We start from the raw sequence: 56,336 nt of genomic DNA on the forward strand, positions 1-56,336 counted from the left end.
CTGGCCAAGCAGGCATGAGGAAACTATCCGTGGAGCTGCGTCCATACAGTCAGCGCATCGGCACCTTGCTGGGGGTGCAAGGCACACCGGCGACCCTGATCGGCAACCAGCTGGTGCCGGGCGCGCTCCCCTATGAGCAGCTCGAACAGTTGGTGAAGACCGAACTGGCCAAGTTGGGCTAAGGGATGGCGACCATCACTCAGCCTCGCTGGAAACGCTGGGGCAAGGAGGCGATCTGGCTGCTGCTGGCGGGCCTGGTCATCTCCAGCCTGCTGGACTCTTGGCGTGGCCCGACCCTGCCCGCCGGGGCCATGAACGCCCCCCTCACCCTGCAGGATGGCAGCACCACCAGCCTCGCCGCCCTGAGCCAGGACAAACCGCTGCTGGTCTACTACTGGGCCAGCTGGTGCGGGGTGTGCCGCTTCACCACGCCGGTGGTGGAGCAGCTGTGGCAGGACGGTGGGCAGGTGCTGACGGTGGCGCTGCGCTCCGGCGGCAACGCCCAGTTGCGACAGGGCATGACCAGGAAGGGGCTGAGCTTCCCCACCCATAACGATGAGCAGGGCAGCCTCGCAGCCCAGTGGAAGATCGGGGTCACCCCGACCTTCCTCATCGTCAAGGATGGCGAGCTGGTGAGCAGCACCACCGGCTGGAGCAGCCGCTGGGGATTGCAGCTGCGGCTGCTGTGGGCTGACTGGTCACGCTAGCGAGTCATTCCCGTCCGCCAGAATGACAAGAGCCCGGTATTTCTACCGGGCTCTTTTTACCTCGAAGGGGCGTAATCCTTAGGGCATCGACTGCTCGGTCCGCTGCTTCAGGCCGGCCCTGACGTCGGCCCGCTCGGCCTCGCTGATCATGCCGTCAGCATTCTTGTCCAGGTGGGTGAAGATCTTCTCCTGGCGCTGCATGAACTGCGCCTTGGTCGTCTCCTGCCTGGGCTTCATGTTGGCCATCTTCTCCGGCGGGCTCTTGCCGGCCAGCTTCATCGCCTCATGCATCTTCGCCATGGCGGCCTCCTTCTCGGCAATCGAGAGCACGCCGTCACCATTCTGATCCTGCCGGGCGAAGCGCTGCTCGGCTTTCTCCATAAACTGGGCCTTGCTGATATCCCCCTTGATGAGTGGCTCGCCAGGCGGCTCATCGGCGGCGACGCTGAGACCACTCAAAAGCGCGAGGGAGAGAAGATAGGGTTTGAACATGGCAATGTATTCCTCTTGCTGGCCCCGGCCTCGCCGAGCCCTGATGAATATCGAGCAAGGTGCCGGATCAGCCGGACACCCCATCCCCGGTTTGGGCAACGTGACGGCAAAAGAGTTCCCGGCTGCCCTCCCCCAGTGTAGCCCCGATGCCGATCGCCAGCGGCACCGGGCGCCATCCGCCTGTTCGTCGCCAGTTCGCTTCCTATTCATGGCGGCGGCAGCCTGTTTCCGGTAAAATGACGGGTTTTTGCCGTGCCTGGTTTTGCGAGCCCCAGGCGCCCACGGTGTGACTCCGACGATGCCAGTGATGCAGGATCTGCCATGAACAACTACTTTCGGGTGCTGGGCGTCAAGTCCAACGCCAACGAAAATGAGATCAAGAAAGCCTATCGACGGCTGTCTAACCAGTACCACCCCGACAAGCTGCTCGGGGCGACGGATGAAGAGCGAGAGCAGGCAGCCATCAAGCTGCACCAGGTGAAACAGGCCTACGAGGTGCTCAATGACCCCAAGGCACGGGCCGCCTTCATCAAGGATTTCAACAACGTCATCGTGACCGATCCCGCTTCTGCCATGCAGGAGATGTGGGACCAGTTCTACCCCTGATGCGCTAAGCAAGAAGAGCCACTATGCAAACAAAATGGGACCAGGCGCGGATCAAGGCGCTGATGCAGGATGCAAGCGAGAACATCGAATCCTATCGGGATCTCGACCAGCCCAAGGCGCTGGAGCAGTTCACCGGCAAGATGAAGGCCCTGCTGCTGGCCGACACCAGCATGCTGGAGTTCATGCCCGAATATCTGCCGCTCGCCCTCTATGGCCGGGTACAGTTCCCGCCCCAGGCCAAGCAGGCCTGGGCAAAGTGGCTCGGCGGCAGCGTCCAGCCCTCCTGGGACGAATTCAAGGTGTCGGTGGCGTTCAACAATGCCGACCTGCCGCTGGTCAAGGCGGTGCGCGCCCTGAGCGAAGAAAAGCTCATCGAGGCCTGCGCCGTGCTCTATCTGCTGGACAACCCGCAGCCACGCGGTGGCCGCCATGCCGATGACGACTATGAGCTGCGCGATGAGGAGGAGGATGACGGAGAAGACGCCGACGCCGACTATCACGGCGGAGAGGGCGAGGAAGACGATCAGGACATGTACGACGAAGTGCGTTTCTAACTTGGGGTAAAGCATGAATAGTCTGATTGAAATTACCGCCATCGAGATCAAAGAGCTGGCCGTGATCGAGCCGAAGCAGGCCAGCGAGAAGTTCGAGCTGATCGCCATGACGATGTCCGACGAGCAGTTGGTCGAAGTCATTGAAAATATTGATATCGTTACCCTGACCCAGATCAACGGCCAGCACGACATGTCCTTCCCGTCGATCATCTCCGAGCTGATGACCCCGGAGCGGATCCGCGACATCGTCTGCCAGCAGCCGCTCTACTGGGAAGAGGCGATCAAGCACAACGCCGATGAGCTGCAACAGCACACCTTCGACTTCCTCAACTACCTGATCCGCACCCAGGACAACGAAGCCAAGCAGGCCGAGATCCTGGAGTGCATCGCCGAGGATCCGGCCGGCCTGTTCTACCTCGCCATCCCCTTCATCGAGTTCTATCGCGGTGAGCGCTTTGACGACGAGGAGGGCTATCAGGACCAGCTGCACGCCGAAGAGGAAGATCTCGAAGAGGCGCTCGCCTACAGCGATCGCCAGCTGAGCGAGGATGCCCACGACTATGCGCTGGACGATCCCCGCAGCCTGCTGATGTTGATCCGTACCCTGGCGCCCGGGGTGGAGCAAGCCATCAAGGCGCTGCTGCGCAGCGAGAACAGCAGCTGGGATGGCATCATCAACAAGTTTGCCGCCGAGCTGGTGATGCAGGCCAAAGAGAAGAACCAGGTCGAGGACGAATACAAAGACGTCGACGACATGTTCAGCTTCCTGGATTGAGGCCCGCACCATGCAACTAGTGATCCGCGAGAGCAATCAGGGCCCCTTCCTGACCCAGGTACTGCGCTTTGGCCGCGACAACGAACGGCTGAGCGAGCAGCAACTGGCCGCCATCAAGGGCAAGGCGGTGCTGATGAGCCTGAAGTTCGCCGACAAGTACTACAACAAGTACAAGATGCACCTGCTGGAGCAGGCCGCCCACGACGTGATCGGGGTGGTCAGCCTGGGGCTGCAGGAGCTGTCACAGCAGGATCGCGCCAAGGCGCTGGCCCTGCTGCAGGCGCCGGAAGGCCCGGTCAAGCCGTTCCAGAAGGGCTGGTCCATGCTGATCTCGGTCAGCCCCAAGCAGCCCGGCGGCAAGAGCCTCTACGGCGAGGTGGATGCCCGCCTGCTGGACAAGATCTCCAGCCCGCCGGATGTGGAGGAGTGGCAAGGCTGGCAGGAGTACGAGAAGGCGCTGGTGGAGCACAACAAGACCCGCCTGCTGGGCCTGCTGGAGCAGCACTTCTTCGCCTATGAGAGCGACCACCCCACCATGGAGGACAAGCTGGCCGAGGCGCTGCTCTATCGCATCCTCTGCGGCCAGGGCAGCGGCGCCGCCCAGCTCAGGGTCAAGCAGGATCTCAAGCGCCGCCTGGGGCGGGACCTGGTGCTGCAAGAAGCCTGGTACGACACCGACTATCTGGCCGCCCAGCTCGAGCTGATGCTGGCCGAGCTGCCGGGGGATCTCGTCACCGGTCTGCGCCAGGAGCTGAGCCCCGGCTTCGTGCCCAACCTGCTGCACACCCTGGGCTTCGTGCGCCAGTACCAGCTGCTGCAACAAGCCAATGCCTCGCCGGAGAAGCTCGACAACGTCGAGATGCGCGCCGGTCTCAAGCACCCCTTGCTCGGCTGGCCGCTCTACCACGACTTCTGATGGCAGGCGCTGCCTCCCTTCGTCGTACCCCAACGCCCGGCCCCGCCGGGCGTTGTCATCTCTGGCGAGCGCAGACAGCGCCGCCTTGCCCTCTTCTCTCCTCGCAAGAGCAGGGTCGGGCAAGGGGCAGGCCAGCCATCCGGCCCCATAAATGCAGGAGGCAAAATGAACCGGAACCGTCGCCGCAACGTATATCACTCCAGCAGGGTCGCCAACACCGAGGGTCTGCAGGGCTCAGTTGATGGGGTCATGTGCCGCCGCAAGCGGTCACTGCGGCAAGCGCCGATGAGCGGCAGTGGCAAAAGAAAGGTCACCCTATAGGCGCTAGCGTACAGACGCGCTGGCGGGAGGTGGGGGAAGATGGTCGCCATAACGACCAAACGCCTGGCAGAGCACCCGACCCATATCAGACATCTTGCCCCATCGCTCCATATGCCCGCCGGATCCGCCGTTGAGCAACCATCATCCGGCTTGCGCGTCGGGCTCAGGCTCGGTAACCGCCTGATCGGGACACCCTAACGTATTGATCAGTATCAAGAGGTAAACCCCATGAAGAAGATCCATCGTTTAGCTAAAGGCACCGTGACCATAGTCATGCTGTTTGGCCTGGCTGCTTGTTCCGGCATGTCGCAACAGGGCAAGAGCACCGCCATAGGGGCCGGTATAGGGGCCGTCGGTGGCGCCGTGCTGACCGGCGGCAGTGCGGCCGGCACCGTTGGCGGGGCCGTGGTCGGTGGCGTGATTGGCCATGAGATCAAGAAATAGGCACCGCATCGCGGCGAGTGAGCCAGCTCAGTGCTGGCGCCGCCCGCCCCCATCCATGTGATCCAACGCCCGGCCTGACCGGGCGTTGTCCTATCCGTGGCTTGCTGCCCCATAATCTGGCTTGGGATGGGGGAAGACGGGCTTGGGCCCACAGGCTTTTCAGGAGGCGTGCAGATGGCGCAGGATGAGCAAAGACCGCCGGTTGGCGTGGCCCATGTGATGTTGCAGACCGACCGGATGAAGGAGTCCGCCCGCTTCATGCGCCAGCTCGGCATGAGGCCCATCTTCGACGGGCCTGAGGTCAGCGTCTACGAGCTGCGCGGTGGCACCCACCTGCTCCTGATGCGACGGGATCGGGTCCTGGCGGGCGAGGCCCCGTTCGATCTGATGGTCGACGATCTGCACGAGACCCACCGCCGCCTGAGCGCCCTGGGGCTTGCGCCCTCGCCGATCGAGGCGCGCCCCGCCATCGGCCACGAGGTCTTTACCCTGCGCGAGCCAGCCGGCCACTTTATCAGCGTCTTCTCCAGCCACGCCTCGGGCAAGCCCATATGACAGGCCTGGCACCCCACATCGCCGCTAGCAGAGCATCAGGCCGCACGAGGCGCGATCGGCCGCCATTGCCCTACGCCAATTATGTTCGCACAGGATCTATGACCCCGCGCCGATCAGGCGCCCTACCTCGTTAGCGTAATTGGCCTACAACTTGTCAGGGATATAATGACTCCCCCATACCAGTAGCAGGGGAGCAAGGCATGAGCAGAAAACCCGACAGGATCACCGCGATGCAGCAGATCATCGATGCCGTGAAGCAGGAATTCCCGCTCTATCAGCCAGACACCTTCAGATGCGGGCCAGACAATACTTGCATCGGCTGCCCCAAGAAGCTGATGGAGCTGGTGGATACCGATCTGTCCTATTGGCAATATCAGATCGATCGCGGCATCCCGCCCACCTTCGACGAGCTCTATAGTTTTGGCAAGATGTGCAAGAACATCCGCCGGGCGCTGGTGCGCAATGGCCGGATCCCCGCCTGATATTGCCAGCTGTCCACGAACGGTCGATCAGACAGCCCTGCGCCGATACTGATGGCAGGGGAAGAGCCAAGGAGAAGAGCATGACCCAGGAAAGGATCCAGACCCAGTACCGGCTCGCCGGCCCCTTTGCCACCCGGGCCGAGCTGGAACAGGCGATCGCCCGGGCGATAGAGGCCCACAAGCGGGACTTCTTCCCCCTGCTGGAGCGGCTGGTGGATGAGGGAAATCCCGGGGTCAATCTGAGCCAGGAGCACCCACCGCAAGTGCTGGGCATCGAACTCGGCGAGGGAAACACTCAGGGTCTGGCCCAGCTCAGTTACGAATCCAACTTCTTCGAGGGCTGCCTGATCGTCGACGAATACGAGCGGCACCGGATCAGCGTGCCATTCAGCCTTGAAGGGGATCAGCTGATCTTCGACGTCGAACTGCCCATCGCCTGGAATTTCAATAACTAAGACTCAACCCCCTCTGCCAAAGGGAGAGGGAATAAACCCGCCTCCACTATCCCAACGCCACGTCGGATCCTGCTCCGCAGACGCTGCCTTTACGCCCTTCTCCCACTCTTTGCATGGAAAGGGGAAAAAGGCCGGGGATGAGACCATCGCCGTGGGAACAATCGACAAGCAGCAGAGAGTTGAATCGTGGGTGACAACAACCCAGTTATTACTAAATGAACCAGATTGTATTAAAAAAGTGATAGAAAACATTTCATTACAAATTATAAGGGTGGACGTCAATTGAGCATCCGACTCTCTTGGTGATATAAGCATGTTTTCGACGAAGAAAAATAAATGCTTTATAGCTAACTGTATGCAGGGAATGCACAGGATACTGGCTCTCACTTTCTTTGTTGCGACATTGATTGTTAAATTTTAAATAAAGGTGTGAGAGTGACCGACTAGCCATATCATCTGGTGTGCAGTTGCCCCCTGACAACCGAATTAAATATCGAGCATCATCATGAGCGAATATAAATCTGTGGCCATAACGGCATTGAATGACAGTGATTGCTATGGCTTCGAGCGAAAAAATGCCGGGGACTTCCCTTTTTATCGCCAAGAGCCTCATGCATTATCCACCCGTGGCTGGGTGTTGATCCTGCTTGGCGTGGCACTGGGCTTCGCCGTGCTGACGGCCCCCATAGCGTTTTATAAGACCACGGCGGGCGGCTTTGTCCCAGCCATCCTGTTTCCTCTCACCCCCCTGGCCGTGCTCGCCATGGTGGCGGGAAGGGCATGGCGATCGCTGTTTCGAACGCCGACGGGGCGGGATGTCCTCTTGATGCTGGCGATTGCCGGCGTCAACATCCTGGTCTCGGTCGCCGTTGCATTGATACTGCAGCACCTGTTCAAGATGAGTGAAAACCCGGTCAACGCCATGCTGGCAGAGGCCTCCAATACGGCGCGCATCCTCTTTTATGTAAAAACGGCGCCCCAGCTCTTCGGCGAGGAGGTGGTCTCCATCCTGCCTTTTCTGGCCATCCTCTGGTTTTGTCATACAAAGCTCTGCCTGACGCGCAAGTCCGCCATCATCATCGCCTGGCTATCAACTGCCCTTATCTTCGGGGCCATGCACCTGCCCACTTATGACTGGAATTTTCTGCAATGTTTTCTGGTGATCGGCACGGCCCGCATTGTGCTGCTCAGTGGCTACATCATCACCAAAAATATCTGGGTATCGACCGGCGCACACATCATCAATGACTGGCTGCTGTTTACCGTCATGGTGCTGCTGCGTGGTGGCCAGGCCGGCATATAAAACCAGCAACAGGCCGGTGCATGATCACAGGAAAGGAGCCTTGCCGGCTCCTTTTTCCATTACCCAACCCATAGAAAAGGCGAGGCCCTTGCCTCGCCTTTGCCTGCCTCAGGTGGGCATCAGGTGAGATAGTAACGCCACGACCTGCTCGGCTCTGCATAGCCGACCCGGATGCAGAAGGGGGCAAGTTCATGATTGGCCTGCTCCAGGCTGAGGGGCTGGTGAGTATCCTCCCGACACCACTGCACGAACTCGTCGCTGTTGAAGCTGTAGTGATCCCCGTGAAAGGCCCCGTGGGCCTCGATAAGCCCTATGGCTTTCTCCGTTTCCATGTCTGGCCTCCTGGCACTGTGCTGCTCCCTTCAAGGTTAGCGAGCAGAAAAAAGTAGGGTCGATTAGCGCAGCGTAATCGTCCACGCCATTGGTTCCGTAGCTATAGGCAAAAGAGAGAGAAGAGGGGTTGCCAACAGAACAGCAATAACCGGCTTTCGCGAACGTCTGATTACGCTTCGCTAATCAAACCTACGGCCCTTTTCGTCATAGACAAGGAGAGAAGGTAGGGAATGGAATAAGAGGGAGCAAGACAGGAAACACCTATCACATTGGGCCAAGCGGCTTTCACGAACCCCAGATTATGCCATTTTAATGAAACCTATTACCTCAAATTCATCGTTTTAATATAAAAAACAGATCTAGATCACTATTAGATAACATTTAACACTGGTAAACTACCAACAATTTAATTGTTTTATTTTTACAGAAATTTATGTGGTACATGGGTACATGTGATAATTCAATTCGGAACATTATATGATAAAAGTAACGGCTATCAGTGTAGAGAATTTATTTGGTTTCCTAAATCACCATGTAGAGCTCAAAGAAGATGGGGTGACTTTCATTCATGGGCCAAATGGCTGTGGTAAAACTACTTTCCTTAGACTAATATCATCTTTTTTTGAATGGGATATATCAACCCTTCATGAAATTAACTTCAAAAAACTTTCCTTCATATTTGATCGCGAAGTGGTTTTAAATATAGAAAAAAGTGTTGAGCTTAAAAAATATGAAGAAGAAGAGGTAGAGATACCCACACTCACCTTTCATCTAAATACAAATGGAATACAAAAAGAAAAATACATTTACAAAAGAAATATTAAATCGAGAGAAATTCCTGCATCACAAATTGATGAATACATCCCATTTTTACACCGACTTGGCCCCAGTGTCTGGCTTGATGTAAGAACAGAGCAACGTTTCTCATATTTCGAGATATTGGAAAGATTTCAGCATCGCCTACCATTCTCCAGTAGTAAAAAGAGACCTGAGTGGCTGCAAGAAATTCAAGAAAATGCAAAAATGCATCTAGTCCAAACACAGAGGTTATTGAAAGTAAACCGCCCCAAGAGAGTTGTTCGTGGTGAAGAGGATAGTGTTATTAATGTAATTGATGTATATTCAAAAGAAATTAAAGACACTATTTCAAAAATGCTGGCTGATTCAGCTGCTGTGTCTCAGTCAAAAGACCGTTCATTTCCACAACGCTTACTGTCATTAAAAATTGATGAAAGACTATCTGAACAAAAAATACGTGAAGACTATAAGAGCACAGAAGAAAAAATAGAAAAGCTCATGGCCTCAGGGTTGATTGAGCAAGAAAAAAACATTTCCCTACCAGATAAAGAGTTCGAAGAAACTGAGAAGAAAGTCCTCTCTCTTTACTTGCAAGACATTAATGAAAAACTATCAGTTTTCGATGATCTACTTCTAAGGATTGAAACGTTCTTAAGCATTGTTTCTGTTAAGCTAAGAAACAAAAAATTCAAAGTAAGCTCGAAAGATGGATTTAGTATAGAGACAACTAATGGAGAGGCGCAAACGTTATTGCCTAGCCAGCTCTCATCTGGAGAGCAACACCAAATAGTATTATTCTATGAACTTATATTTAAAACACGTGACAACTCTTTCTTCCTAATTGATGAACCTGAAATATCATTACACATAGATTGGCAGCGTCAATTCATCGCTGACATTTCAAAAGTTGCCAGTCTCGGGCAACATACCTTTTTAATCGCTACACATTCACCACAGATTATAGCTTCTCGAAGAGACTTGGCGATTGCGTTAGATGGAGGTATTTTGAATGACTAGGTGTCTAACTCAAACGGTTGATGAGATAGTCACCGAGATATCTATGTCAAATAACACGTCCCCTTGGTTAATTATTGAGGGGAATACAGATAGCATTTTTTTTTCAACAAAAAACCTACCGCAGAACCCAATAGTAATAACTGCAAAGGGATGGGAAAACGTTGTCTCTGTTATAGATACAGTGATAACAGAGGCTATATCTCCAATAGTTTTCGGATTCATAGATAGAGATTATAGAGAAGAGCTAAGTATTGAATTAAACCGTAGTAAAATCATTACCACAGATCATAGAGATCTTGAAATTACAATGTTTGAATCTGGAGCGTTACATCGAATCCTTGTTGAACTTGGCTCATTAACTAAATTACCTTGTACATCTATTGGCCATGTAGACTTAGCTGCCGTTAGGGCTAGAATTTATGATGTCGCAGGGAAATTAGGTAGAATTAGGTTTTTCTCACTTAAACATAACCTTGGCATTTCCTTAAAAAGAATAGATCTAAGTAAAGCTATAGATAACAAAATCCTAAATCTTGATGAACAAAATCTATTAGCACAAATTAACTCAACAAATGAAAATAAGTTAAAGGCAGAACTATTAAGTTCATTTTACACTCATGAATTGCCTACAAGCTTGAATGACCCACGTTTTTTATGTTCGGGGCATGATGTATCGAGCATCTTAGGTATAGCATTGAAAAAGTTATGGGGAACAAATAGCTCTAAAGATGTTGAACAGGAAAAAATTGAATCACATTTACGTATTGGGTTCTCAGATAAAGATTTTTCAGATACAGAAATGTATAAACAGCTATGCCGCCTACTTACATCTAATTAATTACAAACCATCTAGTCTTGTTATATTTAACATACTGTATATAGAAGGGCGCTTTCGCGCCCTTCTCTAATTACTACCCTTCCAGATTTTCCCCGGCTACCGGCTCGGCACCGGCTGCGGGTTCTATCTCGATCCTATCCACCCGCTGCAAACCGCGGGGCAGCTTGGCGCCACGGCGGCCGCGCTCGCCGCGGTAGTAGTCGAGATCCGAGGGTTTGAGGGTCAGCTTGCGCTTGCCGGCAAAGAGGGTGACATATTGCCCCTGCGGGATAATGGCGGCCATCACCATAAACTCCTCCCGCGCCTTGACCCGCGCCGACGGAATGCTGATGAGCTTGTTGCCCTTGCCCTTGCCGAGCACCGGCAGTGTGCTGAGCGGGAACAGCAACATGCGCCCCTCGTTGGAGATGGCCATGCAGAGATCGGTTTCCGGCGAGCCAATCTTCTGGGGTGCCATCACCAGGCCCCCTTCCGGCACCGTCAGCAGCGCCTTGCCGTTCTTGTTCTTGCCGATGAGATCGTCATAGGTGCAGACGAAGCCGTAGCCGGCATCGGAGCAGATCAGATAAGGTTCCCCCTCGTTGCCCATCACCAGATGGCGCACCTCCTCGCCGGCCCCCAGCGCGAAGCGACCGGTGAGTGGCTCGCCCTGACTGCGGGCAGAAGGCAGGGTGTGGGCCTCCAGCGCATAGGTTCTCCCCAGGGTGGAGAGGAACACCGCCTGCTGGTTGCTGCGCCCATAGGCATGGGCCAGATAGCCATCCCCCGCCTTGTAGGAGAGGCCCTCCACGTCCACGTCGTGGCCCTTGGCGGCCCGCACCCAGCCCGCGCCCGACAGAATGACGGTGACCGGCTCGCTCGGCACCAGCTCTTTCTCGGTCAGCGCCACCGCGGTGGCACGCTCCACCAGCGGGGTGCGGCGATCGTCGCCGTACTTCTCGGCGTCCGCCAGCAGCTCCTTCTTGAGCAGGGTGTTGAGGCGGCGCTCTGAACCCAGCAGCAGCTCCAGCTTGTCACGTTCGATGGCCAGCTCGTCCTGCTCGGCGCGCAGCTTGAACTCTTCGAGCTTGGCCAGGTGGCGCAGTTTGAGCTCGAGGATCGCCTCGGCCTGGGTCTCGCTGATGTTGAAGCGCTCAATCATCACCTTGCCCGGCTCATCCTCGGTGCGGATGATCTCGATCACCTCGTCGATGTTGAGGTAGGCCACCAGCAAGCCTTCGAGGATGTGCAGGCGGGACAGCACCTTGTCGAGCCGATACTGCAGGCGACGGCGCACCGTCTCGCGGCGGAAGACGATCCACTCGGACAGGATCATCTTGAGGGTCTTCACCTGGGGTCTGTTGTCCAGCCCCAGGATGTTGAGGTTGACCCTATAGTTCTTCTCCAGATCCGTGGTGGCGAACAGGTGGGCCATCAGCCCCTCCATGTCCACCCGGTTGGAGCGGGGGATGATCACCAGTCGGGTCGGGTTCTCGTGATCCGACTCGTCCCGCAGATCGCTGACCATGGGCAGCTTCTTGGCCACCATCTGGGCAGCGATCTGCTCCATGATCTTGGCGCCAGAGGCCTGATGAGGCAGCGCCGTGATGACGATGTCGCCATCCTCCTCGCTCCACACCGCCCGCTGCTTGATGGATCCCTTGCCGGTCTCGTAGATTTTACGGATGTCATCACGCGGCGTGATGATCTCGGCGCTGGTCGGGTAGTCCGGCCCCTGGATGTGTTGCATCAGCACATCCAGCCCGGCATCGGGGTTGTCGAGCAGCACGGCACAGGCCAGGGCCACTTCCCGCGCGTTGTGGGGCGGGATGTCGGTCGCCATGCCCACGGCGATGCCGGTGATGCCGTTGAGCAGTATGTGGGGCAGGCGGGCGGGCAGCACCACCGGCTCCTTCATGGTGCCGTCGAAGTTCGGGGTCCACTCCACTGTGCCCTGGCCGAGCTCGGAGAGCAGCAGCTCGGAGAAGCGCGACAGCCGCGCCTCGGTGTAACGCATGGCGGCGAAGGACTTGGGATCGTCCGGCGCCCCCCAGTTGCCCTGACCGTCCACCAGCGGGTAGCGGTAGGAGAAGGGCTGGGCCATCAGCACCATGGCCTCGTAACAGGCGCTGTCGCCGTGGGGGTGGTACTTACCCAGCACGTCACCCACTGTACGGGCGGACTTCTTGTGCTTGGAGAGCGCCGACAGACCCAGCTCGCTCATGGCGTAGATGATGCGCCGCTGCACGGGTTTGAGGCCATCGCCGATGTGGGGCAGGGCCCTGTCCATGATGACGTACATGGAGTAGTTCAAGTAAGCCTGTTCGGTAAAGGTGCGCATGGGCTGGCGCTCTACCCCATCCAGACTGAGCTCGATAGCATCACTCATATGGTTGTTCTCTTGCTAGGGCGCGCCAGCGAATGGCGCACCTGAAATGCGGGTCGGCTCGCGGCCGCTGGCCCGGAGGATGGCAGGCTTGCCCTCCCCCTCCAGCCAGGGCCGGTGCCAGGCGCTGTGGGCTTAGATGATCGCAAGGTTGCCCTTCTCTTCCAGCCACTCCCGGCGATCCGGGGCGCGCTTCTTGGCCAGCAGCATGTCCATCAGCTGCAGGGTATCTTCCCCCTGCTCGTCCATGGTGAGCTGCACCAGCCGGCGGGTGTTGGGATCCATGGTGGTTTCCCGCAGCTGTTTCGGGTTCATCTCACCCAAGCCCTTGAATCGGGTCACCATCACCTTGCCCTTCTTCTTCTCGGCCTCGACCCGCTGCAGCACGCCGTTCTTCTCGTCCTCGTCGAGGGCATAGAACACCTCCTTGCCGATGTCGATCCGGTAGAGCGGCGGCATGGCCACATAGACGTGGCCCTTGTTGACCAGGGTGCGGAAGTGCTTCACAAACAGGGCGCACAGCAGGGTGGCGATGTGCAGACCGTCGGAGTCCGCATCCGCCAGTATGCACACCTTGCCGTAGCGCAGGCCGGAGAGATCCTCGGAATCCGGATCCAGGCCGATGGCCACAGAGATGTCGTGTACTTCCTGTGAGGCGAGCACCTGACCGGCCTCCACCTCCCAGGTGTTCAGGATCTTGCCGCGCAGCGGCATGATGGCCTGGAACTCGCGATCCCGCGCCTGCTTGGCGCTGCCGCCCGCGGAGTCACCCTCCACCAGGAACAGCTCCCCCTGCATGGGGTCGGCGCAGTTGCAGTCGGTGAGCTTGCCGGGCAAGGCCGGACCCTGGGTGATCTTCTTGCGCACCACCGTCTTGGCGGCGCGCAGCCGGCGCTGGGCGCTGCTGATGCAGATCTCGGCGATCTGCTCCGCCAGCTCGGTGTTGCTGTTGAGGAACAGGCTGAAGGCATCCTTCACCACCCCGGACACGAAGGCCGAGCTCTGGCGGGACGACAGCCGCTCCTTGGTCTGGCCGGCGAACTGGGGATCCTGCATCTTGACCGAGAGGATGTAGGCGCAGCGATCCCAGATGTCTTCCGGGGTCAGCTTGACCCCGCGCGGCAGCAGATTGCGGAACTCGCAGAACTCGCGCATGGCGTCGAGCAAGCCCTGGCGCAGGCCGTTGACATGGGTGCCGCCCAGCGCGGTGGGGATCAGGTTCACATAGGATTCGGCCAGGCACTCGCCCCCTTCCGGCAGCCAGCACAGCGCCCAGTCCACCGCGGACTGCTCGGTGCTGAAGGCGCCGATGAAGGGCTGCTCCGGCAGGCAGGTGAACTGCTTGACCGCATCGATCAGGTAATCCTTGAGGCCATCTTCGTAGCACCACTCCAGCTTGATGCCGGTGTTCTTGTCGAGGAACTTGATGGTGAGGCCGGGACAGAGCACGGCCTTGGCCTTGAGCAGGTGCTCCAGCTTGCTGACAGAGAAACGGGGCGAGTCGAAGTAGCGCGCCTCTGGCCAGAAGCGCACCCGGGTGCCGGTGTTGCGGCGGCCGCAGGTGCCGCTGATGGTCAGCTCCTGCACCTTGTCGCCACGCTCGAAGGCGATGTCATAGACCTGGCCGTCGCGACGCACCGTCACCTCGACCCGGTCGGAGAGCGCGTTCACCACCGAGATGCCCACCCCGTGCAGACCGCCGGAGAACTGGTAATTCTTGTTGGAGAACTTGCCACCCGCGTGCAGCTTGCAGAGGATCAGCTCGACCCCCGAGACCCCCTCCTCCGGGTGAATGTCGACCGGCATGCCACGGCCGTCATCGATCACCTCGAGGGACTGGTCTTCAAACAGCGTCACCTCCAGGGTGCGGGCATGGCCCGCCAGCGCCTCGTCGACGCTGTTGTCGATGACCTCCTGGCCGAGGTGATTGGGCCTGGTGGTGTCGGTGTACATGCCGGGGCGGCGACGCACCGGTTCGAGGCCATTGAGGACCTCAATGGCATCCGCATTGTATTGAGTGGACATGGAGGGCCTTGCGAATTGACGTTTGGGGAGGATCTTACTCGTTGGGACGGCGTTGGACAAACCCGGCGGTGGCAAAGGGTGATCCAGGCCGGCCGTGGCGGCCGTGCTGGCCGGGATCAGGTGGCATCTGACGCCAGGGGCAGTGCCTGCAACAGCTGGGACAGGGAACAATGGAGCCGCCACACCAGGCCCGCCAGCTCCCGGGCCGCCGGCTCCCTGTGCCCCGCCAGCCCCCGACTGATGCGATCCAGCTCGGCCAGGGTCAGGCCGAGGGAGCCATGCTGCACCCCACCCTCGGTGAGGATCCCCCGCAGGCAGCGCACGCAACCGTCCCGCACCAGATAGAGTGCCGGCTCCTTGCCGCGCCACTGCCTGAGTTGCCAGACGATGTGACTGCAGTTGAGCAGCACCACGCCCCAGCGCAGCACCCAGAGCCGGGCGCCCTGATCCCGGCCCTGGCTGAGCTGGCCGACCGCGTGGTAGACCCTGGACTCGAACTCGCTCTCGCTCTGCTGCGGCGTCGGGGCCAGCTGATCCATGAAGTCCCGGCGCAGGCGGCGGATCAGCCGTCGGCTCTTGCGCCGATCCGAGCTAGGCCGCAGGATCTGGAAGGCCAGCCCGGCCACCATCACCCCCAGCACCTTGCCGATGCTGTCGTTGACGAACTCCTGATAGTCGTAGCTCGGCGGGTTGGTGATGGCGAGGAAGGAGCCGAGCAGCACTATGAGCTGGCCCCAGAGCGCCGCCGATGACGGGCGCTGCAACTTGAGCAGCTGCATGGTGAGCAGGGCCGGGAACAGCAGGGCGCAGAACAGCCAGAAGTCGTCGATGCGGATCATCAGGCCGAACTTGACCCCGAAACAGACCAGGCTCAGCACCAGGATCGCCTGCAGCATGGTGGTCACCCCCTTCACCGGGGTGGCCCCCCCCGAGTAGAGCACGCAGCAGATGGAGAGCAGGGTCAGCGCCGAGGCCCCCGACTCCCACTGGGTGTTGATCCAGAAGGCGCAGCCCAGCAACACGCAGAGGAAGGTGCGGCCGCCGTTGTAGGCCGCCTCTAGGCTGTCGGTGTGCTGGGTGAGCGAGCTGTGGCGCGGCGGCGCCGGCCACTCCTGGCCGTCATAGGGTGTCAGCCGGCTCAGCCAGCGCTGGCACTCCAGATAACTCCAGCAGAAATGGCGCAGCCGCAGCCAGAAGGTGCGCCGGCGAAAATCGCCCTCCGCCTCTGCCACGAAGGGCGCCAGCAGACGGGCGATGCGGAGCTTGTCGCAATCCGGCTCGGCCAGTGCGCTCAGCAGGGTTCCCAGCAGCGGCTGCAGCGCCTGGGGTTGCTCCGGCCAGTGTTGCAGCATGCGGCGCAGCCCCGAGATGAGGCTGATCATCCGCAGCTGGCGGTGCAGCAGGAAGTTGAGCAGCCTGTTGTGGCGCCGCAGCCGGTGGTGGCTCCACACCGCCTGGATGCGCAACACATTCATGGTGAGGATCTGGCCTATCATCCCCTCGTGGGCGCTGCGCACATCGGCGCCGGCCTCCCCCAGCCACAGCAGCTGGGCATGCTCCAGCAGCCGGTGCTGGCTCTTGCGCAGCGACGCCAGCAGGGTCTCCCCGTCCGATGTGCTCGGCAGTATCATCATCAGCAGGCCGCCGCAGAGGATGCCGACGATCACCTCGCTCACCCTGGACTGGGCGATGTCGAAGATGTGCTGGGGATCGTCCACATCGACGCAGGAGAAGGCGATGATGGCCGCGGTGTAACCCGCCAGGGCGAAGGCGTAGGAGACGTTGTTCTGGTAGTGGTTGGAGACGTAGGTACAGAGCCCGAGCCAGAGCGCGATGAGGAAGCTGAACAGCCAGGGATCGGCGATGCCGAGGCCGTTGATCACCACCGCCGCCATGGCGCCGATGAGGCTGCCCAGCACCCGCCCCAGGCTCTTGCTGATGACACCGCCGACGGTGGGGAAGCTCACCACCGCGGCCGAGGTCATGGCCCAGTAGGGGGCATCCAGCTGCAACACGAACGCCAGCCAGAGCGACAGACACATGGCCAGGCTGTTGCGCAGGGCATAGCGCCACTGGCTCTCATTGGCCTGGGCCCAGGGCGTCCGTTGCCAGAGCGATCCCCCGCTTGCCACCCTAGTCGCCTATGGTGATGGTACAGGTGGTGCCCGCGATCAGCGCCAGCTCGGGCGGCACCTCCAGCAGGCGGATCCGCACCGGCACCCGCTGCGCCAGCCGCACCCAGGGCACGTTCGGCTTGACGTCGAGCAGCAGGCCGTCACTCCCCTCCACGCTCTGATCGTGGATGGCGCGCCCTATGCTCTCCACCTCCCCCTTGAGTGCCTGCTCCCCGCTGTAGAGCACCATCCGCGCCGGTTGGCCCGGCCGGATGTGCCTGAGCTTGGTCTCCTCGAAATAGCCCTGTACGTAGAAGGAGTGGATGTCCACCAAGGCCACCAGCGGTACCCCGGCGCTGGCATAGTTGCCGACCCGGGTCTGCAGGTTGGTGATGTAGCCGTCGCTGGAGGCGTGCAGCTCGGTCTTGGCGAGCGACCACCTGGCCTGCTCCAGATCGGCCTGGGCCACCTGATAGGCGGCCCGCATCGCCTGGGCGTTGAGGCTGGACTCGTCGACCGCCTCGGCGGAGATGACGGTGCGGGCCAGGCTCTGCCGGCGATGGGCCTCGTGCTCGGCCTTGTCGAGATCCGACTTGGCCTTGGCCAGGGCCGCATTGGCGTTGTCCAGCGCGATCCGGTAGGGCTCGGGATCCAGGCTGAACAGAACGTCACCCATCTTGACCAGCTGGTTGTCCTGCACCCAGATCCGGGTGATCTTGCCCGACACCTCAGGCGTGATGCTGACCAGCTCGGCCCGCACCTTGCCATCCCGGGTCCAGGGACCCTGCATGTAGTAGTTCCACAACCACCAGCCCGCCGCCAGCGCCAGGGCGCACACCAGCAGGGTGGAGAAGTATTTGAGGGTCGCGAGGGGTGATTTAGCCATGTAGCAATATCCATAAGGCGCCACTGACGGCGAGGACGAACAGGGAGAGATCCATCAACAGGGGGTGCCAGACATCTCCGCTGTAGAGCCAGTCGCGCAGCAGATGATGGGCCGGCAGCCAGCCCAGCAGGCCGAGCAGCACCGCCTTGAACAGGGGCGGAAAGTAGAGCGAGGCCCCCAGGATCAGATCCGGCAGCGCTGAAGCGGTCGTCACAGGCGTGCTCCCTATTGGCGAGAGGAGGACAGAGGAAATCGGCGATGGCCCGTTCGAGGGCAGGCAGGCCAAGGTTAACACAGCCATTTCGGCGGCTACAGAAGCAGATGACGCCCCAAGGTCACCGATCTGCCGGATGGTTGATGCCATCCCGCAGCGGCACCTCACCGATCTCGAACGGATTGACCCCCTCGAGGCAGGCGAGGTTGTAACCATACTCGGCCGGATTGGAGCGGCGCTGATGGTGGGTGTAGATGCCACAGAGGCCGCAGAAGTAATGGCGGGCGGTACGAGTGTTGAACTGGTAGCAGCGCAGCGCCGCCTCCCCTTGCAGAATGCGGATGCCCGCCAGCGGCACAGAGGCGACGATGGCACCGCGCCGCCGGCAGAGGGAGCAGTCGCAGCGACGCGGATCCACCACTCCATCCGGCAGGCTGAGCTCCAGCACCACGGCCCCGCAATGACAGCTGGCCCTGTGCTTCTCCTGAATGGGGGTATTGCCGATGCGCTTGATCATATGGCCTCCTTGGCCCGCTTGTCTCAATCGAACAGGGTATCTTGCCGCCCCTGCCGCACATGGGCATGCAGGGTGCGCAGCTGGGATGCCACCACCCGGTGGCGGGAGAGCGGGGGCAGCTGGTCGATGGGGAAGTAGGCCGCGCCCTGGGTCTCGTCGGTCTCGGTGAGCAGTTGCCCTCCCGTCACCTCACACAGGAAGAACGCCTTGTGGGCATGGGGCAGCTGCGGCGGATGGGGGTGCCTGAGCTTGTCGAACAGCGCCAGCAACCGAACGGCCCGACACTCGAGTCCGGTCTCCTCGACCACTTCGCGCACCACGGCCCCCGCCGGCGAGTCGCCGATGTCGCACCAGCCCCCCGGCAGGGTCCAGCAGCCATCGCTGCGCTCCTGCACCAGCAGCAACCGCCCCTGCTCATCGAGGATCAGCGCCCGCACATCCAGCTTGGGGGTGGGATAACCGCTGTCTAGGGCGATCCAGTCGGCGATCGCCGCCGGATCCAGCTCGCTCTGGCTGACCATCAGGGCGACCGTGGCCGCTCTCAATGCCTCGAAACGGCCGATATCGAAGGGATCTTTGGAGTAGGTGAGGCCCGCTTGCGCCGTGGCCAGCACCTGTTCCAGAAAGGCGGCCAACGGCGGTTGCATGGCTAGAGCCCGAGGAAGCGGACTATCTGGGCCGGGTAGCGCTCGAACCCCATGAAGGCGTGATTGCCACCGCACTCCAGCGACAGGCGGGCGAAGCGATACTCGGCCAGCGTCTTGCGGTAGTCGAGCACCTCGTCTTCCTGCTGTTGCAGGACCCAGAGCCGTCCGGGGGCCGTCACCGGCACCGCCAGTCCCTGCAGCTCATCCATGTGCAGCGGCAGCAGCTCATAGCGCTCATCGGTATAGGGATTGGTCTGGGGACCGAGGTAGTCGCAGAGCAGCTCGTGGGGGCGCACCGCCGGGTTGATCAGGGCGGCGCGGCAGCCATACAACTCACTGACTCTGGTCGCCATGAAGCCGCCGAGGGAGCTGCCCACGGCGCCGAGTCGCAGCCTCTGGCCATGACGGGCGACGGCCTCCTCTATGGTCTGCTCTATGGCCGCCCAGGCCGCCGCCGGGGTGTTGGGCTGGGCCGGGATCAGCAGCTCGATATCGGGCCTGTGCCGGGCGACCCAGTCCGTCATCTGCTGCGCCTTGGCCGATCCGGGCGATGAATTGAAACCGTGCAGATACAAGAGGACGGGCTTCATGCAGGCCTCCTCAATAACCGGTGGCATGGGGATCGGGCACGAACTGCCCCACCGGCAGGCGCCACACCTGGCTGGCGATCCGGCCATCCGGATGCAGGGTGAGATAGCGCCAACCCGGGCCGGACTCGTCCAGCGCGAAGCCATCGGACAGCGGCTTGAACTGGATGCAGGTGGAGGGACTGGCGATGAGCCTAACCCCCTGATGCACCTCGTCAAACTCCTGATGCACATGGCCAAACAAGATGGTCTTCTGCTGCGGATGACGGGCCAGCACCGCGAACAGGTCGTCGGCATTCTTGAGATTGTGCTGATCCAGCCAGGCGCAGCCGACCGGCACGGCCTGATGGTGCAGGGCGATGAGGGCGTGGCGCTCCGGATGTTGGCGCAGGGCCTGATCCAGCGTCGCCAGCTGGTGATCGCCGAGCACGCCGTGGGGTTTGCCGCGCACCTGAGTATCCAGCAGGATCACCTGCCAGTGATCCCCCACCAGCTGCTTGGCCTCGCTGATCCCGGCCGCATGCAGGTACTCGGTCATCAGGGGGCCGTCATCATGGTTGCCGGGCAGCCAGTAGATGGGGCGCGCCAGAGGAGCCATCATGGTGGCGAAGCGCAGATAGGATTCCGGGCTGTGATCCTGAGACAGATCGCCGGTGGCCAGGATCAGATCGAACGGATGGGCGTTGTCCTGCACCCGCGCCAGCACGGCAGCCAGGCTCTCGGCGGTACGCACGGCCAGCAGTCGTCCCTCGGCGCTGGCGAAGAGATGGGTATCGGTAATCTGTAACAGACGCACGCTTCCGTCCGGCGCCTGGGGTAGCTCTGTTTCCAAAATCACGCTTCTTTATATGAGTTCAACTAGAGGATGTTTATCAGGCTGGTGCCATGCTTGAGACAAAATTTTAGCCAGTCGGCCAGGAACAGATTTACCTGCTCTTTTTCATCCCTGTGATGCATTTTTTTATTGGGATAATCATAACGTGGTTGCAACATCGAAATCTGTTGCGCGGCACACACTTCCGCCATCCGCACATCATGGTACAAACGAATCTCTATACGAGCCTGCAAGTAGCTCGCCAATTCAGGATTGTGCTGGGCCAGGATCACCTGGCTGGTGAAGCGGCTCTCCCCGCTGACGGTGAGCTGGAACTGCAAGCCGTTGCCGACCTGATAGCGGCGCTCGGCTCCCATACCGCCAGGAGGCAGCAGCTTCATCAGCGCCATGTAGTTCACCTCGCAGGTGCGCTGCAGGGACATCAGGTCCGGCACATAGCGCCGGCTCTGTTGCAGGGTCAGCGCCACCTCAGCGCCCCGTCAGCCAGCGGGCCCGCAGATCCGCGTGATTGAGCGCCAGCCACTGCAAGGCGATGACGGAGGCGGCGTTGTCGATGCGACCCTCTTTCAGCCAGGCATAGGCCTGCTCGCGGCTCACCACGTGCACCCGGATATCTTCACCCTCTTCCGCCAGACCGTGGATCCCCCCGGCCTTGCTGGCATCGACCTCGCCGACAAAGACTTCGATCCGCTCGGTGCTGCCGCCCGGGCTCACCATATAGCTGATGGCATGTTCGCAGCGGCCCACCTCGAGCCCCGCCTCTTCCACCGCCTCCCGGCGCACCACGACCTCGGCGGTCTCCCCTTCATCTATGATGCCGGCCACCAGCTCCAGCAGCCAGGGGGTGGGGCTGGTTTCCATGGCGCCGATCCTGAATTGCTCCACCAGCACTATCTGGTCCAGCACGGGGTCATAAGGCAGCAGCGCGGCCGCATGGCCGCGCTCGAACAGCTCGCGCACTATGGGCTCGTTCCAGCCGCCCTCAAATAACCTGTGCTGCAGACGGTAGACGTTTACTTTGAAGAAACCATTGTATCCAGATGATTTTTCGATGATTTTCACATCGCTACCGGAGTAGTGACTGGTTTGTGGCAAGGCTTGCTGTGACATACGACACTCCTGCCAGCTTGACTTGGCTAGGTTTGACCATAATATTCGGGAACATGAATGAACGTTCATTCACTCGTTCTCGCTGACGATGAGGGATGGATTTTAGCAGCCACAGGCTATTTGGCTAGGCGCGTAGCCGAGAAAAACTCGCCCTGACTCTTGACGTTCCTGTCGCTGGAAAAGAGACAGTTCGCATTAAATTCTGCTTATAGTAGAGTGGTTAAGCTGAAATCAAGCTTGCTCGATGACAATCCCCCCTCTCCATCCAGCGGACAGCTTTGGGTTGATATATAAGGTTAAAACTATCATATGAAAAGAACACTCTTGTCAGTCATGGTGATGCTGGGAGTGAGCACCGCTGCTCATGCCGAAAACCTGCTCCAGATCTACCAACAGGCTCAGATCAAAGATACCCAACTGCTGGAGTCCAAGGCGAGACGGGATCAAGCCTTCGAGAAGATCAACGAATCACGCGCCGCCTTGCTGCCGCAGATCAACCTGGGCGCCGGTCTGAACTATCTGCAGAACAAAGACGATACCATGACCAACAGTAACGCCTCAGGTACTGTGACCCTGGATCAGTCCGTCTATCGCCGCAGCAACTGGGTCAATCTGGACCTGACCGAGAAGAGCGCCACCCAATCCGACGTGGGCTACAACCTCGAGATCCAGAACCTGATGCTGCGTACCGCCCAGGCCTATTTCGACGTGCTCAAGGCGATGGATACCCTGGAGTTCGTGCGCGCCAACAAGGTCGCGGTCGAGCGTCAGCTGGAACAGACCCAGCAGCGATTCGAAGTGGGCCTGACCGCCATCACCGACGTGCACGAAGCCGAGGCCGAGCGTGACCAGGCGCTGGCAGACGAGATCAATGCCGAGAACACCCTGGACAACAGCTACGAGAGCCTGCGCGAGCTGACCGGCATCGACCACCGCCAGCTGGACGTGCTCAACACCGCCCGCTTCACCCCGCAGAAGACCCCGTTCAACTCCGACAAGTGGCTGGAGCTGGCACTGGACAAGAACCTGGAGCTGCACAGCGCCCGCATCGGCAAGGACATCGCCAAGGAACAGATCGACTTGGCCAAGACGGGTCATGAGCCGACCCTGGATCTCGGTGCCGGCCTCACCGCCGGTTACAACGACTACAAGGACGAGATCCGCAACCCCGAGAGCAGCAGCAACGAGGCCAACGTCGGCCTGAACTTCAAGCTGCCGCTCTACACCGGTGGTGCCACCACCTCCCTGGTCAAGCAGGCGCAGTTCAACTACGTGGCCGCCAGCGAGCAGCTGGAGCGCAGCTTCCGCTCGGTGCAGAGCACGGTCCGTTCTTCTTACAACAACGTGAACGCCAGCATCGGCTCGGTCCGCGCCTACAGCCAGTCCGTCATCTCCGCCGACAGCGCCCTGAAGGCGACCGAGGCCGGTTATGAAGTGGGGACCCGTACCATAGTCGACGTGCTGGACTCCACCCGCAAGCTGTACCAGGCCAAGCAGAAACTGTCTGAGGCCCGCTACAACTACATCCTCAGCATCCTCTCCCTCAAGCAGGCCGCCGGCACGCTGGAGCAGAAGGATCTGGAAGATGTGAACCAGGGGCTGATGCCAGCCGCCCAGGTGACGACCAAGTCCTGAGCCTGACTCCAGGCATGCAAAAGGCGACCCTAGGGTCGCCTTTTTGTTATCCGATGATGCGCGGCGATAACCGCCGTGAACAACCCGGCCTAAGCCGGGCGTCGATTCAACCGCGCTCGCGGATGGTCTTGATGATGTCGCTGGTGGAGCAGCCATCCTCGAAGTTCAGCACTCGCACCTCGCCGCCGTTGGCGGTGACCTCGGCGTAACCGGCGATCTCTTCGGGCTTGTAGTCGCCACCCTTGACCAGCAGATCTGGCAGGATCTCGGCGATCAGCCGTTGCGGCGTGTCTTCGGCGAACGGCACCACCCAATCCACGGCGCCCAGCGCCGCCAACACCGTCATGCGGCGTTCGGTCGGGTTGACCGGGCGACCCGGCCCCTTCAGGCGGCGCACCGAGTCGTCGGTGTTGACCGCGACGATCAGCCGATCCCCCAGCTTGCCGGCGTTGGCGAGGTAGGAGACGTGACCGGCGTGCAGTATGTCGAAGCAGCCATTGGTCATCACCACCTTCTCGCCCCGCAGGCGGGCGGCCTGGACGGCAATCTTGAGCTGCGCCTCGGACATGACGCCAAAGCCGGTCTCCTGCTCGGTGTAGAGCGCATTGGCAAGCTCCACCGGGCTGACGGTAGAGGTACCCAGCTTGCCCACGACTATGCCGGCGGCGGTGTTGGCCAGGGCGCAGGCCTCGTCCAGACTCATGCCGGCGGCCAGGGAGGTGGCCAGGGTGGAGATGACGGTATCACCGGCACCGGTCACGTCATAGACCTCGTGGGCCTGTGCGGGCAGATGCAGCTCGGGCTGCCCCTCGCGGATCAGGGTCATGCCGTTCTCGGAACGGGTCACCAGCAGGGCGTCCAGTTCGAAGCGCTTGACCAGCTCCAGCCCTTTGGCGACCAGCTCGTCCTCGCTCTTCACCTTGCCTACCACGGCCTCGAACTCGGACATGTTGGGGGTCAACAGGGTGGCGCCACGGTACTTCTCGAACTCGGTCCCCTTGGGGTCCACCAGCACCGGGATGCCGGCGGCGCGGGCGCGCTGGATCATGCCCGGCACATCGTTCAGGGCACCCTTGCCGTAGTCGGAGAGGATCATCACATCGGCCCGGGGCAGCGCCTCTTCCACCTTGCTCATCAGCAGGCTGGCGTCGACGTCGTGGAAGGCCTCTTCGAAGTCGAGGCGCAGCAGCTGCTGGTTGCGAGACAGCACCCGCAGCTTGGTGATGGTCGGATAGTCGGCCAGTCGAACGAAATCACAGGCGACCTTGACCCCCGCCATCTGGCCGGCCAGGGCATCGGCGGCCTCATCCTGTCCGGTCAGACCCAGCAGGACGGCATGGGCACCGAGTGCGGCCGAGTTCAGGGCCACGTTGGCGGCACCACCCGGGCGCTCCTCGATGTGTTCGACCTTGACCACGGGCACGGGGGCCTCGGGGGAGATACGGCCGGTGGGGCCATGCCAGTAGCGGTCCAACATGACATCGCCAACGACCAGAACGCGGGCTTTCTCAAACTCGGGCAGGGTGATCTTCATCTGTATCGACTCTCAAAACCTGAAAAATTCAGCCCCCGATTTTATCACACTCTTTTCTCCCGAGTGAAAAAAGCGCGGCCCCACCGGCAATTACCCGCCTGTCACCCCGCTTCCCTCCCCTCTGACCAGACGATGGCCATTCGCACCCGCCCCCCCTTTTCGGATAGAATCCTCGGATTGTGAGTCAAGTCAGCCGACCAGGATAGGCGCCTGCATCGAGCGCCGCCCCTGTGCGACTGGGCTCCCCGAATTATTTGCGATTGAGAACAAGAGACTCTTCATGGCCCAAGAACGCGCTCCCCGCCTCGAACCCCATCTGTTCCATCCCCGCTACTGGGGCAGCTGGGCAGGCCTTGGCCTGCTCTGGCTGCTGGTGCTGCTGCCCTGGCGTAGCCAGATGTGGCTGGGGCGCCAGCTCGGCACCCTGGCCCGCAAGCTGCTGAAGTCCCGCGTCAAGATAGCCCGCCGCAATCTGGAGCTGGCCTTGCCCGAGCTCAGCCGGGATCAGCGTGAGACCCTGCTGGTGCAGAACTTCGAGAGCGTGGGCTGCGCCATCTTCGAGGTCGGCATGGCCTGGTTCTGGCCGGACTGGCGGATGCGCCGGCTGATGAAGGTAGAAGGGGAAGAGCACGTCACCCGGGCCGTGGAGCAGGGTCAGGGCATGCTGCTGCTCTCCTGTCACTTCCTGACGCTGGAGCTCAACGCCCGCTGCTTCGGCCTGGTGCGGCCCGGGGTCGGCGTCTATCGTCCCAACACCAATCCGGTGCTGGAATACGCCCAGTACCATGGTCGCTGCGCCTCCAACAAGTACCTGGTGGATCGCATGGACGTGAAGGGGATGATCAAGGCGCTGCGCAACGGCGATGCGCTCTGGTACGCGCCGGATCACGACTACGGTGCCCATGCCAGCGTGTTCGTGCCCTACTTCGCGGTGGAGCAGGCGGCCACCATCACCGGCACGGCGACCCTGGCCAGGGTCAAGAACACGGTCACCCTGCCCTGCTACAACATTCGCACCGCCACCGGTTATACCCTGCACATAGGGGCGCCGCTGGAAGGCTACCCGAGCGGCGACGATCTGGCCGACGCCAGCCGCGCCAACCGGGAGATTGAAACCGCCGTACGCAAGGCCCCCGAGCAGTACATGTGGCTGCACCGCCGCTTCAAGACCCGCCCCAACCCCAATGACGCGGGTTACTACTGAGACGAGCCTTTCGGCCCCGAATGAAAAAGCCCTCGCATGCGAGGGCTTTTTTACGGGTCTGCGACAGCGCCTGGGTTATTGGCGGATCAGACGATAGATGGCGTAGCCAGGGTGCTTCTCATCGCTCGTTGGCAGGGTGGACTTGTACTCAAGATCCGCGCCGGCCAGCTGCTTGGCCTCCTCGCTCGGCGAGGAGTAGAGCCGCACGTCGACACCGGCGGGCAGCGCCTTCATGTGCCAGTTGTTGTTGGCTGCCGGGCTGAAGCCTGCCGGATTGTCGGCGGACTGGGTCTTCAGGTACTGGGCGATGATCTCCCGCGTCTCGAAGGGATCTTCGTGCACTATATTGGTGCCGTCGATGCCCGGGAAGTGGCCGCCACCGCTGGCGCGGTAGTTGTTGGTCACCACGTAGAACTTCTGGGCCGGATCTATCGGCTGACCGTTGAAGGTCAGGCCGCTGATGCGCTGACCCTCGCTCACCTTGGCGCCTTCCTTGCTGTAGCGGGCCGGCTGGGTGATATCCACCTCGTAGTTCACCCCGTCGATCACATCGAAGTTGTAGGTGGGGAACTTCTCGTTCACCAGCCACTGCACCTCGGTCTTGCCGGCATCGATCTGGTTGAACTGGCCGGCACTCATCTCCAGCCACTCCTTGACGGTGGCCCCGTTCACCTCGACCACCTGCAGGGTGTTCGGGTAGATGTAGAGATCGGAGACGTTGCGCAGGGAGATGTCCCCCTTGGCCACATAGGTGAAGTCATTGATGCCGTTGCGACCGCCGCGGAAGGGGGCCGCCACCGACAGGATCGGATAGGGCTGCTTGAGCAGGCCATCCTTTTGCAGCTGCTCGGCGTGCTTGCGCTGGGCGTCGCTCACCAGTTGCACCGAGGGATCGTCCTGCACCAGCGCGAAGAAGCTGTGGATGGAGGAGGTGATCTTGCCGAGCGGCTCGTCCAGCCACTGATTGGTGGCATCGTGATCGGCCTGCACCAGGTCCACCACCCGCTGATCCACGGCGCTGTTCTCGCTGGAGTCGATCTTGCGCAGGCTGGCCTGGCTCTGTTTCACCCGCCACTTGCCGTCCACCTGCTCCAGTTTGAGATCGATGATGCCGAGGTGGTTGCCCCAGTAGCCGGGCATCACGGTCGGGATGCCGCTCAGGGTACCGGCCTGGTTGTCCACCTCCGGCAGATCCGGGAAGTCGCCGGGGAAGTTCTTGTGGGCATGGCCCAGCATCAGGGCATCCACACCCTTCACCTTGGCCAGATGCCAGGCGGAGTTCTCCATCATGGCCTCATAGCTGTTGGCGTTGATGCCGGTGTGGGCGACCACCACCACTATGTCGGCCCCCTTGGCGCGCAGTTCCGGCACATAGTGGTTGGCGGTCTCGACCATGTCGGCCACCACCACCTTGCCTTCCAGGTGGCGCTTGTCCCACTGCAGCACCTGCGGCGGCGTCAGCCCCAGGATGCCGACCCTGACGGTCTGTGACTGGCCCTTGTCATCCGTCACCTGGCGCTCCAGCAGCAGATAGGGGGTGAACTTGTTGCCACTCCAGTCGATCTGTCCCTTCGCATCGCGCTTGAAGGCGCCCGTCTCGAACACGTTAGCGTTCACATAGGGGAACTTGGCGCCCGCCAGCACCTTGCCGAGGTACTCCAGCCCGTAGTTGAACTCGTGGTTGCCCAGGTTGCCGGCGTCATAACCGAGCTCGTTCATGGCCTTGAACACCGGGTGGGCCTGCTTGTCGAGGTAACCGGCACCGGACTGCTCGAAGATGTAATCCGCCAGCGGCGTGCCCTGGATCAGATCACCGTTGTCGAGCAGCAGGTTGTTGGGGTTTTCGGCGCGGGCCGCGCGGATCAACAGGGCGGTGCGGGAGAGGCCAAACTTGCGGTCTTCCTTGTTCTGGTAGTAGTCGAACCCCAGCACGTTGGAATGGATATCGGAGGTCTGGATCAGGCGCAGAGAGACGGCTCCCGGCTGCGCCTTGCTATCATTTTCATTGCTGCAGGCGGTCAACAGCACTATGGCTGCAATGGCACCCAGCTTCATGGTTTTATTCACTGTCTTTTCCCTTTTATTATGAGTAACGCTTTACCAGCGACGGGAATTTAACAGACGAATATGTCAGCGCATGGAACCGAGATTAATTTTTATGAAGCCCGACACAAAAATAGCCTTATGAGGCCAGCAAGGCCCCGCTGGCCAGCTGAACCGCCAACCCCAGCATGATAATACCAACAACAAGATCAATGGCTTGCTGCACCCTGCCCCGGGCAAGCCAGGGGGAAAGGGCCGCCGCCCCGAATGCCAGACCGTAGAACCAGACCAGGGATGCCAGCATGGCGCCGGCGGCGAAGGCCGGTCGCAGCTCCTCGGCGAACTGGCTGCCGAAGGAGCCGAGCAGCATCAGGGTATCCAGGTAGACATGGGGGTTGAGCAGGGTGACGCCCAGCGTCATGGCCAGCACGCTCTTGACCCCCATCAACTGGGGTGAATCCGCCAATGTAGCCCCCTGCCCGCGCCAGGCGCTGCGCAGGGAGCGCACGCCGAACCAGCCGAGGAACAGCACGCCGCCCCAGGTCAGCAGCGCCAGGCCGATGGGGCTGCTCGCCAGCAGGTTGGCGCCGCCAAACACCCCTATGCCGATCAGGATGAGATCGCAGAAGCAGCAGAGCGTGGCCGTCAACAGATGGTGGTTGCGGTGGATGCCCCTGCTCAGCACGAAGGCATTCTGGGCACCGATTGGGATGATCATGGCGAGGCCGAGGGTGAAGCCTTGCAGTGTGGTTGCGAGCATGGATGAAGCGTCCGTATGGGTAACTGGACGGCACTATAAGGGGAGCGGGGAAATCAGAGAAATTCATTAATCTGCTGATACATTCAATTCACTAATAACTCGGGCGCCAACGCCCTTCTCAGCGGGCTGTCAATTGCAGGATCTGACAATTGTGAGCCCGCCGCCCCGCACCGAGAATCAACAGGGTCGACGCATCGGCTGGGGCAGGTGACGAGGATCACGGGTGACTGACCAGCTATGTCGCCCGCCCGGCCCTAGCACGGGGGGTGGGGCGGGAGGCGCTTATCTCACTGCAGGATCTTGGGGTAATTGGTGACCACGACCTGCTCCAGATTGGGGATCAGGATGCCGCTGCTCACCCCTTTGGCGATGGCCTGATAACGGTTCATGGAGCCGGTCTTGCGGGTCACCTGATTGAGGTGGTAGTTCACCGTGCGTTCGGTGATCCCCAGGATGCAGGCGATCTCGTTCGACGTCTTCCCTTCGCTGGCCCAGAACAGGCATTCGGTCTCCCGGTCGGTCAGGGCCTCCTGCGGATCGCCTTCCCGCAGGCCCTTGCGCACGATCCGGATCGCGGCCTCGAAGATGTAGTTGGACATCCAGGAGAGGATGGGCGAGGACTCCAGCAGCAGATCGCTCGAGGCCCGCTCGGCGGTGATGAACGACAGTATGCCATTCTCCCCTGCCGCCCCGTGCAACGGGAAGGAGATGCCGTTGCGCAGCCCGAACTCCGCCGCCAGCCCCATCACGTCCATGCTGCCTTCCTGCAGAAAGCGCGCCTTCTCGTCCAACCGGTTCCAGTAGATGGGCAGGGTCTGCCTGCGGGCGAGCTGGATGATGGGGTCGCAGGCCAGCATGTTGTTGACCGTGTAGGCCTGTACCCAGGAGTCGGGGCACTGGTTGAACAGCACCACCTTGGGCCTCTGCATCGACATGGGCAGGATGAGCGCAAACCGATAGTAGTCGTAGCCCATTCCCAGCGTGAAGCGGCCGATCAGTTCCGCCAGCCGGTTGCCATCCGTCACCACCGTGAAATGTTCGAGATACTCAAGCAGTTGGTCGTGTGTCATAGGCTAGCCCCCCTGGCCAAGGCCTTGGATTATAGCGCCTAACCATGAAATGGAGAGACATGAATGCTTGTTTTCAAAGGAAAATTGAAACAACACCCCAGATGGGAGGTCGAAAACGAACTTTATCGCTTTCGCAAGCGCGTCTTCTCCGATCGGCTCGGCTGGGATGTGGAATCCCACCGGGGGCTGGAGCGGGACAGCTTCGACAAGCCGGATACGCACTGGGTACTGATTGAAGACGAGCAGGGTCTGTGCGGCTGCATTCGGCTGCTCAGCTGTGCCCAGGACTACATGCTGCCCAGCATCTTCCCCGCGGCCCTCGCCGGCGAGCTGGCCCCGCGCTGCGCCGATGTCTGGGAGCTGACCCGGCTCGCCATCGATGCCAGTCGGGCGCCGCAACTGGACAATGGGGTGAGCGAGCTGACCTGCGTCATCTTCCGCGAGGTCTATGCCTTCGCCAGGGCACAGGGGATCCGGGAACTGGTGGCCGTGGTCAGCCTGCCGGTCGAGCGCATCATCCGTCGCCTCGGCCTGCCCATAGAGCGGCTCGGCCACCGCCAGGCGGTGGAGCTGGGCGCCGTGCGCGGGGTGGGCATCCGCTTCCAGCTGGACGAGCGCTTCGCCCTGGCCGTCAATCGCCCGCTGCGGGGCCGGTACCAACCGTCTGAGGAGCTGGTCGGCACCACCTGAGCACTGTCCACCCGGCGGCCTGAGCGCCATAAAAAAGTCCCGGGCTGACACCCGGGACTAAAACTCTCGCTATGGCCCGTTTCCACCCCATGCAAAAACGGACAGGGTGAGTATCTTATGAATCTCACTTTGTCTCTACTGTCACTTATCACAGTGGCCGCGCCCGCCGATCCGATCGAAAGAAAGAGTGCGGTGACGGTTCCTCTTGTCGCCGGCGCCCCCCTTCAGTAGCCTGTTTTCCTGATTCTCAGCGGGATAAGGAAGGCTGATGAAAGCCCTGGATTACAAGCTGCTGTTGGCACTGGATGCCGTGATGCAGGAGCAGAACTTCGAGCGGGCCGCCCAGCGCCTGCACATCACCCAGTCCGCCATCTCCCAGCGCATCAAGCAGCTGGAGCAGCAGTTTGCCGAGCCGCTGATCATTCGCAGCCAGCCGCTGCAGGCCACCGCACTCGGCCAGAAGCTGCTGGCCCACTACCGGCAGGTACGCCAGCTTGAACTCGAGCTGGCCGGGGAGCTCTCCCCCGCCGCGCCACAGGCGCCGATCCGGGTCAGCATAGCCGTCAATGCCGACAGCCTGGCCACCTGGCTGCTGCCCGCCCTGGCCCCGCTGCTGGAGCAGCATCCCATAGAGCTGAACCTGCTGGTGGATGACGAGAGCCGCACCCTCGACAAGGTGCGCGAGGGGCAGGCCTTCGGCGCCGTCAGCCTGCAGCCCCAGCCCCTCGCCGGTTGCTGCGTCAACGAGCTCGGCGAGATGCGCTACCTGCTGACCGCCAGCCCCGCCTTCGTCGCTCGCCACTTTCCCAAGGGGCTCACCCCGGCTGCGCTGGCCAAGGCACCGGCGGTGGCCTTCGATCAGCGCGACGACATGCACGTGAGCTTCATGGCCCGCCACTTCGGGCTTGAGCCCGGCGGCTATCCCTGCCACACGGTGCGCTCGTCGGAGGCCTTCGTCGCCATGGCCGAGCAGGGGCTCGCCTATTGCCTCATCCCCGAGTTGCAGATCCGCCAGCAGCTGGCGGCGGGGAGCCTGCTCGATCTCAGCCCGGGGCATCACCTCATCGAGCGCCTCTACTGGCACCGCTGGGTGCTGGAGCGGGGGCTGCACAAACAGATCTCCCTGCGCCTGATCGAACAGGGTCGCCGGGCACTGCTGCCCCGCTGACGGGGCCATTCACCTTGGCTTTGGGGGGGTAAAAACGTATAGTGCTGGGCGATTCTTCATCAGGTCTCCACTCAGGTTCCTCACTTATGTTCCAAGACAATCCGCTGCTGGCCCAGCTCAAGCAACAAATCCGCGAAAACATCCCCAAGAAAGAGGGTGTGATCCGCGCCTCCGATCGGGGCTTCGGCTTCCTGGAGGTCGATGAGAAGACCAGCTATTTCGTGCCGCCTCCCTACATGAAGAAGGTGATGCACGGTGACCGGGTGAGCGCCCTGATCCGTACCGAGAAAGAGAAGGAAGTGGCCGAGCCGGATGCCCTGCTGGAGCAGGCGGTGACCCGCTTCGTCGGTCGCGTCAAGATGTTCCGCGACCGCCTCAACGTGGTGCCTGACCATCCCCTCATCAAGGACGCCATCAAGGCCCGCGCCAAGAAGGGGCTGGATGAGAAGTCCTTCAAGGAAGGGGACTGGGTGGTGGCGACCCTCAAGCGTCACGCCCTGGTGGATGGCAACTTCTCCGCCGAGATCACCCAGCTCATCGCCGACAAGGACGATCACAACGTGCCCTGGTGGGTGGTGCTGGCACGCCACAACCTGGCCCAGATCGAGCCGGCGGACCTGCCCGAGTGGAAGGTGATCGAAGAGGAAGAGCTGCCGCGCACCGACCTGACCGCCATCCCCTTCTTCACCATCGACGGTGCCAAGACCAAGGACATGGATGACGCCCTGTCCATTCGCAAGCTGGACAACGGCTGGGAGCTGCTGGTCGCCATCGCCGATCCGACCGCCTATGTGGCCGAAGGCAGCGAGCTGGACCAGGAAGCCGCCAAGCGCGCCTTCACCGTCTACATGCCGGGCCGCAACGTGCCGATGATCCCGCGCACCCTCTCCGACGAGCTCTGCTCCCTGAAAGAGGGCGAGGAGCGCAACACCCTGTGCGCCCGCCTGCTGATCGCCGAAGATGGCCTGCTGCTGGAGGAGACCGAGTTCTTCGCCGCCCGCATCATCTCCCACGCCCGTCTCAACTATGACGAGGTCTCCGACTGGGCCGAGCACGGCAAGGCACTGGACATCGACGCAGGCGTCATGGCCCAGCTGCCGCTGATGAAGGCCATGACAGAGGCACGCATCAAGTGGCGCACCGAGCACGCCCTGGTGTTCCCGGATCGTCCCGACTACGACTTCGAGCTGGGTGAGAACGGCGCCGTGCTGGCCATTCACGTGGAACCGCGCCGCATCGCCAACCGGATGATCGAGGAGTCGATGATCGCCGCCAACATCTGCGCCGGTCGGGTGCTGGGCAAGAGCGTCGGCTACGGCATCTTCAACGTCCACACCGGCTTCGACGAGGAGTCCCTCGACGGTGCCATCGAGCTGCTCAAGAGCGCCGAGGCCCCGTTCGAGAAGGAAGAGATCGCCAGCCTGACCGGTTTCTGCGCCCTGCGCCGCTGGATCGACAGCCTGGACACCCGCTGGCTGGACGGCAAGATCCGCCGTTTCCAGAGCTATGCGCTGATGTCCGCCGAGCCGGGTGCCCACTACGGCCTGGGGCTGGATGCCTACGCCACCTGGACCTCCCCGATCCGCAAGTACGGCGACATGGTCAACCATCGCCTGCTCAAGGCCGTCATCGCCGGCAAGACCCCGGGTGAGCGCCCGAGCCAGGAACTGACCGAGCACCTGACGGAATGCCGCCGCCTGCACCGCAGGGTCGAGCGCGACATCGGCGACTGGCTCTATGTCCGTTACCTCCAGGCTGCCGCCGGCACCGATCAGCTGTTCAACGCCGAGATCATCGACGTGATGCGCGCCGGCCTCAAGCTGCGCCTGCAGGAGAACGGTGCCGTGGTGTTCATGCCCGCCCGCCACATCCTGGACAACAAGGACAGGCTGGAGTGCAACTGGGACAACGGCCGCGTCTATCTGGACAAGACCGAGGTGGTCTATGAGCTGGGCCAGATCATCGAGGTCAGGCTGAGCGAGGCGGTGGAAGAGACCCGCTCCCTCATCGCCAAGCCGGCGGTCGCGCTGGTGCCGGGCCCGGCACCGGAAGCCCCGATCGCCGAGGGTACCGAGGCACCGGCTGAGACACCGGCTGAGGCTGAAGCTGCTCCCAAGGCGGAGTAAGTCGCAGCCACCCGCTCGATTCAAAAAGCCCGCCACTCGGCGGGCTTTTTTACGCCCGGCTCACGACACCGACGGCACCCTATCGGTGAATAGCACCCGCTTGGCGAGCGGGATCTGGGCGTGGCGGACGGCAGGCAGGCAGGCAGGCAGGCAGGCAGGCATAGAGATTGTCATGGCCGTGATGTGGGGGTTGAAAACTGAAAGTGGGTTACAAAACCTAATCATTCATTAGTCAACAACGGCAAACCAGGGTCGATCCATCGTCATCTCCCCCGGGACCCTCTATAAACACATTGCCTCGTTTGAGTACAAATTACCAACTTGTGACTAGAATCACATTGACACCCTGTTTGCGCAAACAGCAAAGAGTGACAGAAATCACACAAACAAGGCCAATTCGACGGCGATGATCGAGATGTAACCAGAATACAGCCCATGACTGTGATCTTGATCACTGGGAAGGGAGGGGGGAGGTCGAGGTAATTGAGAGGCAGATCACAAGATGCCCCGTTTTCAGCCTAATTCGATCGCGAGCTGGTAGATTGAAGTTGCTTAGACGACTGGGATGGGGGTTCGGCAAAACCCGTCATCCCGACTACCACTCTTAATCAAACAGGCTTAAAACGGGGTCCCGACATGTTATCACCGGATACCAAAGTCAAGATACAGAATTTTGGACGCTTCCTGTCCAATATGGTCATGCCCAACATAGGCGCCTTCATCGCCTGGGGCTTCATTACCGCACTCTTCATCCCCACCGGCTGGCTGCCAAGCGAAACCTTGGCCAAGCTGGTCGGCCCCATGATCACCTACCTGCTGCCGCTGCTGATTGGCTATACCGGCGGCAAGCTGATGGGTGGTGAACGGGGCGGCGTGGTCGGTGCCATCACCACCATGGGGGTCATAGTGGGGACCGACATCCCCATGTTCATGGGTGCCATGATGGTCGGTCCGCTCGGTGGCTGGGCCATCAAGCGCTTCGACAAGGTGATGGAAGGGCGCGTCAAGAGCGGCTTCGAGATGCTGGTCAATAACTTCTCCGCCGGCCTCATCGGCATGTTGCTGGCCATCCTCGCCTTCTTCGTGATCGGCCCCTTCGTCAAGGTGCTGTCCGGTGTGCTGGCCGGTGGTGTCGGCTTCCTGGTGGACAACAACCTGCTGCCGCTCACCTCGATCTTCGTCGAGCCGGCCAAGATCCTGTTCCTCAACAACGCCATCAACCACGGCATCTTCTCGCCGCTGGGGATCCAGCAGGCGACCGAGCATGGCCAGTCCATCTTCTTCCTGATCGAAGCGAACCCGGGCCCGGGCATGGGCGTGCTGCTGGCCTACATGGTGTTCGGCCGTGGCGCCGCCAAGCAATCCGCCGCCGGTGCCTCCATCATTCACTTCTTCGGTGGCATCCACGAGATCTACTTCCCCTACGTGCTGATGAACCCGCGCCTCATCCTGGCGGTGATCGCCGGTGGCATGACCGGGGTCTTCACCCTGACCCTGTTCAACGCGGGTCTGGTCTCCCCCGCCTCACCGGGCTCCATCTTCGCCGTGCTGCTGATGACGCCCAAGGCCTCCCTGATCGGGGTCATGCTCTCCATCATCAGCTCTACCCTGGTCTCCTTCCTGGTCGCCGCCGTGTTCGTCCGTGCCCAGCAGCCGGAAGCGGACGAAGCCGACGCCCTGGGTGAAGCCACCCGCAAGATGAAGGCCATGAAGGGTGCCAAACCCGAAACCGCGGCGGCCAAGAAGCCGAGCGGCGAACTGATGGCGGTGCGCAACATAGTGGTCGCCTGCGATGCGGGCATGGGCTCCAGCGCCATGGGGGCCGGCATGCTGCGCAAACGGATGCAGGCCGCCGGGCTCGACATCAGTGTGACCAACCGCGCCATCGATCAGCTCGACGATCAGGTGGACTGGGTCATCACCCACAGAGACTTGACCGAGCGGGCCCGTCGCCATGCGCCGCACGCCCACCACATCTCCCTGACCAACTTCCTCGACAACGCCCTCTATCAGGAGCTGGTGCAGAACCTCAGCCTGGCCGGCGCCGCCAACGACGATCTGGCCAACCCGCAGCTGCTGGTCGCGGCCAACGATGACAGCTACGAGCCGCAGGCCGCCGAGGTGTTCAGCCTCAGCCTGCAGGACGTGCATCTGGGGCTCAAGGCCGACAACAAGGAGGCCGCCATCCTGGCCGCCGGCGCGCTGCTGGCCGAGCGGGGCTACGTGGCGCCCGACTACGTCAACGCCATGCTGGAGCGCGAGCAGCTGGTCTCCACCTACCTCGGCGAGTCCATCGCCGTGCCCCACGGCACCATAGCCGCCAAGCAACACGTGAAGCGGACCGGCATCGTCATCTGCCAATACCCGGCCGGGGTCGCCTTTGGCGAAGCCGCCGACGAGGTAGCGCGGCTGGTGATCGGCATCGCCGCCCGCAACGACGAACACATGCAGGTAATAACCCGACTGACCAATGCACTGGATGAACCCGGTCTCATCGACCGGTTGGCCAGCACCACGGATCCCCAGGAGTTCCTGGATCTGCTGGGTGCCGAACAGGCCGCGTAACTCTTCATCATCTTTGGTTATAGAGGTTAATATCATGAAAACATTGCATTTTGGTGCCGGTAATATCGGACGTGGCTTTATCGGTAAATTGCTGGCGGATGCCAGCCACCAGGTCACCTTCGCCGACGTCAACGAGACCCTGATCGATCAGCTCAACCACCGCCAGGAGTACAAGGTGCACGTGGTGGGGACGGATCAGAAGCTGGACGTGGTGCGCAACGTGGCGGCGGTCAGCTCCGCCGGCCACGAGGTGATCGCCCGTATCATCACCGCCGATCTGGTCACCACGGCGGTCGGCCCCAATATCCTGGACAAGATCGCCAGCACCCTGGCCAAGGGGCTGCAGGCCCGCTTCGATGCCGGCAACCTGACCCCCCTCAACGTCATCGCCTGCGAGAACATGGTGCGCGGCACCAGCCACCTCAAGCAGGAGGTACTCAAGTACCTGCCGGTCGCGTATCATGTCACACTCGAATCCTGCGTCGGCTTCGTCGACTCGGCAGTGGATCGCATAGTGCCGCCCACCGCGGCCAACGACGATCCGCTGGAGGTGACGGTGGAGAGCTTCAGCGAGTGGATCGTCGACCAGACCCAGTTCAAGGGGGAGCTGCCCCAGGTGGCGGGCATGGAGACCACCGACAACCTGATGGCCTTCGTCGAGCGCAAGCTGTTCACCCTCAACACCGGCCACATTGTCACCGCCTACCTCGGCAAGCTGCGCGGCTATCGCACGGTGCGCGAGGCGATCGAGGATCCGCTGATCCGCAGCAAGGTGCGCCGGGCCATGGAGGAGAGCGGTGCCGTGCTGGTGAAGCGTTACGGCTTCGATCCACGGCTGCATGCCGCCTACATCGAGAAGATCCTCGCCCGTTTCGCCAACCCCTATCTGGTGGACGAGATCGACCGGGTAGGTCGTCAGCCGCTGCGCAAGCTGGCGGCCGGGGACAGGTTGGTGAAACCCCTGCTCGGCACCCTGGAGTACGGCCTGCCCAGCGAGCATCTGCAGGAAGGCATAGCGGCGGCGCTGCACTACCACAATGCCGACGATCCCCAGGCGGTGGAGCTGCAGGCCCTGCTGGCCGAACTGGGCCCGGCCGCCACGCTGGCCCGGGTGACCGGCCTCGCGGCAGACAGCGACATCGTTGCCACCATCGTCGCCCGCTACCAGACTCTGTAATGACCTGCAGGTGGCATATCGACCCGCAAGGCCGGTGTGCCCCTTAGTTAAAAACCGGGGGAGAGCCTGGCTCTCTCCCTGTCAGCCGGACCCAAAACACCTATGACCACACACCAGGAAGATGAAGTACTGGAACGACTGAACGAGCAGGATGGCCCCCGTGGCTTCTTCCTCGAGGTCGTGACCATCCTGGAAGAGGCGGTCGACTCCCTGATGCGGCGAGCCTTTCGCCAGGAGGAGTATGCCGTCAAATACGCCATCGAACCCCTGCTCAACCAGAGCGGCCCCCTCGGCCAGCTGGAGGTGCGCCTCAAGCTCATCTTCGCCCTCGGCCTCATCTCCCTCGAGCGTTATCAGGATCTGGAAGCCTACCTGAAGATCCGCGATTTTCTGGTGCGCGACCCCAAGGATTACCGCTTCAGCGACAAGCCGATCCGCGATCTGCTGGCTCGCCTGCACTGCCTCAACCAGGGCGGCATGATGCCGCAGGATCCGCCCGCCAACGAGGAGGACTGGCCCTTCTACCAGATGCAGCTCAACCGGCTCGATCAGGTGGTGCGCTCGGCGCTGGTGCTGGCGGTGGCCGACTGCGTCGCCGAGCTTCACAAAGAGAGCCCCATCTAGGCGAGCCCCCCCGGCAAGGCCCCTCCGGTAAAGCAGGGAGGTGCCGCCCCTCCGCCGCGAGCGGGTGTCAATTTGCCCTCCTTCCCCACTACACTACTCCCAACCCCCTCACCTGCCCGAGGTTGGCATGATCGCACTCTCCCTGGCGGGGATCGCCCTGATCTCCCTGTTGGCGCAATGGCTGGCCTGGTTCCTGCGGGTGCCCGCCATCCTGTTTCTGCTGCTGAGCGGCCTGCTGCTCGGCCCGATGACGGGTCTGCTCGATCCGGATCAGTTGCTGGGGGAGTTGTTGTTCCCGCTGGTGTCCCTGTCGGTGGCCATCATCTTGTTCGAAGGGGCACTGACCCTGCATCTGGCCGAGCTCAAGGGGATCGGCAAGGTGGTGCGCAACCTCTGCTCCATCGGCATGCTGACCAGCTTCGCGATCATCGGCGCCGCCAGCTATTGGTTGCTGGGGCTGGACTGGCGCGTCGCCATGGTGCTCGGCGCCGTGCTGGTGGTAACCGGGCCGACCGTGGTCGCCCCCATGCTCAACGTGATCCGGCCGGTGCGGGAGGTGGACAAGATCCTGCGCTGGGAGGGGATCGTCATCGATCCCATCGGCGCCCTGTTTGCGGTGCTGGTGTTCGAGGCGGTGCGGCTCGGCAGCCAGGGGGATCTGATCGACCATACCCTGCTGGCGCTGGCCAAGACGGTGGGGGTCGGCACCCTGATCGGCGTCGCGGCGGGCTGGCTCACCACCCTGCTGATCCGCAAGGACTGGCTGCCGGTCAGTCTGCACAAGTTCGGGGTACTGGCGCTGGTGCTGGTCAGCTTCACCCTGTCGGACTGGCTCAGCCACGAGTCCGGCCTGTTGGCGGTGACCGTATTCGGCATCTGGCTCGCCAATCAGGAGGGGCTGGATCTGGAGGAGGTGCTGGAGTTCAAGGAGGATCTCGCCGTCATTCTCATCTCCTCCCTGTTCATCCTGCTGGCGGCGCGCCTCGATCTGGCCCAGCTCTGGCAGCTCGGCCCCATGGTGCTGGTGCTGCTAGGGGTGGTGCAATTCGTGGCGCGCCCGCTCTGCATCCTGGTCTCGACCCTGGGCTCGGATCTCCCCTGGCGGGCCCGCGCCCTGCTCAGCTGGATAGCGCCACGGGGCATAGTCGCGGCGGCGGTGAGTGCCTCCTTTGCCATCAGCCTGCACCAGGCGGGCATCCCGGATGCCGACAAGCTGGTGCCCCTGGTGTTTGCCGTCATCATCTCCACCGTGGTGCTGCAGAGCCTGACCTCGGTCCCGCTGGCCCGCCTGCTCGGCATGCGCCAGCCCAGTCCCAATACCTGGCTGCTGATCGGCGCCAACTCGGTGGCACGCGCCATAGGCAAGGCACTGTCGGAGCAGGGCGTTCCCGTCTATCTGTCCGACCCGGCCTGGGAGCACTGCAAGCTGGCGCGCATGAGCAACCTGCCCTGTTACTTCGGCAACCCGCAGTCGGAACACGCCGAGCGCCATCTGCCCCTCACCAGCATCAGCACTGTGCTGGCGCTCTCCCCCAACCGGCACAACAACGCCCTCGGCGTGCTGCACTTCGCCCACCTCTATGGGGAGGAGAGGGTCCATTCCCTGCGCTCCAGCGAGCAGCATGGCAAGGCGAACCGGGAGAGCGCCACCTTCCGCGCCCGCCAGAACCTGTTCGGGCCCGAGATGAACTTCGCCCGCCTGAGCGGCCTGCTGAGCCGGGGCGGCCAGATCAAGGCGACCCGGCTGAGCGACGCCTTTGACTGGGCCCAGTACCAGGAGGCGAATCCGGGTGCCATCCCCTTGTTCGTGCTGGATGCCAAGGCGAAACCCCATGTCGTCACCGGCCCTATCCAGCCGCAGGCAGGCGAGCTGCTGATCGCCCTGCAGCTACCCAGGGAGCCGCCGACGCCCTGATGCGATCCCCTCCGCCTCCGTCTGAGCGACGACAGGCTCGGCACTCAGCCCTCCGGGTGGCATGCCGCCCTGGCTGGCGGCGACTAGACTTGAGGGTGGTGCCATGAGTCATAGGAGGATGTCATGACGGTCAGCGAATTGCGCACACTGAATCAGCAACGCCGCTTCAAGGAGGCGGAGATCCTGCACGACATCGCCTTTCCGGGCTGGCTCGTGGAGTTTCGTGGCCAGGATGGTCGCCTGTACGAGATGACGGACACCCTGGGTTGCCCGGTGAGATTCGCCTCGGAGGAGGATGCTCGCGAACACATCCATCGGGTGGCCGACTGCCCAATCCAGGTCGAGCATCTCTACCGCTTCTACGAGCGCTGAAAGGTTATCACGACAGAAAAAAGGCTCCGCAAGAAGCCTTTTGTTATTCAGGTTGCAGCGGCTCGGCTTCCTTGCTCTCCAGCCGCCTGACCGGCTTTTGCAGGATCAGGTTGGCCGGGTAGGTCACCAGATCGCCATTGTCATCGCGCACCCGCAGGTAGAACAGGCCGATCTCGGTGATGACACCGGTGACGGAATCATCCTTGTCGAGGATGCGGATCCGGTCGCCAATCTTGTAGGGGAAGGCGAAGAAGATGGTGATGCTGGCGGTGATGTTGGAGAGGATCGACCACTGCGCCACCATGGCGACGCCGAGCACGGCAAAGAAGGAGGAGGCGAGTACCACCAGCCGGGAGAAGTCGAGCCCCCACACCCCCGCCAGGATCAGCAGGGTGGCGCAGCCGAGCAGGAAGTGGAACACATGCTCCACGTAGAGCACCCGGTTCTCGCTCACCTGCCGGCTCTGAGCCAGCGCCATCAGACTCTTGTGAATGAGACCGCGGATGAGGGTGTGGCCCAGCAACAGCAGCAGGGTCACACCAAAAGATTCCCATGTCGTCATCTGTGCTCCTTACCACCAGCGTCGATGCTTGAGCCAGACTGCCAGCCCAGTCGCCAATGTCAGCAGGGAGCCGCTGAAGACCCAGAAGGCAAGCGGACTCTCCGCCCCCGGAATGCCCCCCAGGTTGATGCCAAACAGGCCGGTCAGGAAGGTCGCAGGCAGGAACAGCAACGCCATCACCGACATCTGGTAGGCGCGTCTATTGGTCGCCTCCGCCATCAGGTTGTTGATCTCGTCCGCCAACACCGCGGTGCGGGCCACCCCGGCATCCAGATCGTCCAGCCAGCGCCGCAAGCGATCGGCGATGTCGAGCAGACGGCGGCGGTCATCCTCGTCAAGCCAGCTGATCTTCTCGTTGGCGAGGCGCGCCACCAGATCCCGCTGGGGGGAGAGATAGCGGCGGATCATGATGAGCTGCTTGCGGATCAGCGCCAACCGGCCATTGGCGGGCAAGTCGCGGGTCAGCACCCTCTCCTCCAGTTCCAGGATCTGATCGTGCAGCTCCTCGACGAACTCCCCCGCCCGCTCGGTCAGGGCATCACAGATCTCCACCAGCCAGTCGGCAGGAGAGTCCGCGCCCCCTCCCAGTTTCAACTGCTCGAAGACGTCCTTTTCCGACAACAGAGGACGGCGGCGACTGCTGATGATGAGGTCCGGCGTGATGTAGATGCGCAGCGCCACCATCTCCTCGGGGCGGTGCTCCTGGTTGTGGTTGATGCCACGCAGGATCAACAGCACCGCCTCTCCCATCCGCACCAGCTTGGGGCGGTTGCTATGGCCGAGCAGGGATTCACGCACGGCGTCATTGAACAGAGGTGTGTGCAGCAACCAGCGGGCCGACTCCGGATTGCCGTAATCCAGGTGCAGCCAGCTGGGTTGCGGCCCCGGGATCTCGCTGCCTGGCTCCAGCGGTTGCATGCCCCCCTTGCCATCCAGAGTCAGGCCATAAATCACGTCACTGGGCACCCGATCCATCTGCATGTCCTTCTCGTTCATGTTCATCGACCCAGCTTACACGAAAGCCGGGGCCGACTCAGCCCCGGGGCAGCCGCCCTGCGTCAGCCGTGCTAAGATGCGGCCCTCGCTTCAGACACAGGAAACCATGCCATGCCCATCTGGGTTGATGCCGATGCCTGCCCCCTCCCGGTCAAGGAGATCCTCTACCGCGCCGCCCACCGTGCCCAGGTTGTCACCACCCTGGTGGCCAATCAGGGGCTGCGGGTGCCGCCCTCTCCCTTCATCAAGACCCAGCAGGTGGAGAAGGGGTTCGATGTGGCGGATCACGTGATCGCCCAGCAAGTCATGCCCGGCGATCTAGTCATTACCGGCGATATCCCGCTGGCCTCCTGGGTGATCGATGCCGGCGGCGAGGCGCTCAATCCCCGGGGCGAGATCTACACCCGCGAGACCATACAGGCGCGGCTCGGCATGCGTAACTTCATGGAGGAGCTGCGCTCGGCCGGGGTCCAGACCGGCGGCCCGGCCCCCTTCAACGCGGCCGACAAGCAACGCTTCGCCAATGCGCTGGATAAATGGTTGCTCAGAGGCAAGCTGGCATAACTAGATAAAGAGAGACAACGTTCAATCCCCGTGAGATTGCGGGCGATGAGTGAATCGCCTGGCCGACATCGCTTCCGGCAAGCCGTAGCATCTCGACTTGCCTTCCAGGCTCACCGCTGTGGGCCGCTCAGGCTCACACAGTAATGCCCCCTTCCTCACAGCTGGCACAAGATACGCCTCACTCGGTTCCCTCTCCTTACTCCCATCGTCACAGATGAGACCGATGCTCGATATAACTTTTTATATCAATTCGACCTAGCCCTCATAATTTTAATTATATCAATGGTGGTTGAAATACCGAGCCACTTAACCTAGACATATTAACAAACTAAAAATTAATAATTTTGTTAGTAGTATTTTTCGCAAACCCACAATATGTCCACAACAACACAATGGAAATAATTCAAATATATTCCTGCCGAATAAAATAAGGGACTTAACGTCATAATTTCAACAAGTTACTGCACTTTAGTGCTTAGCGAGAACAGAGAACACCATCTCTGCAAGATTCGTCGCCCCTAAAAACAAAGGGGAATCTCGTCTCAGATTAAGCACAGAGATCAAAGGGGAATATCCATGAGCAAACCAATGAATGTATTTCTCTCACTGTTTCTTACCCTCTTCTTATTCAGTTGTGGTGGAGGAGGGGGAGGAGGAAGTGACTCCCCCGATCCAGGCGCCAAGACGCTGACCAAGATCGATATCTCTGCCGACACCGCAGGCACCAAGGCCAGGGCCGAAGCCAATCCCAGCACCCCGCTTGGCATCAGCACCCAATATTCGGCTATTGCAACCTATAGCGATAACACCACGGAAGACATCACGGCTCTGGCCACCTGGAGCAGTGCCGACACCAGCATTGCCACCATCGATGAGAAAGGCCTAGCCAAACCACTCAAAATCAGCAAGACCGAGATAACGGCCAGCTATCAGGGGGTCACCAGCAATGCGTCCACGCTGACCATCACTGATGCCATTGCTACCAAGATCAGCGTCATTCCCCCCACCACCAAGGTGGCCAAGGGGTTGTCGCTGCAATTGCAAGCCATCGCCACCCTATCCGATGACAGCACCAAAGATGTGTCGACCCAAGCCAACTGGCAGAGCAGCAACCCGGCCGTGCTGGAAGTCGATACACAAGGTAAGATTACTGCTCGCGATATCGGCGATGCTACCGTCAGCGCCACCCTGCAAGGTGTCACCGGTCAGACTAGCGTCTCTGCAGTGAATCTGGCGATCAGCCAGATCCAGATCACTCCAGCCACGGTCACCCTGGCTATCGGCACCAAGACGAAGCTGACGGCCCTCGCTACTCTTGCTGACCAAAGCGTTCAGGATGTCTCCTCTCAGGTAGGCTGGTTGAGCAGTAACCCCGCCGTCGCAACCATTGATGGTACGGGTCAGGTCACCGGTGTCGCTGCAGGCACTGTCACCCTCTCCGCAAGCCTGCTCGGTGTAACTGCCACTACCAGCGTCACGGTCAACAACACCAGCGCCAGCACTCTGCAAGTCATTCCTGCAGCAAGCTCCATTGCTTTGGGCACCAAGACCCAGTTGCAGGCCATCGCTACCTTCCAGGACGGCTCCACTCAAGATGTTTCGGAACAGGTGCAGTGGAGCAGCAGTGACACCACATTGGCAGATATCAATAGTGTGGGACTGGTCACGAGCAAAGGCATTGGCCAGGTAACACTCTCCGCCACGCTGGGAGCCATCAGTCGCAGTGCAACACTGACTGTCACCAACGCCATTACCACCTCCATCCAGATTACCCCCGCAGCCAAATCACTGCCCAAAGGGACCAAGCAACAATTCCAGGCAATAGCGACCTTCAGCGACAACTCATCGCAGGATCTCACCAGTCAGGTCGACTGGGATAGTTCGGACATCAACGTAGCCACCATCGACCTGAATGGTGAGGCGACCGCCTTCAATGAAGGGAATACCATCATTTCGGCCAAGTTCCAGAACGTGACCAGCAACGCTTCTACGCTGGAGGTGACCGGTGCCACCCTCAATGCCGGTGGGCTCACCATCACGGTACCGCCCATGACGCTGTCAGCCGGCCTGACCGGTCAGCTTGCCGCCAACGGCAGCTACAGCGATGGCAGCAGTGTGAATGTGACCACCTCCGTCAGCTGGACCAGCAGTGACCCCGCTGTCGCCACCGTCGATGCATCCGGTCTGGTCACTGGCGTCGCCCCCGGCACCGCCACCATCACCGGCACCCTGGACGGCCAGAGCGCAACGCTCTCTGTCACCGTCACCAACGCCACCCTCAATGTCGGTGGACTCACCATCACGGTGCCGCCACTGACGCTGGCCGTTGGCCTGACGGGTCAGCTTGCCGCCAGCGGAACCTACAGCGATGGCACGAGCGCGGATGTCACCGCCAATGTCCAATGGGACACCAGTGATCCAGCCATCGCAACCGTTAGCCTGACCGGCCTGGTCACCGCTGTCGCCCCCGGCACCGCCACCATCACCGGCATCCTGGATGGCCAGAGTGCAACGCTCTCCGTCACCGTCACCAACGCCACTATCAATGCAGGTGGGCTCACCATCACGGTGCCGCCCATGACGCTGGCAGCCGGTCAGACCGGTCAGCTTGCCGCCAACGGCAACTACAGTGATGGCAGCAGTGTGGATGTGACCGCCTCCGTCACCTGGGTCAGCAGTGATCCGGCTGTCGCCACCGTCGATGCATCCGGTCTGGTCACTGGCGTCGCCCCCGGCACCGCCACCATCACTGGTACCCTGGGCGGCCAGAGTGCGACCCTGTTAGTCACTGTCAGCAATGCGGTGCTCATTGCAGGTGGGTTGACCATAGCCACACCGCCTCTGACCCTGGCCGCAGGCCTGACAGGTCAACTGGTTGCCAATGGTAGTTATAGCGATGGCAGCAACGTGAATGTGACCACCTCCGTCAGCTGGGCCAGCAGCAACCCTGCCGTTGCGTCCGTTGGCCTCCACACCGGTCTGGTCACTGCTGTCGCGCCGGGAATCACCACCATCACGGGCACCCTGAATGGAGAAACTGCAACCCTGCTGGTGACTGTCACCAACGCAGCCATCAATCCCGGTGGGCTCACCATCACAGTGCCACCTTTGACCCTGGCTGCCGGCCTGACCGGCCAGCTCGTCGCCAATGGTAGCTACAGCGATGGCAGCAACCTGGATGTCACCGCCAATGTCAGTTGGACCAGCAGCGCCCCTGCCGTTGCGACCGTTGGCCTCAACACCGGCCTGGTCACTGCTGTCGTACCGGGAACGGCCACCATTACAGGAACTCTTGGCGGGCAAACTGCGACCCTGCAGGTGACTGTCACCAACGCCATCCTTAACCCATTTGGACTCAGCATCACTGTGCCCCCATTGACCCTGGCCGCCGGTCTGACCGGTCAGCTTGCCGCCAATGGCAGCTACAGTGACGGCAGCAACATCAACGTCACCAACAGTGTCAGCTGGAGCAGCGGCACCCCCGCTGTTGCGACCGTCAGCTCGACCGGCCTGGTCACAGCGGTTACGCCGGGTGTTGCTGTGATTACCGGTACTCTGAACGGGCAAAATGCGACCCTGTTGATCACCGTGACCAGTGCCGCCCTCAATCCGGGTGGACTCAACATCACGGTACCGCCCTTAACGTTGGCTGCAGGGCTGACGGGTCAACTGACCGCCCAGGGTAGCTACAGCGATGGCAGCACCGTAGATGTCACCGCCAATGTCAGCTGGACCAGCAGTGCCCCAGCCATTGCGAGTGTTGGCCTCAATTCCGGCCTGGTCACTGCGCTGCAACCGGGAACTGCCACCATCACAGGGACTCTGAATGGAGAGAGCGCCACGTTGGGAGTGACGGTGTCCAATGCGGTGGTCGTCAGCGTGGCTATCGCTCCCATTAGCCCGCTGGCGGCGGGCACATCGACACAGCTCAAGGTCACGGCGACGCTGAGCGACACAACCACTCAGGATGTCTCCGCTCAGGCCAATTGGCTGAGCAGCAACCCCGGCGTATTCAGCGTCACATCGACGGGCCTGGCGACTGGGGTCACCGTCGGCAGTGCGAGCGTCAGTGTCAACGTACAGGGTGTCACAGCCTCCCTGCCGGTCACCGTCAGCAATGCGGTGCTGAGCAGCTTGGTAATCAGCTCCACCAGCAGTATTAACTTGCTGAACACGGTAAGGACTATCACCTTCACTGCGATAGGCCACTACTCGGACGGCAGCACACAGAACGTGACCAGCAGTGCGACTTGGCGCATGAATGGCGGTCTGTTGGCCTTGGGGCTGGGCAATACCTATGTGTTGGTTATTCCTCTCGGCAGTACCAACTTCCAAGCCGAGCTCAATGGGGTATCCAGCAACATATTGACTTTCCCTGGCCTGATACCTTAACCATCAACCACAACAAAAAAGGGTCCCTCGGGACCCTTTTTTACGCATATCGACCTGCATTCATGCAGAGGCAAATGCCCTGACCGCTCTCATTAACCCCCAATATAGCCAACCAGCATGGTTCAACGATCTCGCGCATAAGATGAGCTCATGGCAGATCACTGCACCGTCTGCACCTCGGCCGGACCGGGTGCGTTGAGTTCATCATCGGTCCAGTACTTGTAACCCTGCAGGGTCGCCTGCAACACCAGACCGCTTTGGGTCAGCTGATAGACGGTCACCTTCTTGGTCCCCGTGCTGGCGGTTTTATTGAGCAATTCGCTGCCCTTGTCACCTGAGCGTGCCGCCGCATCGGCCTGCGCCCCCGCCTCCCAGCCCACCTCGATGAAGTGCTTCAGCGCCTCCTCATCGTTGAACAGGATCAGCGCCCTGAAGTCCTTGATGCCAAGACCCAGCCCCACCCCGGCATTGGCCATGCTCATGTAGACATCCTGGCCGGTTCCATTGTCCCGCACCACACCAAAGCCGCTGCCTGCGCTGACAAAGACCAGGCTGTTGTTGACGCTGGAGAATACTGCATAACCCTTGGCCTGTTGCACCTCATCACGGATGCTCGCCTTCTCCTGATAAAGCTCGCTCAGCACCTGCTCACGCATCTCCTGCACATAGCCTCGCTTCTGCTCCGGTGTGTCCCCCTTGGCGGCGCAGCCAGCCAGCAGCATTGCCATTCCCCATATCAACCATCTCATCCTGCTCTCCCGGTCCTGGTTCATTTTCATTCAATCAGTTCAGAGCAGGATAAAATAGAAAAGTTCCGGGCCAGGAAAAAATAAACCCCTGATTGGGCAGGGGTTTATCAGCATAAATGGGGTGAAGGTTAGATCATCACACCGGCGATCACCGCGGAGAGCAGGCTCACCAGGGTAGAGCCGTACACCAGCTTCAGACCGAAGCGGGAGACCATGTTGCCCTTCTCCTCGTTCAGCGCCTTCACCGCACCGGCGATGATGCCGATGGAGCTGAAGTTGGCGAACGACACCATGAAGATGGAGAGGATACCGATGGTGCGCGGGGACAGATCGGCGGCAATCTTGCCCAGATCCATCATGGCCACGAATTCGTTGGTCACCAGCTTGGTCGCCATGATGGAGCCGGCTTGCAGCGCCTCACCACTGGGGATACCCAGGATCCAGGCGATCGGATAGAAGAGGTAGCCCATGACGTACTGGAAGTTGACACCAAACGCCATCTCGAACAGGTAGTTGACTAGGGCGATCAGGGCGATGAAACCGACCAGCATGGCGGCCACGATCACGGCCACGGAGAAACCGGCCATGATGTATTCGCCCAGCATCTCGAAGAAGTTCTCTTTCTTCGGGGTATGGTGCTCGTCACCCTCGGCGATGGCCTTCAGATCGGTGACCGAGTTGTCCGGCTCGTACGGGTTGATCAGCGACAGCACTATGAAGGTGCTGAACATGTTGAGCACCAGCGCGGCCACCACGTAACGCGGCTCGATCAGCTGCATGTAGGCACCGACGATGGACATGGAGACGGTGGACATGGCCGTCGCCGCCAGGGTGTACATCTGCTTCTCGTTCAGGTGCGGCAGGGTGTTCTTGAGCGCGATGAAGTTCTCGGACTGGCCGACGATCATGGAGCTGATGGCGTTGAAGGATTCCAGCTTGCCCATGCCGTTGATCTTGGCCAGCACTGTGCCGATGCCACGGATGATGATGGGCAGCAGACGGATATACTGCAAGATACCGATCAGCACCGAGATGAAGACGATGGGCATCAACACCATCAGGAAGAAGGAGAAGGCTCCCTCGTTGACCAGGCCACCGAACACGAAGTCAGTACCCTGCTTGGCAAACTCCATCAGCTTGGTGAAGCCGGCGGCGAAGCCACCCACCACGGCCAGGCCCACTTCGGAGTTCAGCATGAACCAGGCCAGCGCCAGTTCCACCACCAACAGCTGGCCGATATAGCGCAGCTTGATCTGTTTCCAGTTGTGGCGGTTAGCCAGCAACGCGAGCACGAGGACCATCACCAGTCCGAGCACAAAGTGAACGTATTCCATACCAGTAGCACCTGAGTGAATTGTAATTTTTGACCGGCGCCATCATAGAGATTTGCATATTTAAAAATCAGATAGCCATCACAATCTGCGGTAAAAATATGCACCCAGGATAATACAAACGTTTTTAAATTAATTAATCATAAAATAAGAGTCCCATCATCGCTTATGATAAAAATATCAAATAAAAAACAATGAGTTATATTTCAATTTCTTCGCATGGCGTTCTATTTCCTCATTATTTCCCGCAGACCCGTCTGGCTGTCAGCCCATTAAAAACCGGCTCGGCATCGCAATATTTAATCAAATCAGATGGGAAACGTTTATCTCGTTTGCGCATAATTAGTCAATAGCCATCGAGGTCGTTACGCCGGGGCGGATCGACTCCCAACCTCCCTATCACGGGATCCCAGCCTGGCCGACGCCTTCGGCTCTGGCGTTCAAAAATCCGCCACAATCCATCCCACGCGGCGGCACTCTCTGGTACAATGCGCGCCCTTGCGCCACGCGCAGCCCGTTTTCCCGATATAGAGTCCTCTTGTGAACAACAGCGAATTTAGCAGCCTCAACCTCTCCCCCGCCCTGCTGGAGAACCTCGCCAGCCTGGGTTATCTGCAGATGACCCCGATCCAGGCTCAGAGCCTGCCCCTGGTGCTCGACGGTAAAGACCTGATCGCCAAGGCAAAAACCGGCAGTGGCAAGACCGCCGCCTTCGCCCTCGGCCTGCTCTCCCGACTCAACGTCAACCGTGTCGACGTGCAGGCCCTGGTGCTCTGCCCGACTCGCGAGCTGGCGGATCAGGTCGCCCAGGAGATCCGTCGTCTGGCCCGCGCCCTGCCGAACGTCAAGCTGGTGACCCTGTGTGGCGGTACCCCGACCGCGCCTCAGTCCGCCACCCTGGGCTTCGGTGCCCACATCGCCGTCGGCACCCCTGGCCGCATTCTCAAGCATCTGGAGCAGGGCACCCTGGAACTGTCCAGCCTGGAGACGCTGGTGCTGGACGAAGCGGATCGCATGCTGGACATGGGCTTTGGCGAAGACATCAATAAAGTCATCAGCTATGCGCCCGAGCGCCGCCAGACCCTGCTGTTCTCCGCCACCTATCCGGAGGGGATCGCCCAGATGAGCCGCGGCGTGCAGCGCAATCCGGTCGAGGTGAGCGTGGAGTCCCTGCACGAGGGCAGCGCCATCGAGCAGAAGCTGTATGAAGTGCCCGCCGGTCAGCGCCTCGACGCCCTCACCTGGCTGCTGAGCCACCATCAGCCGAGCTCCTGCGTGGTGTTCTGCAATACCAAGCGCGCCTGCAACGACGTGGCCGAGCATCTGGCCGCCAAGGGCTTCTCGGCGCTGGCGCTGAACGGCGATCTCGAGCAGCGCGAGCGGGACCAGGTGCTGGTGCGCTTCGCCAACGGCAGCGCCACCATACTGGTCGCCACCGATGTGGCCGCCCGTGGGCTGGACATCAAGGAGCTGGGCGCCGTCATCAACTACGAGCTGACCTACGACCCCGAGGTGCATGTGCACCGCATTGGCCGTACCGGTCGTGCCGGCCAGCAGGGCCTGGCCCTGAGCCTCTATCAGCCGAACGAGGCCCAGCGCGTCAACCTGATCGAGGAGTACCAGCAGGCTCCCATCCCGCAAGGGGATCTGGCCGGGATCGGCCGCGAGATCAAACCGATCGCGCCGCAGATGGTGACCCTCTCCATCGATGCGGGCCGCAAGACCAAGGTGCGGGCCGGTGACATCCTCGGCGCCCTGACCGGCGAAGGCGGCATCGCCGGTGCCGACGTCGGCAAGATCCAGATCTCGGAGCAGCACTCCTACGTGGCGGTCAAACGTCAGGTGGCGAGCGCCGCCCTCAAGCGGCTGCAGGAAGGCAAGATCAAGGGCCGCACCTATCGCGCCCGCAAGCTGGGCTAAGGTTTGACCTGAGCCCGGTGCACAGGCGCCTTTATCGGCGCCTGTTTCCCCTGCCAACCCAGTCACACGCCATGAGATGAACCATGTCCCAAGCCAACCCGCCCGAAGTCAGCTGCCAGAACTGCGAAGCCTGCTGTTGCCGCCTAGAGGTGATGCTGTTCACCGACACCGGCGTACCGGATCGCTATGTGGACGAGATAGAAGGACAGGTGCCCGTGATGCACCGGCTGGAAGATGGCTGGTGTGCGGCGCTGGATCGCAACACCATGATGTGCCGCATCTATGAAGTCCGCCCCCTCATCTGCCGGGAGTTCGAGATGGGTGAGCCCGACTGCATCGACGAACGGGACAAGTGGTTTATCAACCTTTCCTGACCACCGCACGGCAGCGCTGGATCACCCCCTCAATGATGTGCCGCCTCTATGAAGTGCGCCCCTCATCTGCCGGGAGTTCGAGATGGGTGAGCCCGACTGTGTCGACGAGCGGGACAAGTGGTTTATCAACCTAAGCTAGCCACGGCGTAGCGGCGCTGGATCGCCCCCTCGATGATATGCCGCGCCCATGGCGTCTTTCCCCTCTTTACCGCCGCAGTCATCCCCGTTTTACCCGTCAGAACCAGCATCCCCATCGGCGCTGATCCACAATGCTCATCTGCTCCACCGGGTGACTATCGTCTTCTTACCGGCCTGTTTAGCCTCTGTCAGGCCTCCTGCTCGCAGGCATTCTCCGTCTATGATCGAGCCGACTTTGTTTTATTGCAGTTAACAAAACGTTGCTGCTATCATCCGCGCCACCCAAAGGTTCCACCAGCCGTAATGTTTGCCACCGCCGCAAGGATCAGAGATGAAAAACCACGACGCGAATCACTACCAGCGGATCTGGCGCTGGCACTTCTATGCCGGCCTGTTCGTCGCCCCCTTTCTGATCCTGCTCTCCCTCACCGGCATGGTGTATCTGTTCAAGCCCCAGCTCGACAACCTGCTCTATCCCGAGCTGATGAAGGTGCAGCCCGCCGCTCACGCCCAGAGTGCCGACCCACAGCAGGGCAAGGCCCTAAGCGCGGATGTGCTGTGGACCAAGGCGCGGACCGCCATGCCGGACGTCAGCCTGAGCAAATACCTGCCCCCTGCGGCCACGGATCTGAGCGCCCAGTTTGTCGTCAAACGCCAGGGTAGCGAGCTGACCTTGTTTATGGATCCCGCCAGTGGCGCCCTGCTCGGCACCATGGACAACCAGTGGAATCTGCAGGCGGTGGCCCGCGCCCTGCATGCGGAACTGCTGCTCGGCACCACCGGGGATCGGCTGATCGAGCTGGCGGCCGGCTGGGGCATAGTGCTGCTCGTCAGCGGCCTCTACCTGTGGTGGCCGCGCAAGGGGCCCGGCGTGGGCGGCATTCTCTGGCCCAGAATGAATCAGCGTGGGCGGCTCTGGTGGCGCGACCTGCACGCCGTGGTCGGCTTCTGGGGCGCCGGCTTCCTGCTGCTGTTGTTGCTGAGCGGCATGACCTGGACCGGCTTCTGGGGGGATCAGTTCGCCAACGTCTGGAATCGCTTCCCGGCCGCCATGTGGAACGAGGTGCCCAAGTCGGCCCCCCTCGCCCGCAGCCTCAACCAGCCCCATGACCAGACGGTGCCCTGGGCGATGGAGAGCACCCCCATGCCGAGCTCGGTCGCGCCCGACCAGATGGCTGCCATGGCGATGCCAGAGACGGCCTCACCCGCTGCGCAACCGGCGTCCGAGGGCCACGATCACAGTGCCATGAACCAGGGCGGCGAGCATGACGGCATGGTCATGGCGCAGGATCGCATCGGCCTGCAACAGGTGGTCGAGATCGCCAGAGAGCGCAAGGTTACCCCGGGTTACAGCATCACGCCGCCGGCCGGCAAGAGCGGCGTCTACACCATAGCCCTGTTCGCCGACGATCCGCGCAACGACGCCACCCTGCATATCGATCAGTACAGCGGCAAGGTGCTGGCCGACGTGCGCTGGCAGGATTACGGCCCGGTCGCCAAGGTGGTGGAGACAGGCGTCATGCTGCACACCGGCAAGCTCTATGGCTGGCCCCATCAACTCGCCATGCTGATCATCTGCCTGCTGGTACTGCTGAGCGCGGTGAGCGGGCTCTGGATCTGGTGGAGCCGCCGTCCGCAGGGTCGCCTCGCCGCGCCACCCCTGCCGGCCGTGCTGCCGCCCATGCGCGGTGCGCTGGCCGTGCTGGTGCTGCTCGGGATCTGCTTCCCGCTGGTGGGGGCCTCCATGGTCGCCATCTGGCTGCTGGACAGCCTGATCTTCTCCCGCCGCGCGGCCGGACTGGCGCAAGCCAACTAAAGCCACTCGCTGGCTATGGCCACAAACAACAAGGGCTCCTCATCAGGAGCCCTTGTTGTCTCATCCCCGTCCCTATTTCATCCCCTCCACCAGCGCGATGATCTTCCGGGCCTTCTCGAAGTGATCGAGCCTATGGGTCTGGATCCACCAGCTGGCGGCCTCCATCAGCAAGGCGGGATCATCGTTCTTGTTGGCAAAAAATGCATAGAAGGAGACGCCGACCGCCTCCCCCTTCTGCGCGATTTTCTGGTGGCAGACCTGGATGATCTTCTCTCTCAGTGATTCACGCATCTGTCGTTTTTCCTCCGGCTTGCGTCCGGGCAAAGCCCTCCCGCAGCGCCTCGACGGGCAGGTAGCGACCGATGATCACCAGCCTGGACTGCGGTACTTCCTCCCCCCAGGGGGAGCCGTAATCGAAGCCTACCACCCTGTGCACCCCTTGCACTATCAGGCGGCGCGCCTCGCCGGCGATGGCCAACACCCCCTTGTAGCGCAGCATGTCGTTGCCATGTTGCTCGACGCACTGCTCCATAAAGGCGCCTATTTTCTTCAAATCCAGCTCGGCCCCCTCGAACAGCTGAGCCGAAATGGCGTCGTGCCAGGAACGGGACTGGGCCGAGAGCGGGCGAAACGCCTCGAAGCCCTGCCGACCGGCACGCACTATGTTGAGGCCGGGGCTGAGGCTCAGCTCGTCGCTGAGGGCGAAGGCATCGAGATCCAGCCAGAGCTCGGCCGGGCACTCCCCCTGCACTATGTCGATGATCTGCGCCTTGGGGTTGATCCCGTGGACTCGCGCGATGGCAGCCTCCCGCGTCGCCCCGTCCACCCGGTCGGTCTTGGTGAGCAGGATGCGATCGGCAAAGCCGAGCTGGGCCGCCGCCACCGGGTGCTCGTCCAGCTGACGGGCTATGTGCTCGCAATCGGCCAGGGTCACGACCGCATCCAGGCGCAGGGCATCCCGCAATTCCTCTTCGACGAAGAAGGTCTGGATGATGGGGGCGGGATCGGCGAGCCCCGTGGTCTCGACGATCAGCCGCTCGAACTGCAACTCCCCGGCGGCCCGCCGGGCCAGCAGATCGGCCAGGGCGGCGCGGAATTCACCGCGCACGCTGCAACAGACGCAGCCGTTGCTGAGCTCCACCACGCTGACTCCGGATCCTCCCTCCAGCAGGGCACCATCAATATTGGCGGCGCCAAACTCGTTCTCGAGGATGGCCACGGAGGCATCGGCGTGGTGGCGCAGGAAGTGGTTGAGCAGGGTGGTCTTGCCGGCGCCGAGAAAACCGGTCAGCAGGGTGACCGCTACAGCTTGCGTCATGATGGGAGTCCTATGGTAAGGGAATGCATTGCAGTGCCCGCTATCGCTCGCTGGCACCGAGAAAACCTCTCAGTAAAGGGTGACCGCTACTGCTTGCGTCATGATGGGAGTCCTGTGATGAGAGGATGAATGGCTGTTCCTGCCATATCTAGCCGGGGCCTGATGGCAGTCCTGTGATAGGAAGTGGCAGAGTATTAGCAGCAGCGCCCGCCATTCTTGCCGCCGTAGCGGGCATCCTGGCGTTCGCGAAAGAACTCGTCGTGGCTCATGGGGGTCTGCTCGGGGTGAGTCAGCCGCATGTGCTGCACGTAGTTGTCGTAATCGGGCACACCCACCATCAGTCTGGCGGTCTGCCCCAGATACTTGCCCGCCTTGGCCAGGGTATCGAACATGCTAGCTCCTTGGGGCTATCGATGAGGGCCGGCACCCCGGGGTGCCGGCCTGCTGACTCGTTTACTTGAGGCTGGGGGCCAGATCGCCGTCGTCATCAGACTCGGGCTGAGCCGTTCCCTTGCCCGCCGGCATCGGCTGATAGGGGGTCTCGTTGGCGGTCGGCTGCGGGTTTTGCAGCGCCTTGAGGGCCGTCTTGACCGAGAAGGCGGCGAGCACCACCACCACCAGCATGAAGAACATCGTCAAGCCTGCATCCAGCCGGTTGTTGAACACCAGCTGGGCCAGCTGGGATTCGGTGTACTGGGCCGGGATGGTGCCGCTGTCGATCATCCCCTGGAACTTGTTGGCGATGGCCAGGAAGCCGAGCTTGGGATTGTCGCTGAAGGTCTTCTCCCAACCGGCGGTCAGGGTACAGATCAGCAGCCAGCTGGTGGGCAGCAGCGCCACCCAGGCATAGGCCTGACGCTTCATCTTGAACAGCACTACGGCGCACAGCATCAGTGCCATGCCCGCCAGCATCTGGTTGGCGATGCCAAACAGCGGCCACAGGGTATTGATGCCGCCGAGGGGATCCACCACCCCCTGATGCAGGAAGTAACCCCAGGCCAGCACGCACAGGGCGGTGGCGAGCAGATTGGCCAGCAGGGAGTCGGTGCGCTTGAGGGAGGGCGAGATGACCCCCATCAGATCCTGCAGCATGAAGCGCGCCGCACGGGTACCGGCGTCCACCGCAGTGAGGATGAACAACGCCTCGAACAGGATGGCGAAGTGATACCAGAAGGCGACGTTCATCAGGCCGCCGAGGGCGCCGTGCAGTATGTAGGCCATGCCGACCGCCAGGGTCGGGGCGCCGCCGGCACGGGCGATGATGCTCTGCTCACCCACCTCGCTGGCGATGCGGGTCAGGGTATCAGGGGTGATCTGGAAGCCCCAGCCGCTCACCACGGCGGCGGCGGAGGCGACCACATCGGCGGTACCCGCCGGGGCCAGCACCGCCAGTGGGC

The 56,336-nt window shown here is 61.2% G+C and carries 52 protein-coding genes and 2 pseudogenes (1 of these 54 running past the window's edge); 29 read left to right on the forward strand and 25 right to left on the reverse strand.

Annotation, left to right across the window (positions count from 1 at the left end):
* Both AACW18_RS17630 and AACW18_RS17635 read left to right on the forward strand, forming a co-directional pair.
* A pseudogene (locus tag AACW18_RS17630) lies at nt 1–182 on the forward strand (hypothetical protein); the annotation flags it as partial.
* 3 nt (nt 183–185) lie between these two features.
* Nucleotides 186–707, forward strand: coding sequence for a protein disulfide oxidoreductase (locus tag AACW18_RS17635; RefSeq protein ID WP_218389405.1), 522 nt, complete (start codon nt 186–188; stop codon nt 705–707).
* A 78-nt stretch (nt 708–785) separates the two neighbouring features.
* Here AACW18_RS17635 and AACW18_RS17640 read toward each other — a convergent pair whose 3' ends face one another.
* Nucleotides 786–1,199, reverse strand: coding sequence for an EF-hand domain-containing protein (locus AACW18_RS17640; protein WP_218389406.1), 414 nt, complete (start codon nt 1,197–1,199; stop codon nt 786–788).
* A gap of 321 nt (nt 1,200–1,520) precedes the next feature.
* Between AACW18_RS17640 and atcJ the strand changes: the two genes are divergently transcribed.
* The 9 genes from atcJ (at nt 1,521) to AACW18_RS17685 (ending at nt 7,610) form a co-directional block, all read left to right on the forward strand.
* Nucleotides 1,521–1,805, forward strand: coding sequence for a cold adaptation protein ActJcold adaptation protein ActJ (atcJ, locus tag AACW18_RS17645; RefSeq protein ID WP_042652019.1), 285 nt, complete (start codon nt 1,521–1,523; stop codon nt 1,803–1,805).
* Between the two features lie 23 nt (nt 1,806–1,828).
* The gene (atcA, locus tag AACW18_RS17650) at nt 1,829–2,359 is read left to right on the forward strand and encodes a cold adaptation protein AtcA (RefSeq protein WP_042652018.1); all 531 of its coding nucleotides are present in this window, start codon (nt 1,829–1,831) and stop codon (nt 2,357–2,359) included.
* 13 nt (nt 2,360–2,372) lie between these two features.
* The gene (gene atcB / locus AACW18_RS17655) at nt 2,373–3,134 is read left to right on the forward strand and encodes a cold adaptation protein AtcB (RefSeq protein WP_042652017.1); all 762 of its coding nucleotides are present in this window, start codon (nt 2,373–2,375) and stop codon (nt 3,132–3,134) included.
* Between the two features lie 10 nt (nt 3,135–3,144).
* The gene (gene atcC / locus AACW18_RS17660; RefSeq protein ID WP_218291105.1) at nt 3,145–4,050 is read left to right on the forward strand and encodes a cold adaptation protein AtcC; all 906 of its coding nucleotides are present in this window, start codon (nt 3,145–3,147) and stop codon (nt 4,048–4,050) included.
* A 549-nt stretch (nt 4,051–4,599) separates the two neighbouring features.
* Complete coding sequence (locus tag AACW18_RS17665) at nt 4,600–4,815, forward strand: glycine zipper 2TM domain-containing protein (protein WP_218389407.1); 216 nt, start codon at nt 4,600–4,602, stop codon at nt 4,813–4,815.
* Between the two features lie 174 nt (nt 4,816–4,989).
* Nucleotides 4,990–5,370, forward strand: a complete 381-nt coding sequence (locus AACW18_RS17670) for a VOC family protein (RefSeq protein ID WP_218389408.1) — start codon at nt 4,990–4,992, stop codon at nt 5,368–5,370.
* A 230-nt stretch (nt 5,371–5,600) separates the two neighbouring features.
* Nucleotides 5,601–5,852, forward strand: coding sequence for a hypothetical protein (locus AACW18_RS17675; RefSeq protein WP_042652013.1), 252 nt, complete (start codon nt 5,601–5,603; stop codon nt 5,850–5,852).
* Between the two features lie 80 nt (nt 5,853–5,932).
* Nucleotides 5,933–6,307 carry a hypothetical protein gene (locus AACW18_RS17680; RefSeq protein WP_218389409.1) on the forward strand — a complete coding sequence of 125 codons (375 nt, stop codon included), beginning with the start codon at nt 5,933–5,935 and terminating at the stop codon, nt 6,305–6,307.
* 505 nt (nt 6,308–6,812) lie between these two features.
* Nucleotides 6,813–7,610, forward strand: coding sequence for a CPBP family intramembrane glutamic endopeptidase (locus AACW18_RS17685; protein ID WP_218389410.1), 798 nt, complete (start codon nt 6,813–6,815; stop codon nt 7,608–7,610).
* Between the two features lie 119 nt (nt 7,611–7,729).
* Here the strand turns inward: AACW18_RS17685 and AACW18_RS17690 are convergent, their stop codons facing one another.
* The gene (locus AACW18_RS17690) at nt 7,730–7,942 is read right to left on the reverse strand and encodes a hypothetical protein (RefSeq protein WP_218389411.1); all 213 of its coding nucleotides are present in this window, start codon (nt 7,940–7,942) and stop codon (nt 7,730–7,732) included.
* Between the two features lie 478 nt (nt 7,943–8,420).
* Here AACW18_RS17690 and AACW18_RS17695 point away from each other — a divergent pair, with 478 nt between their 5' ends.
* Together AACW18_RS17695 and AACW18_RS17700 are read left to right on the forward strand one after the other, a co-directional pair.
* Nucleotides 8,421–9,758: an AAA family ATPase gene (locus AACW18_RS17695; RefSeq protein ID WP_218389412.1), complete on the forward strand. Its 1,338-nt coding sequence runs from the start codon at nt 8,421–8,423 to the stop codon at nt 9,756–9,758.
* Between the two features lie 43 nt (nt 9,759–9,801).
* On the forward strand, nt 9,802–10,596 hold the full coding sequence (locus AACW18_RS17700; protein ID WP_218389413.1) for a DUF4435 domain-containing protein: 795 nt from the start codon (nt 9,802–9,804) through the stop codon (nt 10,594–10,596).
* A gap of 73 nt (nt 10,597–10,669) precedes the next feature.
* Here the strand turns inward: AACW18_RS17700 and parC are convergent, their stop codons facing one another.
* The 11 genes from parC to nudF all read right to left on the reverse strand — a co-directional run bounded on the left by parC (nt 10,670) and on the right by nudF (nt 21,896).
* A complete protein-coding gene (gene parC / locus AACW18_RS17705) occupies nt 10,670–12,964 on the reverse strand; it encodes a DNA topoisomerase IV subunit A (protein WP_218389414.1) in 2,295 nt (764 codons plus the stop codon).
* Between the two features lie 132 nt (nt 12,965–13,096).
* The gene (parE, locus tag AACW18_RS17710) at nt 13,097–14,986 is read right to left on the reverse strand and encodes a DNA topoisomerase IV subunit B (RefSeq protein ID WP_218389415.1); all 1,890 of its coding nucleotides are present in this window, start codon (nt 14,984–14,986) and stop codon (nt 13,097–13,099) included.
* Nucleotides 14,987–15,102: 116 nt separating this feature from the next.
* Complete coding sequence (locus AACW18_RS17715; RefSeq protein WP_218389416.1) at nt 15,103–17,118, reverse strand: FUSC family protein; 2,016 nt, start codon at nt 17,116–17,118, stop codon at nt 15,103–15,105.
* 1 nt (nt 17,119) lies between these two features.
* On the reverse strand, nt 17,120–17,986 hold the full coding sequence (locus AACW18_RS17720) for an efflux RND transporter periplasmic adaptor subunit (protein WP_218389417.1): 867 nt from the start codon (nt 17,984–17,986) through the stop codon (nt 17,120–17,122).
* Nucleotides 17,979–18,200: a DUF1656 domain-containing protein gene (locus tag AACW18_RS17725; protein WP_084228248.1), complete on the reverse strand. Its 222-nt coding sequence runs from the start codon at nt 18,198–18,200 to the stop codon at nt 17,979–17,981. Before AACW18_RS17725 ends, AACW18_RS17720 begins: the two co-directional genes overlap by 8 nt.
* Nucleotides 18,201–18,321: 121 nt before the next feature.
* Complete coding sequence (locus AACW18_RS17730; protein WP_042652006.1) at nt 18,322–18,717, reverse strand: GFA family protein; 396 nt, start codon at nt 18,715–18,717, stop codon at nt 18,322–18,324.
* Between the two features lie 23 nt (nt 18,718–18,740).
* Nucleotides 18,741–19,364, reverse strand: coding sequence for an NUDIX hydrolase (locus AACW18_RS17735; protein WP_218328655.1), 624 nt, complete (start codon nt 19,362–19,364; stop codon nt 18,741–18,743).
* Between the two features lie 2 nt (nt 19,365–19,366).
* Nucleotides 19,367–19,954: a YqiA/YcfP family alpha/beta fold hydrolase gene (locus AACW18_RS17740; RefSeq protein WP_218389418.1), complete on the reverse strand. Its 588-nt coding sequence runs from the start codon at nt 19,952–19,954 to the stop codon at nt 19,367–19,369.
* 10 nt (nt 19,955–19,964) lie between these two features.
* The gene (gene cpdA, locus AACW18_RS17745; RefSeq protein ID WP_042652003.1) at nt 19,965–20,783 is read right to left on the reverse strand and encodes a 3',5'-cyclic-AMP phosphodiesterase; all 819 of its coding nucleotides are present in this window, start codon (nt 20,781–20,783) and stop codon (nt 19,965–19,967) included.
* Nucleotides 20,784–20,809: 26 nt separating this feature from the next.
* Entirely contained in the window at nt 20,810–21,208 is a 399-nt protein-coding gene (locus AACW18_RS17750; protein ID WP_256351942.1) for a DUF1249 domain-containing protein, read from the reverse strand.
* 46 nt (nt 21,209–21,254) lie between these two features.
* Nucleotides 21,255–21,896 (reverse strand): ADP-ribose diphosphatase, encoded by a 642-nt coding sequence (gene nudF / locus AACW18_RS17755; protein WP_042652001.1) that lies wholly within the window; start codon nt 21,894–21,896, stop codon nt 21,255–21,257.
* Between the two features lie 309 nt (nt 21,897–22,205).
* On the opposite strand from nudF, the gene tolC reads away from it, so the two are divergent.
* The gene (tolC, locus tag AACW18_RS17760; protein WP_042652000.1) at nt 22,206–23,531 is read left to right on the forward strand and encodes an outer membrane channel protein TolC; all 1,326 of its coding nucleotides are present in this window, start codon (nt 22,206–22,208) and stop codon (nt 23,529–23,531) included.
* A 106-nt stretch (nt 23,532–23,637) separates the two neighbouring features.
* Here tolC and hldE read toward each other — a convergent pair whose 3' ends face one another.
* Nucleotides 23,638–25,065 carry a bifunctional D-glycero-beta-D-manno-heptose-7-phosphate kinase/D-glycero-beta-D-manno-heptose 1-phosphate adenylyltransferase HldE gene (hldE, locus tag AACW18_RS17765; protein WP_218389419.1) on the reverse strand — a complete coding sequence of 476 codons (1,428 nt, stop codon included), beginning with the start codon at nt 25,063–25,065 and terminating at the stop codon, nt 23,638–23,640.
* Between the two features lie 280 nt (nt 25,066–25,345).
* Between hldE and lpxL the strand changes: the two genes are divergently transcribed.
* Entirely contained in the window at nt 25,346–26,269 is a 924-nt protein-coding gene (lpxL, locus tag AACW18_RS17770; RefSeq protein ID WP_218389420.1) for an LpxL/LpxP family Kdo(2)-lipid IV(A) lauroyl/palmitoleoyl acyltransferase, read from the forward strand.
* Between the two features lie 75 nt (nt 26,270–26,344).
* On the opposite strand, the gene AACW18_RS17775 is transcribed toward lpxL, so the two are convergent.
* The 3 genes from AACW18_RS17775 to AACW18_RS17785 form a co-directional block, all read right to left on the reverse strand.
* A complete protein-coding gene (locus AACW18_RS17775) occupies nt 26,345–28,324 on the reverse strand; it encodes a bifunctional 2',3'-cyclic-nucleotide 2'-phosphodiesterase/3'-nucleotidase (protein ID WP_218389519.1) in 1,980 nt (659 codons plus the stop codon).
* A 127-nt stretch (nt 28,325–28,451) separates the two neighbouring features.
* Nucleotides 28,452–29,072 carry an L-lysine exporter gene (gene lysE, locus AACW18_RS17780; protein ID WP_218389421.1) on the reverse strand — a complete coding sequence of 207 codons (621 nt, stop codon included), beginning with the start codon at nt 29,070–29,072 and terminating at the stop codon, nt 28,452–28,454.
* A 287-nt stretch (nt 29,073–29,359) separates the two neighbouring features.
* On the reverse strand, nt 29,360–30,142 hold the full coding sequence (locus AACW18_RS17785; protein WP_042651995.1) for a LuxR family transcriptional regulator: 783 nt from the start codon (nt 30,140–30,142) through the stop codon (nt 29,360–29,362).
* A 63-nt stretch (nt 30,143–30,205) separates the two neighbouring features.
* On the opposite strand from AACW18_RS17785, the gene AACW18_RS17790 reads away from it, so the two are divergent.
* From AACW18_RS17790 to AACW18_RS17825, 8 genes are all read left to right on the forward strand, one after another.
* Nucleotides 30,206–30,832, forward strand: coding sequence for an acyl-homoserine-lactone synthase (locus tag AACW18_RS17790; protein WP_218389422.1), 627 nt, complete (start codon nt 30,206–30,208; stop codon nt 30,830–30,832).
* A gap of 268 nt (nt 30,833–31,100) precedes the next feature.
* The gene (locus AACW18_RS17795; protein WP_218389423.1) at nt 31,101–32,000 is read left to right on the forward strand and encodes a LysR family transcriptional regulator ArgP; all 900 of its coding nucleotides are present in this window, start codon (nt 31,101–31,103) and stop codon (nt 31,998–32,000) included.
* 86 nt (nt 32,001–32,086) lie between these two features.
* Nucleotides 32,087–34,126 (forward strand): exoribonuclease II, encoded by a 2,040-nt coding sequence (locus tag AACW18_RS17800; RefSeq protein WP_218328661.1) that lies wholly within the window; start codon nt 32,087–32,089, stop codon nt 34,124–34,126.
* Nucleotides 34,127–34,762: 636 nt separating this feature from the next.
* Nucleotides 34,763–36,691, forward strand: coding sequence for a PTS mannitol transporter subunit IICBA (locus tag AACW18_RS17805; protein ID WP_218389424.1), 1,929 nt, complete (start codon nt 34,763–34,765; stop codon nt 36,689–36,691).
* A 34-nt stretch (nt 36,692–36,725) separates the two neighbouring features.
* Entirely contained in the window at nt 36,726–37,868 is a 1,143-nt protein-coding gene (locus AACW18_RS17810; RefSeq protein ID WP_218389425.1) for a mannitol-1-phosphate 5-dehydrogenase, read from the forward strand.
* Between the two features lie 102 nt (nt 37,869–37,970).
* Complete coding sequence (locus AACW18_RS17815) at nt 37,971–38,492, forward strand: MltR family transcriptional regulator (protein ID WP_218291081.1); 522 nt, start codon at nt 37,971–37,973, stop codon at nt 38,490–38,492.
* A gap of 127 nt (nt 38,493–38,619) precedes the next feature.
* Nucleotides 38,620–40,407 (forward strand): cation:proton antiporter, encoded by a 1,788-nt coding sequence (locus AACW18_RS17820; RefSeq protein ID WP_218389426.1) that lies wholly within the window; start codon nt 38,620–38,622, stop codon nt 40,405–40,407.
* A 123-nt stretch (nt 40,408–40,530) separates the two neighbouring features.
* Nucleotides 40,531–40,779 carry a hypothetical protein gene (locus AACW18_RS17825; protein WP_042651987.1) on the forward strand — a complete coding sequence of 83 codons (249 nt, stop codon included), beginning with the start codon at nt 40,531–40,533 and terminating at the stop codon, nt 40,777–40,779.
* 43 nt (nt 40,780–40,822) lie between these two features.
* Here AACW18_RS17825 and AACW18_RS17830 read toward each other — a convergent pair whose 3' ends face one another.
* Together AACW18_RS17830 and zntB are read right to left on the reverse strand one after the other, a co-directional pair.
* The gene (locus AACW18_RS17830; RefSeq protein WP_042651986.1) at nt 40,823–41,341 is read right to left on the reverse strand and encodes a mechanosensitive ion channel domain-containing protein; all 519 of its coding nucleotides are present in this window, start codon (nt 41,339–41,341) and stop codon (nt 40,823–40,825) included.
* Between the two features lie 9 nt (nt 41,342–41,350).
* Nucleotides 41,351–42,343 carry a zinc transporter ZntB gene (gene zntB, locus AACW18_RS17835; protein ID WP_218389427.1) on the reverse strand — a complete coding sequence of 331 codons (993 nt, stop codon included), beginning with the start codon at nt 42,341–42,343 and terminating at the stop codon, nt 41,351–41,353.
* A 105-nt stretch (nt 42,344–42,448) separates the two neighbouring features.
* Between zntB and AACW18_RS17840 the strand changes: the two genes are divergently transcribed.
* Entirely contained in the window at nt 42,449–42,901 is a 453-nt protein-coding gene (locus AACW18_RS17840) for a YaiI/YqxD family protein (protein ID WP_218389428.1), read from the forward strand.
* A gap of 576 nt (nt 42,902–43,477) precedes the next feature.
* Entirely contained in the window at nt 43,478–47,293 is a 3,816-nt protein-coding gene (locus AACW18_RS17845; protein ID WP_218389429.1) for a beta strand repeat-containing protein, read from the forward strand.
* A gap of 158 nt (nt 47,294–47,451) precedes the next feature.
* Here AACW18_RS17845 and AACW18_RS17850 read toward each other — a convergent pair whose 3' ends face one another.
* Entirely contained in the window at nt 47,452–48,042 is a 591-nt protein-coding gene (locus AACW18_RS17850) for a lipid-binding SYLF domain-containing protein (RefSeq protein WP_218389430.1), read from the reverse strand.
* A 128-nt stretch (nt 48,043–48,170) separates the two neighbouring features.
* Nucleotides 48,171–49,376, reverse strand: a complete 1,206-nt coding sequence (locus AACW18_RS17855; RefSeq protein WP_218389431.1) for a NupC/NupG family nucleoside CNT transporter — start codon at nt 49,374–49,376, stop codon at nt 48,171–48,173.
* 537 nt (nt 49,377–49,913) lie between these two features.
* Here AACW18_RS17855 and dbpA point away from each other — a divergent pair.
* The 4 genes and pseudogenes from dbpA (at nt 49,914) to AACW18_RS17875 (ending at nt 53,621) form a co-directional block, all read left to right on the forward strand.
* On the forward strand, nt 49,914–51,293 hold the full coding sequence (gene dbpA / locus AACW18_RS17860) for an ATP-dependent RNA helicase DbpA (protein WP_042651982.1): 1,380 nt from the start codon (nt 49,914–49,916) through the stop codon (nt 51,291–51,293).
* An 83-nt stretch (nt 51,294–51,376) separates the two neighbouring features.
* Nucleotides 51,377–51,667 carry a YkgJ family cysteine cluster protein gene (locus AACW18_RS17865; protein WP_042651981.1) on the forward strand — a complete coding sequence of 97 codons (291 nt, stop codon included), beginning with the start codon at nt 51,377–51,379 and terminating at the stop codon, nt 51,665–51,667.
* A gap of 29 nt (nt 51,668–51,696) precedes the next feature.
* Nucleotides 51,697–51,806 (forward strand): annotated as a pseudogene (locus AACW18_RS17870) (YkgJ family cysteine cluster protein); the annotation flags it as partial.
* A 330-nt stretch (nt 51,807–52,136) separates the two neighbouring features.
* Entirely contained in the window at nt 52,137–53,621 is a 1,485-nt protein-coding gene (locus AACW18_RS17875; RefSeq protein ID WP_218389432.1) for a PepSY-associated TM helix domain-containing protein, read from the forward strand.
* A gap of 72 nt (nt 53,622–53,693) precedes the next feature.
* Here the strand turns inward: AACW18_RS17875 and AACW18_RS17880 are convergent, their stop codons facing one another.
* The 4 genes from AACW18_RS17880 to cstA all read right to left on the reverse strand — a co-directional run.
* Entirely contained in the window at nt 53,694–53,912 is a 219-nt protein-coding gene (locus AACW18_RS17880; protein WP_218328670.1) for a DUF6500 family protein, read from the reverse strand.
* Complete coding sequence (locus AACW18_RS17885; RefSeq protein ID WP_218389433.1) at nt 53,905–54,939, reverse strand: CobW family GTP-binding protein; 1,035 nt, start codon at nt 54,937–54,939, stop codon at nt 53,905–53,907. Before AACW18_RS17885 ends, AACW18_RS17880 begins: the two co-directional genes overlap by 8 nt.
* 194 nt (nt 54,940–55,133) lie before the next feature.
* Nucleotides 55,134–55,331: a YbdD/YjiX family protein gene (locus AACW18_RS17890; protein WP_025325546.1), complete on the reverse strand. Its 198-nt coding sequence runs from the start codon at nt 55,329–55,331 to the stop codon at nt 55,134–55,136.
* 61 nt (nt 55,332–55,392) lie between these two features.
* On the reverse strand, nt 55,393–56,336 hold the 3' portion of the coding sequence (gene cstA / locus AACW18_RS17895) for a pyruvate/proton symporter CstA (RefSeq protein ID WP_218389434.1). Its footprint extends 1,183 nt past the window's final position; 944 of the gene's 2,127 nt are visible here — the last part of the coding sequence; its start codon lies beyond the right edge, outside the window; its stop codon occupies nt 55,393–55,395.

This window comes from Aeromonas sp. sia0103 (genome assembly GCF_963895295.1).
Lineage (GTDB): Bacteria > Pseudomonadota > Gammaproteobacteria > Enterobacterales > Aeromonadaceae > Aeromonas > Aeromonas encheleia.

What these genes read in the sequence shown, in the direction of transcription:
- AACW18_RS17635 (WP_218389405.1), top strand. Translation starts at nt 186, where the DNA reads ATGGCGACCATCACTCAGCCTCGCTGGAAACGCTGGGGCAAGGAGGCG.
- AACW18_RS17695 (WP_218389412.1), top strand. Translation starts at nt 8,421, where the DNA reads ATGATAAAAGTAACGGCTATCAGTGTAGAGAATTTATTTGGTTTCCTA.
- atcC (WP_218291105.1), top strand. Translation starts at nt 3,145, where the DNA reads ATGCAACTAGTGATCCGCGAGAGCAATCAGGGCCCCTTCCTGACCCAG.
- AACW18_RS17685 (WP_218389410.1), top strand. Translation starts at nt 6,813, where the DNA reads ATGAGCGAATATAAATCTGTGGCCATAACGGCATTGAATGACAGTGAT.
- atcA (WP_042652018.1), top strand. Translation starts at nt 1,829, where the DNA reads ATGCAAACAAAATGGGACCAGGCGCGGATCAAGGCGCTGATGCAGGAT.
- hldE (WP_218389419.1), bottom strand. Translation starts at nt 25,065, where the DNA reads ATGAAGATCACCCTGCCCGAGTTTGAGAAAGCCCGCGTTCTGGTCGTT.
- AACW18_RS17700 (WP_218389413.1), top strand. Translation starts at nt 9,802, where the DNA reads ATGTCAAATAACACGTCCCCTTGGTTAATTATTGAGGGGAATACAGAT.
- AACW18_RS17805 (WP_218389424.1), top strand. Translation starts at nt 34,763, where the DNA reads ATGTTATCACCGGATACCAAAGTCAAGATACAGAATTTTGGACGCTTC.
- AACW18_RS17775 (WP_218389519.1), bottom strand. Translation starts at nt 28,324, where the DNA reads ATGAAGCTGGGTGCCATTGCAGCCATAGTGCTGTTGACCGCCTGCAGC.
- AACW18_RS17880 (WP_218328670.1), bottom strand. Translation starts at nt 53,912, where the DNA reads ATGCGTGAATCACTGAGAGAGAAGATCATCCAGGTCTGCCACCAGAAA.
- AACW18_RS17830 (WP_042651986.1), bottom strand. Translation starts at nt 41,341, where the DNA reads ATGACGACATGGGAATCTTTTGGTGTGACCCTGCTGCTGTTGCTGGGC.
- atcB (WP_042652017.1), top strand. Translation starts at nt 2,373, where the DNA reads ATGAATAGTCTGATTGAAATTACCGCCATCGAGATCAAAGAGCTGGCC.
- AACW18_RS17750 (WP_256351942.1), bottom strand. Translation starts at nt 21,208, where the DNA reads ATGTCCCTGCAGCGCACCTGCGAGGTGAACTACATGGCGCTGATGAAG.
- AACW18_RS17665 (WP_218389407.1), top strand. Translation starts at nt 4,600, where the DNA reads ATGAAGAAGATCCATCGTTTAGCTAAAGGCACCGTGACCATAGTCATG.
- AACW18_RS17855 (WP_218389431.1), bottom strand. Translation starts at nt 49,376, where the DNA reads ATGGAATACGTTCACTTTGTGCTCGGACTGGTGATGGTCCTCGTGCTC.
- atcJ (WP_042652019.1), top strand. Translation starts at nt 1,521, where the DNA reads ATGAACAACTACTTTCGGGTGCTGGGCGTCAAGTCCAACGCCAACGAA.
- AACW18_RS17680 (WP_218389409.1), top strand. Translation starts at nt 5,933, where the DNA reads ATGACCCAGGAAAGGATCCAGACCCAGTACCGGCTCGCCGGCCCCTTT.
- lysE (WP_218389421.1), bottom strand. Translation starts at nt 29,072, where the DNA reads ATGCTCGCAACCACACTGCAAGGCTTCACCCTCGGCCTCGCCATGATC.
- AACW18_RS17800 (WP_218328661.1), top strand. Translation starts at nt 32,087, where the DNA reads ATGTTCCAAGACAATCCGCTGCTGGCCCAGCTCAAGCAACAAATCCGC.
- AACW18_RS17730 (WP_042652006.1), bottom strand. Translation starts at nt 18,717, where the DNA reads ATGATCAAGCGCATCGGCAATACCCCCATTCAGGAGAAGCACAGGGCC.
- tolC (WP_042652000.1), top strand. Translation starts at nt 22,206, where the DNA reads ATGAAAAGAACACTCTTGTCAGTCATGGTGATGCTGGGAGTGAGCACC.
- parE (WP_218389415.1), bottom strand. Translation starts at nt 14,986, where the DNA reads ATGTCCACTCAATACAATGCGGATGCCATTGAGGTCCTCAATGGCCTC.
- AACW18_RS17865 (WP_042651981.1), top strand. Translation starts at nt 51,377, where the DNA reads ATGTCCCAAGCCAACCCGCCCGAAGTCAGCTGCCAGAACTGCGAAGCC.
- AACW18_RS17795 (WP_218389423.1), top strand. Translation starts at nt 31,101, where the DNA reads ATGAAAGCCCTGGATTACAAGCTGCTGTTGGCACTGGATGCCGTGATG.
- AACW18_RS17890 (WP_025325546.1), bottom strand. Translation starts at nt 55,331, where the DNA reads ATGTTCGATACCCTGGCCAAGGCGGGCAAGTATCTGGGGCAGACCGCC.
- AACW18_RS17815 (WP_218291081.1), top strand. Translation starts at nt 37,971, where the DNA reads ATGACCACACACCAGGAAGATGAAGTACTGGAACGACTGAACGAGCAG.
- AACW18_RS17670 (WP_218389408.1), top strand. Translation starts at nt 4,990, where the DNA reads ATGGCGCAGGATGAGCAAAGACCGCCGGTTGGCGTGGCCCATGTGATG.
- AACW18_RS17735 (WP_218328655.1), bottom strand. Translation starts at nt 19,364, where the DNA reads ATGCAACCGCCGTTGGCCGCCTTTCTGGAACAGGTGCTGGCCACGGCG.
- AACW18_RS17640 (WP_218389406.1), bottom strand. Translation starts at nt 1,199, where the DNA reads ATGTTCAAACCCTATCTTCTCTCCCTCGCGCTTTTGAGTGGTCTCAGC.
- AACW18_RS17785 (WP_042651995.1), bottom strand. Translation starts at nt 30,142, where the DNA reads ATGACACACGACCAACTGCTTGAGTATCTCGAACATTTCACGGTGGTG.
- parC (WP_218389414.1), bottom strand. Translation starts at nt 12,964, where the DNA reads ATGAGTGATGCTATCGAGCTCAGTCTGGATGGGGTAGAGCGCCAGCCC.
- AACW18_RS17820 (WP_218389426.1), top strand. Translation starts at nt 38,620, where the DNA reads ATGATCGCACTCTCCCTGGCGGGGATCGCCCTGATCTCCCTGTTGGCG.
- AACW18_RS17850 (WP_218389430.1), bottom strand. Translation starts at nt 48,042, where the DNA reads ATGAGATGGTTGATATGGGGAATGGCAATGCTGCTGGCTGGCTGCGCC.
- AACW18_RS17810 (WP_218389425.1), top strand. Translation starts at nt 36,726, where the DNA reads ATGAAAACATTGCATTTTGGTGCCGGTAATATCGGACGTGGCTTTATC.
- AACW18_RS17690 (WP_218389411.1), bottom strand. Translation starts at nt 7,942, where the DNA reads ATGGAAACGGAGAAAGCCATAGGGCTTATCGAGGCCCACGGGGCCTTT.
- AACW18_RS17840 (WP_218389428.1), top strand. Translation starts at nt 42,449, where the DNA reads ATGCCCATCTGGGTTGATGCCGATGCCTGCCCCCTCCCGGTCAAGGAG.
- AACW18_RS17675 (WP_042652013.1), top strand. Translation starts at nt 5,601, where the DNA reads ATGCAGCAGATCATCGATGCCGTGAAGCAGGAATTCCCGCTCTATCAG.
- AACW18_RS17845 (WP_218389429.1), top strand. Translation starts at nt 43,478, where the DNA reads ATGAGCAAACCAATGAATGTATTTCTCTCACTGTTTCTTACCCTCTTC.
- AACW18_RS17825 (WP_042651987.1), top strand. Translation starts at nt 40,531, where the DNA reads ATGACGGTCAGCGAATTGCGCACACTGAATCAGCAACGCCGCTTCAAG.
- AACW18_RS17875 (WP_218389432.1), top strand. Translation starts at nt 52,137, where the DNA reads ATGAAAAACCACGACGCGAATCACTACCAGCGGATCTGGCGCTGGCAC.
- zntB (WP_218389427.1), bottom strand. Translation starts at nt 42,343, where the DNA reads ATGAACATGAACGAGAAGGACATGCAGATGGATCGGGTGCCCAGTGAC.
- nudF (WP_042652001.1), bottom strand. Translation starts at nt 21,896, where the DNA reads ATGTCACAGCAAGCCTTGCCACAAACCAGTCACTACTCCGGTAGCGAT.
- AACW18_RS17720 (WP_218389417.1), bottom strand. Translation starts at nt 17,986, where the DNA reads ATGGCTAAATCACCCCTCGCGACCCTCAAATACTTCTCCACCCTGCTG.
- AACW18_RS17790 (WP_218389422.1), top strand. Translation starts at nt 30,206, where the DNA reads ATGCTTGTTTTCAAAGGAAAATTGAAACAACACCCCAGATGGGAGGTC.
- lpxL (WP_218389420.1), top strand. Translation starts at nt 25,346, where the DNA reads ATGGCCCAAGAACGCGCTCCCCGCCTCGAACCCCATCTGTTCCATCCC.
- AACW18_RS17740 (WP_218389418.1), bottom strand. Translation starts at nt 19,954, where the DNA reads ATGAAGCCCGTCCTCTTGTATCTGCACGGTTTCAATTCATCGCCCGGA.
- AACW18_RS17885 (WP_218389433.1), bottom strand. Translation starts at nt 54,939, where the DNA reads ATGACGCAAGCTGTAGCGGTCACCCTGCTGACCGGTTTTCTCGGCGCC.